This is a genomic window from Granulicella aggregans, assembly GCF_025685565.1.
Lineage (GTDB): Bacteria > Acidobacteriota > Terriglobia > Terriglobales > Acidobacteriaceae > Edaphobacter > Edaphobacter aggregans_B.
In genome coordinates this window covers 1-51,106 of the sequence record NZ_JAGSYE010000008.1, presented here as the reverse complement: position 1 = coordinate 51,106, position 51,106 = coordinate 1, and the positions used below count along the sequence as shown (strand labels likewise).

At 56.6% G+C, this 51,106-nt stretch carries 46 protein-coding genes; 12 read left to right on the top strand and 34 right to left on the bottom strand.

Annotated elements, in window-relative coordinates; genetic code table 11:
- Positions 1-93: 93 nt before the first annotated feature.
- Positions 94-657 (bottom strand): hypothetical protein, encoded by a 564-nt coding sequence (locus OHL18_RS23015; protein ID WP_263377223.1) that lies wholly within the window; start codon positions 655-657, stop codon positions 94-96.
- Positions 658-1,050: 393 nt separating this feature from the next.
- On the opposite strand from OHL18_RS23015, the gene OHL18_RS23010 reads away from it, so the two are divergent.
- Positions 1,051-7,146 (top strand): RHS repeat domain-containing protein, encoded by a 6,096-nt coding sequence (locus OHL18_RS23010; protein ID WP_263377222.1) that lies wholly within the window; start codon positions 1,051-1,053, stop codon positions 7,144-7,146.
- Positions 7,147-7,694: 548 nt separating this feature from the next.
- On the opposite strand, the gene mobF is transcribed toward OHL18_RS23010, so the two are convergent.
- From mobF to OHL18_RS22990, 4 genes are all read right to left on the bottom strand, one after another.
- Positions 7,695-10,463 (bottom strand): MobF family relaxase, encoded by a 2,769-nt coding sequence (gene mobF / locus OHL18_RS23005; RefSeq protein WP_263377221.1) that lies wholly within the window; start codon positions 10,461-10,463, stop codon positions 7,695-7,697.
- Positions 10,464-10,474: 11 nt separating this feature from the next.
- Positions 10,475-11,320 carry a hypothetical protein gene (locus tag OHL18_RS23000; RefSeq protein ID WP_263377220.1) on the bottom strand — a complete coding sequence of 282 codons (846 nt, stop codon included), beginning with the start codon at positions 11,318-11,320 and terminating at the stop codon, positions 10,475-10,477.
- Complete coding sequence (locus OHL18_RS22995) at positions 11,317-11,739, bottom strand: plasmid mobilization protein (protein WP_263377219.1); 423 nt, start codon at positions 11,737-11,739, stop codon at positions 11,317-11,319. Before OHL18_RS22995 ends, OHL18_RS23000 begins: the two co-directional genes overlap by 4 nt.
- Before the next feature lie 496 nt (positions 11,740-12,235).
- On the bottom strand, positions 12,236-12,967 hold the full coding sequence (locus tag OHL18_RS22990) for an HAD-IA family hydrolase (protein ID WP_263377218.1): 732 nt from the start codon (positions 12,965-12,967) through the stop codon (positions 12,236-12,238).
- A 168-nt stretch (positions 12,968-13,135) separates the two neighbouring features.
- Here OHL18_RS22990 and OHL18_RS22985 point away from each other — a divergent pair, with 168 nt between their 5' ends.
- Positions 13,136-13,852 (top strand): hypothetical protein, encoded by a 717-nt coding sequence (locus tag OHL18_RS22985; protein WP_263377217.1) that lies wholly within the window; start codon positions 13,136-13,138, stop codon positions 13,850-13,852.
- 110 nt (positions 13,853-13,962) lie between these two features.
- On the opposite strand, the gene OHL18_RS22980 is transcribed toward OHL18_RS22985, so the two are convergent.
- Together OHL18_RS22980 and OHL18_RS22975 are read right to left on the bottom strand one after the other, a co-directional pair.
- Positions 13,963-14,310, bottom strand: a complete 348-nt coding sequence (locus OHL18_RS22980; RefSeq protein ID WP_263377216.1) for a helix-turn-helix domain-containing protein — start codon at positions 14,308-14,310, stop codon at positions 13,963-13,965.
- A gap of 36 nt (positions 14,311-14,346) precedes the next feature.
- Positions 14,347-14,700, bottom strand: a complete 354-nt coding sequence (locus tag OHL18_RS22975; RefSeq protein ID WP_263377215.1) for a type II toxin-antitoxin system RelE/ParE family toxin — start codon at positions 14,698-14,700, stop codon at positions 14,347-14,349.
- A gap of 194 nt (positions 14,701-14,894) precedes the next feature.
- Between OHL18_RS22975 and OHL18_RS22970 the strand changes: the two genes are divergently transcribed.
- Positions 14,895-16,817 (top strand): tetratricopeptide repeat protein, encoded by a 1,923-nt coding sequence (locus OHL18_RS22970; RefSeq protein ID WP_263377214.1) that lies wholly within the window; start codon positions 14,895-14,897, stop codon positions 16,815-16,817.
- Between the two features lie 132 nt (positions 16,818-16,949).
- A complete protein-coding gene (locus OHL18_RS22965) occupies positions 16,950-18,635 on the top strand; it encodes a CRTAC1 family protein (RefSeq protein ID WP_263377213.1) in 1,686 nt (561 codons plus the stop codon).
- An 85-nt stretch (positions 18,636-18,720) separates the two neighbouring features.
- On the opposite strand, the gene OHL18_RS22960 is transcribed toward OHL18_RS22965, so the two are convergent.
- From OHL18_RS22960 to OHL18_RS22905, 12 genes are all read right to left on the bottom strand, one after another.
- Positions 18,721-22,293 carry a carboxypeptidase-like regulatory domain-containing protein gene (locus OHL18_RS22960; protein ID WP_263377212.1) on the bottom strand — a complete coding sequence of 1,191 codons (3,573 nt, stop codon included), beginning with the start codon at positions 22,291-22,293 and terminating at the stop codon, positions 18,721-18,723.
- Positions 22,294-22,689: 396 nt separating this feature from the next.
- Positions 22,690-22,890 carry a hypothetical protein gene (locus tag OHL18_RS22955; protein ID WP_263377211.1) on the bottom strand — a complete coding sequence of 67 codons (201 nt, stop codon included), beginning with the start codon at positions 22,888-22,890 and terminating at the stop codon, positions 22,690-22,692.
- A 64-nt stretch (positions 22,891-22,954) separates the two neighbouring features.
- On the bottom strand, positions 22,955-23,404 hold the full coding sequence (locus tag OHL18_RS22950) for a hypothetical protein (protein WP_263377210.1): 450 nt from the start codon (positions 23,402-23,404) through the stop codon (positions 22,955-22,957).
- A gap of 71 nt (positions 23,405-23,475) precedes the next feature.
- On the bottom strand, positions 23,476-23,982 hold the full coding sequence (locus OHL18_RS22945; RefSeq protein WP_263377209.1) for a GNAT family N-acetyltransferase: 507 nt from the start codon (positions 23,980-23,982) through the stop codon (positions 23,476-23,478).
- Positions 23,983-23,985: 3 nt separating this feature from the next.
- Positions 23,986-24,318, bottom strand: coding sequence for a type II toxin-antitoxin system TacA family antitoxin (locus OHL18_RS22940; protein ID WP_263377208.1), 333 nt, complete (start codon positions 24,316-24,318; stop codon positions 23,986-23,988).
- A gap of 879 nt (positions 24,319-25,197) precedes the next feature.
- Positions 25,198-26,142, bottom strand: coding sequence for a replication protein RepA (locus OHL18_RS22935; protein WP_263377207.1), 945 nt, complete (start codon positions 26,140-26,142; stop codon positions 25,198-25,200).
- A gap of 55 nt (positions 26,143-26,197) precedes the next feature.
- Entirely contained in the window at positions 26,198-26,500 is a 303-nt protein-coding gene (locus OHL18_RS22930) for a ribbon-helix-helix domain-containing protein (RefSeq protein ID WP_263377206.1), read from the bottom strand.
- Positions 26,501-26,570: 70 nt separating this feature from the next.
- Positions 26,571-27,191: an AAA family ATPase gene (locus OHL18_RS22925; protein WP_184223632.1), complete on the bottom strand. Its 621-nt coding sequence runs from the start codon at positions 27,189-27,191 to the stop codon at positions 26,571-26,573.
- Positions 27,192-27,280: 89 nt separating this feature from the next.
- Positions 27,281-27,877, bottom strand: a complete 597-nt coding sequence (locus OHL18_RS22920; RefSeq protein WP_263377205.1) for a hypothetical protein — start codon at positions 27,875-27,877, stop codon at positions 27,281-27,283.
- A 173-nt stretch (positions 27,878-28,050) separates the two neighbouring features.
- Positions 28,051-28,689 carry a hypothetical protein gene (locus OHL18_RS22915; protein ID WP_263377204.1) on the bottom strand — a complete coding sequence of 213 codons (639 nt, stop codon included), beginning with the start codon at positions 28,687-28,689 and terminating at the stop codon, positions 28,051-28,053.
- A 28-nt stretch (positions 28,690-28,717) separates the two neighbouring features.
- A complete protein-coding gene (locus OHL18_RS22910) occupies positions 28,718-29,674 on the bottom strand; it encodes a site-specific integrase (RefSeq protein ID WP_263377203.1) in 957 nt (318 codons plus the stop codon).
- Positions 29,671-30,219 (bottom strand): GNAT family N-acetyltransferase, encoded by a 549-nt coding sequence (locus OHL18_RS22905; RefSeq protein WP_263377202.1) that lies wholly within the window; start codon positions 30,217-30,219, stop codon positions 29,671-29,673. Before OHL18_RS22905 ends, OHL18_RS22910 begins: the two co-directional genes overlap by 4 nt.
- Before the next feature lie 254 nt (positions 30,220-30,473).
- Between OHL18_RS22905 and OHL18_RS22900 the strand changes: the two genes are divergently transcribed.
- Together OHL18_RS22900 and OHL18_RS22895 are read left to right on the top strand one after the other, a co-directional pair.
- Positions 30,474-32,654 carry an esterase/lipase family protein gene (locus OHL18_RS22900; RefSeq protein ID WP_263377201.1) on the top strand — a complete coding sequence of 727 codons (2,181 nt, stop codon included), beginning with the start codon at positions 30,474-30,476 and terminating at the stop codon, positions 32,652-32,654.
- Positions 32,651-33,472, top strand: coding sequence for a hypothetical protein (locus OHL18_RS22895; protein ID WP_263377200.1), 822 nt, complete (start codon positions 32,651-32,653; stop codon positions 33,470-33,472). Before OHL18_RS22900 ends, OHL18_RS22895 begins: the two co-directional genes overlap by 4 nt.
- 10 nt (positions 33,473-33,482) lie before the next feature.
- Here the strand turns inward: OHL18_RS22895 and OHL18_RS22890 are convergent, their stop codons facing one another.
- The 3 genes from OHL18_RS22890 to OHL18_RS22880 form a co-directional block, all read right to left on the bottom strand.
- Complete coding sequence (locus OHL18_RS22890) at positions 33,483-33,656, bottom strand: hypothetical protein (protein ID WP_263377199.1); 174 nt, start codon at positions 33,654-33,656, stop codon at positions 33,483-33,485.
- A gap of 501 nt (positions 33,657-34,157) precedes the next feature.
- Positions 34,158-34,574, bottom strand: a complete 417-nt coding sequence (locus OHL18_RS22885; protein ID WP_263377198.1) for a hypothetical protein — start codon at positions 34,572-34,574, stop codon at positions 34,158-34,160.
- Positions 34,575-34,717: 143 nt separating this feature from the next.
- Positions 34,718-34,954 carry a hypothetical protein gene (locus tag OHL18_RS22880; RefSeq protein ID WP_263377197.1) on the bottom strand — a complete coding sequence of 79 codons (237 nt, stop codon included), beginning with the start codon at positions 34,952-34,954 and terminating at the stop codon, positions 34,718-34,720.
- A gap of 115 nt (positions 34,955-35,069) precedes the next feature.
- Between OHL18_RS22880 and OHL18_RS22875 the strand changes: the two genes are divergently transcribed.
- On the top strand, positions 35,070-35,360 hold the full coding sequence (locus tag OHL18_RS22875) for a ribbon-helix-helix domain-containing protein (protein WP_263377196.1): 291 nt from the start codon (positions 35,070-35,072) through the stop codon (positions 35,358-35,360).
- Positions 35,360-35,647, top strand: a complete 288-nt coding sequence (locus OHL18_RS22870; RefSeq protein ID WP_263377195.1) for a type II toxin-antitoxin system RelE/ParE family toxin — start codon at positions 35,360-35,362, stop codon at positions 35,645-35,647. Before OHL18_RS22875 ends, OHL18_RS22870 begins: the two co-directional genes overlap by 1 nt.
- A 15-nt stretch (positions 35,648-35,662) precedes the next feature.
- Here OHL18_RS22870 and OHL18_RS22865 read toward each other — a convergent pair whose 3' ends face one another.
- On the bottom strand, positions 35,663-35,989 hold the full coding sequence (locus OHL18_RS22865; RefSeq protein WP_263377194.1) for a helix-turn-helix domain-containing protein: 327 nt from the start codon (positions 35,987-35,989) through the stop codon (positions 35,663-35,665).
- 598 nt (positions 35,990-36,587) lie between these two features.
- On the opposite strand from OHL18_RS22865, the gene OHL18_RS22860 reads away from it, so the two are divergent.
- Together OHL18_RS22860 and OHL18_RS22855 are read left to right on the top strand one after the other, a co-directional pair.
- Positions 36,588-37,073, top strand: coding sequence for a hypothetical protein (locus tag OHL18_RS22860; RefSeq protein WP_263377193.1), 486 nt, complete (start codon positions 36,588-36,590; stop codon positions 37,071-37,073).
- A 301-nt stretch (positions 37,074-37,374) separates the two neighbouring features.
- On the top strand, positions 37,375-38,223 hold the full coding sequence (locus OHL18_RS22855; protein ID WP_263377192.1) for a hypothetical protein: 849 nt from the start codon (positions 37,375-37,377) through the stop codon (positions 38,221-38,223).
- Between the two features lie 37 nt (positions 38,224-38,260).
- Here the strand turns inward: OHL18_RS22855 and OHL18_RS22850 are convergent, their stop codons facing one another.
- Together OHL18_RS22850 and OHL18_RS22845 are read right to left on the bottom strand one after the other, a co-directional pair.
- Positions 38,261-39,160: an ArdC family protein gene (locus OHL18_RS22850; protein ID WP_263377191.1), complete on the bottom strand. Its 900-nt coding sequence runs from the start codon at positions 39,158-39,160 to the stop codon at positions 38,261-38,263.
- A gap of 321 nt (positions 39,161-39,481) precedes the next feature.
- On the bottom strand, positions 39,482-39,715 hold the full coding sequence (locus OHL18_RS22845; RefSeq protein WP_263377190.1) for a hypothetical protein: 234 nt from the start codon (positions 39,713-39,715) through the stop codon (positions 39,482-39,484).
- 81 nt (positions 39,716-39,796) lie between these two features.
- Here OHL18_RS22845 and OHL18_RS22840 point away from each other — a divergent pair, with 81 nt between their 5' ends.
- Together OHL18_RS22840 and OHL18_RS22835 are read left to right on the top strand one after the other, a co-directional pair.
- Entirely contained in the window at positions 39,797-41,464 is a 1,668-nt protein-coding gene (locus OHL18_RS22840) for an ATP-binding protein (protein WP_263377189.1), read from the top strand.
- Between the two features lie 35 nt (positions 41,465-41,499).
- Positions 41,500-42,654 carry a hypothetical protein gene (locus OHL18_RS22835; RefSeq protein ID WP_263377188.1) on the top strand — a complete coding sequence of 385 codons (1,155 nt, stop codon included), beginning with the start codon at positions 41,500-41,502 and terminating at the stop codon, positions 42,652-42,654.
- 31 nt (positions 42,655-42,685) lie between these two features.
- Here the strand turns inward: OHL18_RS22835 and OHL18_RS22830 are convergent, their stop codons facing one another.
- The 9 genes from OHL18_RS22830 to OHL18_RS22790 all read right to left on the bottom strand — a co-directional run bounded on the left by OHL18_RS22830 (position 42,686) and on the right by OHL18_RS22790 (position 51,060).
- Positions 42,686-43,462 carry an abortive infection family protein gene (locus tag OHL18_RS22830; RefSeq protein WP_263377187.1) on the bottom strand — a complete coding sequence of 259 codons (777 nt, stop codon included), beginning with the start codon at positions 43,460-43,462 and terminating at the stop codon, positions 42,686-42,688.
- A gap of 61 nt (positions 43,463-43,523) precedes the next feature.
- A complete protein-coding gene (locus tag OHL18_RS22825; RefSeq protein ID WP_263377186.1) occupies positions 43,524-44,351 on the bottom strand; it encodes a DUF3883 domain-containing protein in 828 nt (275 codons plus the stop codon).
- Positions 44,344-44,775 carry a very short patch repair endonuclease gene (locus tag OHL18_RS22820; RefSeq protein ID WP_263377185.1) on the bottom strand — a complete coding sequence of 144 codons (432 nt, stop codon included), beginning with the start codon at positions 44,773-44,775 and terminating at the stop codon, positions 44,344-44,346. Before OHL18_RS22820 ends, OHL18_RS22825 begins: the two co-directional genes overlap by 8 nt.
- 6 nt (positions 44,776-44,781) lie before the next feature.
- A complete protein-coding gene (locus OHL18_RS22815; protein WP_263377184.1) occupies positions 44,782-45,672 on the bottom strand; it encodes an NgoMIV family type II restriction endonuclease in 891 nt (296 codons plus the stop codon).
- Positions 45,669-46,637: a DNA cytosine methyltransferase gene (locus OHL18_RS22810; RefSeq protein ID WP_263377183.1), complete on the bottom strand. Its 969-nt coding sequence runs from the start codon at positions 46,635-46,637 to the stop codon at positions 45,669-45,671. The genes OHL18_RS22815 and OHL18_RS22810 overlap by 4 nt, the downstream gene beginning before the upstream one ends.
- A gap of 459 nt (positions 46,638-47,096) precedes the next feature.
- Positions 47,097-47,468: a hypothetical protein gene (locus OHL18_RS22805; RefSeq protein ID WP_263377182.1), complete on the bottom strand. Its 372-nt coding sequence runs from the start codon at positions 47,466-47,468 to the stop codon at positions 47,097-47,099.
- A 25-nt stretch (positions 47,469-47,493) separates the two neighbouring features.
- Positions 47,494-48,246, bottom strand: coding sequence for a hypothetical protein (locus OHL18_RS22800; protein WP_263377181.1), 753 nt, complete (start codon positions 48,244-48,246; stop codon positions 47,494-47,496).
- 286 nt (positions 48,247-48,532) lie between these two features.
- On the bottom strand, positions 48,533-49,915 hold the full coding sequence (locus OHL18_RS22795) for an OmpA family protein (RefSeq protein WP_263377180.1): 1,383 nt from the start codon (positions 49,913-49,915) through the stop codon (positions 48,533-48,535).
- 191 nt (positions 49,916-50,106) lie between these two features.
- A complete protein-coding gene (locus OHL18_RS22790) occupies positions 50,107-51,060 on the bottom strand; it encodes a site-specific integrase (protein WP_263377179.1) in 954 nt (317 codons plus the stop codon).
- Between the last annotated feature and the right edge of the window lie 46 nt (positions 51,061-51,106).

Genomic DNA, 51,106 nt, shown 5'->3' with positions numbered 1-51,106 from the left:
AGCTGAAGAAGTCGCGCATCCGCGTGCGGGCTTCCGGCCGCGCGGTGAACACGGAGGGCAGGGAAGAGGGAAGGAGCGCGATTGCTGTGCTCATCAGGAGCCCTTAGCTAGCTGCTCTGGCATCACCGTATGCGTACAGTGGGGGTGATTAGGGATCAATATCTCTTTTGAACTCCAGTCACCCTGCCGATATCGCTGCAACAGCCTCTCGTAAAGCTGCTTTGCGTCATGATGCTCCCCGGCAATTTGCGCGCAAGGGCTGGAGGCCTCCTCTTCGCTGGAATGTCCAACATAACAGCGCGTCTCACCGCCATCTAGAATTCGCTTCAAAACGGCTTGGTTATAAAAGCAACTCAGCTGTGTCCGAACCAGCCGCTCTGCCCAACCAGAAGCAAAAACTCTATTGTTGCCGCCGTGTACCGAGCCCTCACGAGGCAGCTCCCGTTCCGTACGGTCATATGCCTCGCGCAAACCGATCTTGCCGGCTACAAGATCGTGGAGGATGACTTTGAGGCACTCGATGCGGGCACCGCCCTCCGTAACCTTGCCTGGCATGGGTTCACAATCAACAAGCGTGACGATGTCAGTCCGAAGGTCCTGGTTCTCCGTAAGAACTGTCAAAATCTCTTTGAACTCCCGAGCGTATCTTCTGTCCATGGTCGTGCTCCTTTTACGCATGATAAAGGACATTATCATGCACGTAAGGAGAACGACTTGCTCCCGCCAGACTCGGCAGTCCCGACCTCCGCTGAAAGGGACGTTCAGAGAGTACAAGCAGAGAAGGGAGTGGCTGAAACGCCGGTTCAAGAAGTACAAACCTAAAAACCATCACACCAGCCGAAGCCCTTGAGCATTTGCTTCCTTCATCATTTTGAAAAAAAGGACATTTTCGTGACATCTGACGGAAGACTGAATAAGCTTAGGGTTAAATCCCTGCTATGCTCGACGCCGCTTCCCGAGGTCGCAAGGCTTCTGATCCGTATCATCCCAAATGATGCAAGGATCTTGGCCATCTAACCTTAGGACCGGTGTCATTTAGGACCTGCACAAATGCTGCCTTATTCGCAGAAGCGTCACTCATCCCGTTCCGGGATCGCATTCTCCCTTACCGTATTGGTTGGCGTGATGTGCTTTATGCCACAGGTTTCAGCACAGCAGCAGCTTCTGAATCCGTCCACTCTGCCCGGTCCGCAACCCTATACGACGGTTGCTTCCGATAGTGAACTAGTCAACAACGCGAACGGCAGCGTACTGGTTTCAATCCCGCTGCTGCATCTGCCAGGTATAAACGGCCTCGACCTGGATCTGTCTGTCAATTACACCTCGAAGCATTGGGATCTGTCGGGATCCGTCATGGAGGCGACCGGAACTTATTCTGGCACTCAGCAGCAATCAATTACGAATGCTTCCCTTCAGTGGAGCAACAATCTTTCTGTCGCGAATGACTTCGGCGGGACAATGTTGAGCGTGCCACGCTTGTTTTACAGCAATCAGTATCTGACGACGAATATAACGACCTTCAATGATGGCAGTTCGGAATCGAGCTACCAGCCGATCTATTGCGCTTCCAGCTTTGTTTATATGGACGAGAGCGGAGGGATGCACACATTCCTCAATCGAAGAGACTGTTATCCGGTCAGCCCAGGGAGTGGCTTCCCGACGATCAACGTCTCGGACTCCGGGGATACTTCACTCATTCGACTCGATACGACATCGTTGTCCGATATGAAGGTCTATTTGAAGAACGGGGATGTCGTTCATTTCGCCGGCACTCAGTCGACAAGTGGAGGCATCACGGTCGATAATCCCACGCCGATCTACCCTTCGTATATTCAAGACCCTAACGGCAATCGGATCACCTTCTCGACCGTCACGAGTTCGGGTTTTTCAATCACGGACTCTCTTGGCAGAATCGTCACCGTGCAGCACGGTTCGGGTACATCCACGATTCAGTACAAAGACTCCACCGGCGCATCGCGCAGTATTGTCGCAACAAGCGCAACTGCGCAAGGAAGTGATGTCACTCTTCATGCTTCCCAGTGCAGCGGACCTTATTGGAACAACAACACCGTTACCATACCGACAAGCTCCGTTTCGGACTTCGGCTCTACGAATAGTTTAGTTTCAATTGTCCTGGACAGCGGAGACATCGCACGCACGTATGTGATTACAACCGATTCCGTGGGCGAGCCGATAGAGGTCCAGCTTCCGAGCGGAGGCTACAACCGTTATGCCTACCAAACCTATCAAGGGTATTACTTCGCAAGCCCGTTCGCGTGTGGCCAGTACGACGTTCGTGAAATAAGCCAGAAGTTCGCCTGCAGGTCCTCGTCTGGAAGCTGCGGGCAGGAAGACACGACGACATATACTCCCGCCATCGCCGGGACTGCAAATTCATCCATGACTGTTCTTGACCCTGCAGATGTAAATGGGCAACAGCGAAAAACTGTCTTCAACTACTCCCCGACCATCCCGTCGAATAGGTTCGCATCCTCCCATGAGACGAGCAGGTCGATCTATGGAAATCAAACGAATCTCCTGGAGACAGTCAATACACAATATCTGGACGACCTTTCCTCCCAGGTGGGATCCGGCTATTTGTCTGTTGTGGCGCTTCCCCAAACCGTCTCGACCGTGACGGCGAAAAACGGAGGCTCGCTGACGACAACCTCCTCAATGCAATATGACAGCATGGCGCTGACGAATATGTTGTTTACGAATTCTCAAGGGAACACCACGTTTCATATCGATAACGTGGTTCAGCTGACCCAATCCGATTTCTCTGGGAATACGATAAAAACGACCACGAATGCATGGGACTATATTGGACCTCACATCTGGAATCGGCTTTCGAGTGCGACGGTCTCCGGCTCTGGAGTCTCGAGCGTGAAGTCCTTTGGCTATGACGGCAATGGCAACGTCACGAGCAGCTCTGTAGGAGGGACGAACGCGGCGACCGCGACCACAGGGTATCAGGTCAATTCCTATGGCCAGACCACCCAAATCACCGACCCTAAAGGGAATCTTACCAAGTACGCCTACACAAATGCCTGGTTTGACCAAATCTGTGCCGTGCCGAGCACCACTGCAAATGGGCCAAGCAGCATAACGGATGCGCTTGGACATGCAACGTCGTTTCTTTACTACTCATGTAGCGGGCGCAGACAGAGTGCTCTTGATCCGAACAACCAGAAGACCTCTTACGTGTATGACGCCTTAGCCCGAACCACCTCGGTCAAGTATCCGGACGGGGGGAACATTGCCTATGGATACACGGACACAGCTCCGAATAGCATTCTGACTACAAAACAGCTCTCTGCGTCGGGAACTCCTGGCCCTCTCGTAAGTGAGGAGATCATGGACGGTCTCGGCCGTCCAAGCCAAAGCCAACTCCAGAGCGATCCGGCAGGCATCACTTATACCGACACGACCTACGATGCTCCCGGGAGAGTAGCTTCGGTTTCCAATCCATATCGAACGACTCCGGATTCATCCTACATAACGGCCTTCCAGTATGACGCGATGGACAGGAAGACTTTAGAAACAGCGCCGGATAAATCCTTGAGGACTTGGTGCTACAACGGGGTTTTCGGGCCCACGGGAACCTGTCGCGGCCAGATTGGGAGCCAGCTCGGGACCTGGATCGACAGCTCCGATGAGGTAGGAAACAGTTGGCAATATACGTCAGACTCGCTCGGAAGAATGGTTGCTGCGCTCGAACCGAATGGCACCGCTGTGACTCCATCGATGGAGACGGATTACACCTACGACATCCTCGGCAATTTGACCGCCGTAAACCAGTGGGGAGGGGCGAACGGCTCTGCCGGTGTACGCAGCCGCGCATTCTCCTACGATGGCCTATCTCGTCTTCTGACTTCAAAAAATCCGGAGTCGGGTACAATCTCGTACAGCTATCTTGCTTCCGGAGCTCTCTGCTCTGGGGATGTCTCTCAGCCTTGCAGTAAAACGGATGCCAGGAACACCACGGTTAACTACTCGTATGACTCGCTCAGTCGCTTGCTGAGTAAGCAATATAGTGACGCAACTCCTTCAGCGTGCTTTCAATACGATGCATCCGCGCTACACGGCGTGGGCCGTTTAGCGAGCGAATGGACGCAGCCTGGTGCATGTCCCACATCTGGCGGACCGACGTCATCGGCGATTACCAAAAGGATCATCACGCAATATGATGCGATGGGAAGATTGACGGTGGAGCAGCAGTGCCCCTGGGGAGGCTGCAGCAATACGGCCGCGCCGACGCTCCAATACGGGTACGATCTTGCTGGCAATCGCACTTCGTTGACAGACTCTATCGGTACAGCCTTCACTACAAATTTTGATTCTGCCGCTCGCCTGCGAAGCCTGGCAAGCAGTCTCTCGGACGGCACTCATCCGGCGACACTCTTCACCGCAACCTCCTATGGTCCACTCGGCTTGCTCAACTCCACTTTGGGCAACGGTCTCAATGAGGAGCGGAGCTACGATGTTCGCGAGAGAGTACAGAGCTACGCAGCGACAAAAGCAAGCAGTGCTCAGACTGTGTCTGTGTCCACGAGCGATATTGATACAGTGCGCAATCACGAAGACGGAGGCAACGGTCTACCTCAGAATGGACTGCTTGATGTCATTGGGTGGGCGTACGACTCGGTGTCTTGTCCCTTGGCACAGGTTGAAGTGTATATCGACTCCGTGGCGATCGGCCTTGCCACAGTAAACGGAGCCCGGCCTGATATGCAGAAGAACCTGGGAGGCGGAGCTCAGTTTGCAAATTGTGGCTACGGGTTTACAGGATCGATTGGGGCGCTGACGCCTGGCACACATACGGTCACCGTGGCAGGATACGACTTCGACGGCAACCGGGGGACGGTGTCCAACGCTCAAACAATTACCGTGACCGCCAATGCCCCGCCGACGGGTTCACTCGACAATGCGGTAAGTATGCAAGACAAGACGCAGAATGTTCCCTCAGGCGGCTTGATCTGGGTCTATGGCTGGGCCATCGACAGTCAGATGCGTGCGCCCGTCGGTGCTGTGAAAGTCTTCGTGGATGGGACGCCAATCGGATATGCCACGCTTGGAGCCCAGCGTTCTGATATCGCAAGCGAGATGAACGACCAGCGCTACCTTCCAAGTGGCTACAACTTCATTGGAACGGCAGGGAATCTCAGCGTGGGAAGCCACAACGTCACCGTCACAATCTACGATACGGGCGGCAATGCGTACACGCCCTCGACGGTTCGCCAGATCAATGTCGTCGCCGACGCAAATTCGGTGACGGGCAGCGTAAGCGCCCAAAGCAGCACCGGAGGTCTGCAAACAGTTCCCGATGGCGGTTCTTTAACCGCAAGTGGCTGGGTTCTCGAGCAGAATTATCCTCCTTGCGACACCATCACGCGGGTCGAAGTATGGCTCGACAGCATCATGGTAGGGGTCGCGCAGAGCGGCCAACCTAGACAAGATGTCGCAAACGCTTTCAACAACCAGAACTGCATCAATAGTGGATGGAGCTACACAGGACCTGTCGTCGGTGTCGACCCTGGCATTCACATCCTGACTGTTCGGGCCTATGACCACAATGGCGGTTCTGTCGTTCTGCAAAATGCCCCGACTGTAATCGTCAGCGGCCATATGCCGGCAACTTCTGTGGCCAACGCTCTGCCGACACAGTATGCCTGGTCTCTTGGGTTCGAACCCAACGGCAACGTAAGCTACTCGGCGGATTCGGTGAATGGCAATTGGGCTTATATCTATGACAGCCTAAACCGGTTGAGCGCGGCGGGTTCCACCTACCAGAACTCTTTGGAGTGGGGCTATGATAGCTTCGGTAATTTGCTATCGCAGACCGTCACCGGCGGCACGGGAACCAGCATTCAGCAAAGTTTCAACAACAATGCGAATCGGCCAGATCAGGGCTGCTATGACGCAGCCGGAAATCAACTTGAGCCATGGAGCTGTTCTGCAAACGCCCACCTATATGCCTACGATGCGGACAGCCGCCTGATATCGAGCGACTGGGGAAGCAACCTCTATACTTATGACGCCGAGGGACGGAGGGTGGCCAAGTTCTCCACCTACATCAACCAGCCTACCGCTTACTATCTCTATGACACCGAAGGTCGAGACATCGTAGAACTGGATGGCTCCGGTAATGCTTTACGTCGTGAAATCTATGCCGGCGGTCGGCATATTGCGACCTACGATGACCAGCAACATACGACCGTCTTCGCTCTCAGCGACTGGATCGGAACCGAACGAGCGCGAAGCGACATGAGTGGCAATCTCTGTCAGACCACCACTAGCCAGCCCTTCGGTGACAATCAACAGGCGAACGGGACATGCTCGCCCAGCAATGCGTTCTTTACCGGGCACGAGAGAGACGCAGAATCTGGACTCGATTACTTCGGGGCCAGATACTACAGCTCCAACATGGGCCGAATGCTGTCACCTGATCCTACCTTCCTAAACATCCGTCGGGTTTTCAATCCGCAGCGTTGGAATATGTACGCGTATGCGATCAACAATCCCCTGACCAACATCGATCCTGACGGCAACGAGGTTATTTCCATTGTTTACCCGCACTATGACGTCGGTGTTCGAGGAAGTGTCACATTGCCACTCGGTCATGGAGGAGTGGTTCTCGTAGAAAAGGATGGGACAACACACTATTTCGAGTACGGTCGCTACGCAGGCCCTGACGGACTGGTTCGCGGCGCTGGGGCTGCTAATGCGGCGACTCCCTCAGTCCAACGAGACGCATCAGGAAACATAACGCAAGATTCCATGAACGGGTTGTTATCAACGCTCTCCACGGCAAGTGGTAAAGGAGGTCAGGTTGAGGCCCTTGTCATCCAGACAACGACCGCCGAAGATGAAAATATCTTGGCCTATCTGAAGGCCCGGCAAGCCGAAAACGGTGATCCGAATCGACAGAAATACAGCCTCTGGACGGGGCACAATTGTGGGACCTTAGCATGTGAAACGATGAGTCATGCCCACATGCAGACCCCTCCGCCTGAAGTTTTAAAAGGAGCCAGTCCGTACCAGCTATGGCTATCTCTATGGCGGTATAACCCGAGTGCGGTGGGCTGGTCTTACGAGCCTATATACCGTACTTCTTCAAGGCTAATATTTAACCCTAGACAGTGAGGCTCTCTATGATCGATTCAGTCGATAAATTGCTGAGGGTAAACAAAGCCCTATTCGCTGGGCTAGGAGTCTTGGCACTTCTTTTCGTAGAGTGCGGTTGCGGACCGGCAGCTCCGTTAAAGCCAAGAACGCGGCCGGAGCTTGTTCCGAGCGATGCTCTATGGGTCGGGGGAGCGGATGGTGGCGCGTATGTACTGTGTGCGGTCGATGCGGCCCACAATGTCAATCCATGCAACGTTTGGAACGATCAAACCGGCCAGTTGGTAGAATCGGGAAACTATCAGCTCAGAGACGAGGGTCGAGCTGCAACAAAATCTGAGTTGCGTATCTCTTTTCCAGACTTCAATGGTTTGATCTATCTGAGCGGAGGTTTGGTGCTCAAGCATGTGTAACCCATCCGCACGACCCAGCGGCGTCAAGCGTCCCGATCCAGCATTCGTGCCGCCCGAAACAAAGAGCACGCTGCTTCGCATCGGCTGTAGGGTGACACACCACCCCCAAGCTGGTTGCTGTCCCTATGTCACCGAAGAAAATGGATCTCGGGGGAGCTATCTCCCGATTCCTCTGCTATAGCCATGCTCGATCTCCGGCACGATCTCCCGTTGTGGCACGATGGCCTGCTCGGGCTGTAGCTGCGGCGCAAGTGCGCTCTGGTGGGAAACGTCCCTCCCGAGCGCCACCCCCAGTTTCTCGCTGTCGTTGGTGAAGAGCTGCGCGTCATAAGCCCCGCGCGAGACAGCGACATAGGCCATGCGGTTGTTGAGCAGATCTTTGGCCCCCAGCTCGGTGTCAACGTGGATCAACACGCGGTCAGCGGTTTGTCCCTGGCTGGAATGGCTGGTCACCGCATAGCCGTGGTCGAGATGCGGATGCTTCGCTGGATCAAGCTCGACCGCGCGACCACCGTCCATCTTGAGTGACAGCCAGCCGTTCTCATTGATTCTCTCCACCGTTCCCAACTCACGGTTCGCAACCTTCAGCTCCTGCGAGGGCGCGGTGAGCTGCACCCGATCGCCGGTGGAGAAGGCCCGTTCTTCTTCGCGGTAGACAGAGACACCCTGCTGACGGCGCGGGTCGTAACTGCGTTCGGTGCCGTCTTTCATCTGGACGGTGAGCCTGTTGCCGACCGCGTCGATGTCTTTCACCGTTGCATACTCGCCTTTGCCGATGCCAGTCTCTTTCGAGCCACGCGAGTAGCGCAGTACATCCCCGACGTTGTACCGCTCGGCCCAGGTGCGGTCTGCGCCGGTGAGATCCTGACGCGGGGCGAGGACCTGAACGCGATGCTCCTCTTTGCCGACAACACCCTCTGCCTGCATCTCCGCATGGATGGCCTGATTGATCTCATTGCGGGAGCGGTTATCGGGCGAGACGACCAAGGTGTTCTCGGGCGACCTCGCATACTCGGTCGCGATCGCAGCGATGCGCTCTTGATGACCTTTGATCTCATGGATGCGGCCCCGCCGGTCCAACCCTTCTATCGCCGCACCAACGTCACCACGCGCGAGCTGCTCGACGGTCTGTTTCAGCTCCGGATCACGCTGCCGCACGATCTCATCGAGCTTCACCGTCTTCATACCCGACTCCTGCAACTGTGCGAAGATGCGTCCAGCTTCGACGGACTCATGCTGCCGCGTGTCGCCCACCAATAAAACTCGGTCGTTGGGATGCAGGCGGCTCATGAACTCGTGCATCTGCTTGGTCGACGCGAGCGAACTCTCATCCACGACATAGAGTCGGGGCTCTCCCGTGTTCGCCCTCTGCCCCTGAGCGAGATGAGCCTGTAGGGTCTTTGTCTCGATGCCCGCCTCGGCCAGCTTTTGCGCGGCCCTCGACGTGGGCGCAAAACCCTCCACGGTGTATCCGGAGGCGTAGGCACCCTCGCGCACAACGGCCAGCGTCGTAGTCTTGCCCCCACCCGCAACTCCATCCAAACCTATGATCTTCTCCCGCGAGAGGAACACCTCATCGACGGCATTGCGCTGCCCGGCATTCAGCTCCGCATGACGATCCACTGTCGCAATCCGGATGTTCGGAGAGACCAGCATCGGGTCTTCGAAGCCTCGCCGGTTGCCCTGGTGCATGTAGCCGATGGTCTCGCGTTCCAAACGCTGCATCGCAGCGGTCGTGTACTGCGGTCCGGTCCCAACATCGACCTGACGAAACTCCCCAGTCTGAACTCTGCGCTCGAACTCTTCCCGCACCTGGCTGGAAGTTGCCTGCCCCATGCTCCGGTCCAATGCCGCCGCAAGGATGTCTTTTTGAGCATGGATTGCCCCGCGCTCGAAGAGATGATCGCGGGCGTAAGTGACGGCCTGCTGTGCAGCCTTGATGTCGGGTTCGTATGCGTGCGTATGCCCCTGCTCTCTTGCCTGAGCGACGACTCGATCCGCTTGGTGGCCGTACTGCGCGGCTAAATCCCGATGCCGCTGCAGGACCTCTTCTGGCGACAGCAGCTCCTTCCGATCTCGCGTCCGGTGCGCGGCGATCTGAGCCGCCGATGCGCCGTCAAGCCCCTGCTCTCGCTTGTAATCCTGGATCTGCTCACGGCGGAGGCTGGAGGCTTCGAGATACTCCTTCGAATAACCCTTGATCTCCGGTTGGCCGTACTCGCCGCGCTCCAATTGGTAGCCCAGACCCTGCAACCGCGTCGCCAGCTCCGACCGGTAGACCGCCGTGACGTACTTCTGCGCGGCATACAGCTCATGCGACTGCACCGAGCGCGTCAGCTTGCCGGGGCCGCTGTCTCGTTCGGTGACATTGAAGATGACGGCGTGGGTATGGAGCTGCGGCGCGGCATAGCCGTCGACGGGCCGCGCGGTATCGTGCTCGAAGGTTGCGGCCACGAACTTTCCCGTCGTCTCGGGCTTGTGGACGTTGCCGATCCGCGCCTGGGTGAACTGCTCCAGCTCCCCCAACGCGACACGGACGCTCTCCCGGTGCGCGAGACGCACCCGCTCGTCACCACCCACAAGGGCGGTGAGCGAGACCGACTTCGGCGCGGAGATCGTTCCGTCCCACCCGGCCCGATGCTCGACGCTGGTTACTTCCCTGCCGATCTGATTCTCATAGGTCTTCTGCGGTTGATGGCGAACGAGCTGCTCCCCGGTCAAGGGGTGTTGGCCTTCGGTCAGCCGCGCGAACTCCTCGTTGCCGACCGGACCTTCCAGGCCCCACTTCTCGGCCAGCTTGCCCTGCCACTCGCTATGCCCCTGCTGGTCCTGGCTCCAGTAATTCTGCGCCTGGGACGCGAACTCGCGCTCGTGGTACATCCGCGCTTGACCAGCGGATAACGGCTTGGGAGAGATGGAAAGCATGATGTCTGGCCCTAATCGATCCCTTGCGATTCGTCCCAGACGAAGGCAGGTTTAGGCTTTGCCGAAGCTGCAGGAGCGACTGGGGCCGGGACCTGTTTCTTGATAGAAGGAGCGGAAACTGCGGACGAAACTGCGGCAGGTCTTGGGGTCGGCTTTGTCTCGGACGACGCCACCGAAGCAGTAAGAATTCGCTCCGGAGCCGGCGCTTGCAACTCCAAGTGGCGCGTCGGTGGCGCGCTCAGAATCTCTGGGGCTTTGGGTCGCGGAAGCAATCGTTTCGTCATCCCCTCGGAGGTTTCGAGGCTCCATGCCCAGAACGAAAGCTGAGGTTGATTCTGCTTCCACCAGCCCCGCGCCCATCGTTCCCGCCGCCACGCCCGAATCAGCAACCCAACGACGGTCAGGGTTGCAAGGCCAAGAACAGGCTGCACAAAGAACTGCCAGAGCGGGTTCCCGTCGTAGATTTCCTGCTCTAGAAATTTCTCCAGCTTGACCGAATTGAACTCCAGGCGGGGTCCCCGCAGGACGGTCGTCCAACCCTCGGCGCTTGCCTTGTCGCTCAAAAGGAACGGCTCGGGAGAGTACGTTCCGAGCAATTCTCCGACCGGTTTTGCGACCACATCTTGTTCGGTTGCGATCTCGGACTTCCCCTTTTTCATCTTCCAGAGCAGGCGGGTTTCGGTCTTCGCGGCGGGGTCGTTACGGTGCCAGCTGCTCGCCAGATAGGCGGTCGCGTAGTACCGCTGGAGGGGCGTCATCGTGTACACAAGAGGACCCAGCAGCGGCGTCAGATTCGCCGCGTTAAGCACCGCAAAGCAGAGCACTAGCGCAATGAAAAATATCGGTATCTTCTTCATCGATCGCCTCCGGTTTTGACCTCGGCTGCGACGAAATCTTGAAGCAGCTTGCGCGCGGTTTGTTGCTTGCGGGAGTCCGCCGTATCGCGAATCTTGAGCACGGTTTCGGGTGTCAGATGAGCGCCGTTTTGGGTCGCCGCCGCGCTCGCGTGGAACAGATTTAGGACCATGTAACGAGTCGCCGCAATCTCGGCCAAGAGCAGCTCACTCGTATCCGGAGCCGGTCGCGCTGCCTCAAGAGCAACGTCGCGAAGCCACGCGGCAAGCTGCTTGCCGGAGCGTTTAGCGGCTACCTCGACCTCCTCCAGCTCCTCGGGAGAGAGCCGGGTGGCTACCGTTTTGGCGCGGGGAAGACTACGAGCTTCTGGGTCAGGGAGCGTCTGGGAGCTAGAAACAGGGCCTGTGCGGGGAGTGCTCAAAAGTTACCGCCTTCGAAACACCCTAAGGCGGAACCCTCCAAGCCGTCAACTCCATAAACGGAGTATTGAGCTTATGTCTATTAGAATCAACGCGTTTACGCCATGAATGCAAAGCCGTTTACGCGGGCTATTCAGATACAAGGCGGCGTTTACGCGAATAAGCTAAGTAGCTGATTCAAAGAACGTTTACGTTCGTGAACGCCAAGATGCTCCACAGCTCCCATTTGGGGGTGATGTGTCGGAATTTTTCTTCCGATGCGAAGCAGCGTGCTTTGCTTTGGGCTCTATCCCCACCCAGGACGTCGTGGCCGGGGGGGCGATTTCTTTGGAGTGCCAGAGCTACATTCTGGCGCAACCGATGCACTGAAGCGTCCGGCGGCGGACAGAGAACGTACCAGTGGAGGGACGCGAGAGAGACGCTCGGATGTGATCGAAGAGCACAGGAGAGCTACGGAGATTCATGATCGGCGACTATTCGGAGTCGAATCTCGACCGTTCACGAAACCGAGTCAGCTCTTCGAACGAGTGCGGGAAAGGAGAGATTGAGTGTTGCAGTTTCGTCGATGCGGACTTCGATCTGGTCGAGACTGGAGACGATCCAGTCCGCCTGCTGCAACTCTTCGGCACGATGTGAAGTGACGACCGCAAGCACTCTGCAACCGGCAGCGTTCGCGGCGCTGATGCCAGCCGGTGCATCTTCAATGACGAGACAGTCCTCGGGACGGCGGGAGAGCAGAGCCGCTCCCTTGAGATAGCATTCTGGGGCTGGCTTACCGTGCGCGACCATGTCACCGGCAACAACCTGACGAGGTGTCGAAATACCCGCCGCGGCGAGCCGGCCGCGCATCATCTTCTCCGATGCGGACGTTACCACCGTCCACCGGTACGGCGGCAGACTGGCGAGCAGTTCACGCGCTCCCGGGTATGCGTTTATCTCGCACTGTTCTTCTTCAGCGAGCGCGTCGAGTTCGGCAAGATGAGTTTGTAATGCTGCATGATCGAGCGCCGGAAAGTGATTGCGAATCGTGTCGACGGCGCGGCGACCATGAGCCTGTCTCAGATCGAACAACTTCCCGGGAAGATGCCGGGCCGCCCACCGTGTCCAACATCGCTCATCGCCAGAGGTCGAGCTGACGAGTACGCCGTCCATATCGAAGAGAAGACCGCCGACTGCGATCTCAACAGCAAACGTCGCACTCTGGGGTCGCAGGGCAACAACGGAACTCATGAGGAGAGGGTAACAGTGCCGGTCAGGCGTCTCTATCACCGCCAAGTTGCATCGCCATCCGCCGTCAAGAAACCGGCCAGTGACTCGGAGCAGGACTAGGGGTAAAGTGAACAAGCCAGCGAACTCCAGCAATCCTAGCAGCGTCTCATTGTATGAGGAGGAGTCCGAGTGCGAACAACCAATTGTCTGATTGCCATCCTTACAGTGTCTTCAGTCATGTTGCCCGCTCAGACAATACAGCCATTGAGTGGCACATTTTCCAATATGAGCGCGAGCAAGGAGAGCGGCGACATCAACGGATATGAGATCGCCGTCATTCCCCAAGGCGCTAGTCCCTGGATCGTCTTTCAGTGTTCCGAGGGAGCACCGAGTTCGCCTGTACTGGTGCCTATCAAAGAAGATGGAAACACCTTCAGCTTTACAGTGAAAGACCCCGGCAATGCGTGTAACGGCGCCTATGTAGCAACCCGAACCCAGGCCGGTCTTACGCTACGTGGCGCAGCGGACGGAGAGACCCAGAATCTCCTCAAGGGACAAAGTTACTGGGCAAAACATGAGTATTCCCAGACCCCCTACGAACGGACAGCAAAACCGTTCTTCGAGGCGCTTCAGGCTTCCTGTCCAGATAAGCACCTGGAGAATCTCCCTGCCCCCGACCTCAACTATCAGATTGAATTGTTCGAGCCGAATCTAACTCCACAACAGGACAAAGAGTTCCTCGCCGAAGCCAAGGTTAGCTGTAAGGATGCCATCGCTGGGACTGGCTGCGGAAACGTCGCATTCCTCGATGTCGCCGAACGCAGGGAGTTTCTACCCAAGTTCGTCAAAGAGATCTGCCATTCTCAACTGAAATGCACCGCTTTTGGAGAATGCACCTCGAAATAGCTACATCTCCTAAATTATTCTAGGTCCCGTTTCGGTAGGCCCTCGATCGGTGTTTGGCTTCCGGGGAGCAACGGAACAGTGAACCGACTTAAAGACCAATCGGAGAATCCTTAGAGGCTTGTCTGTTCTTCGACTCCAGCTGGCATCCTCATCAAGCCATCCAACTCGACGGCACCATCGGGGAATACCGCCCTCATCTCGAGCGTACCTCCGAGCGCCCCGACGTACTTCCGCAGGGTGCTGAGGAGACAGTCATTCTGATTTTCGAGCCGGGAGACGGCGCTTTGGGGAACGTGCATCTGCTCGGCGACGGCAACCTGGGTCTGCTGCCGTGCGACGCGGATGACGCCTACGCCGATCCGCTCCATCTCGGCGTACTCGGCCAGAGCCTCGCGCTTCACTCTCTCGCGTGTCTCCGGTGACGCCTTGTGCTTCAGGTCCTTCCACTTGGTTGCCATACAGTTTCCCCTCCCTGGGATCTGCGGCGGGATGGTTCACATCCCGCGTTTGAGTTCTTCAAGATGCTGAGCGTAGATCCCCTCCGCTTTGGGGATGCTGATCTCATACCAGCGAGGATTGCCGGTCTTGTCCCCGCCCACCAGCAGAAAGGCAGTCCGGGCAGGATCGAAGGCATAGAGCACCCGATACGGACGACCCTCGTGCTGAATCCTGAGTTCGCGCATATGGCTGAGCTTCGATCCCTGAATGCCGGAGCTGTAGGGAAAAGCCAGCGCGGTTCCCTTCTCTTCCAGCAGCTCGATCACCCGCCCGATGCTGAGCTGCTCGGCTTCGCTCAAGGGTTCATACCATCCCCGAAACTCGTCCGACACCTCAACCTCATATGCCATATACGTACTATATTATCATTATCATATTGCGACAGGCCATTTTGAGTCAGCGGTCTTTACTCGGGGGTTCTGAGTACATCCCTGCTGCCCAGCATCGGTCATCCCGTGAGTGGGCCTCACTAGTTCGCCATCCACCATATAGAGGCGGGTACGGGCGATAATGCGTGTTGACGCACTCGGATAGCATAAGACGGATGAAGCGAATCACCCTTGTGCCTCTACTCTTTGCAACGGTCTATCTGAGAGGACAGATCGCCCCGCCGACCGATTCGGTTTTGAAGCAGCACTACGATCTTGCGCAGAGCCTCCAGTCGTCAGGAAAGTTTGCGGATGCAGCCCGGCAGTACCGCATCTTCATCGCCGACGGTCTGGCTGAGATGGCACTCCAAACCGCTGCGGTCGGTGAATACTCCAAGGCTGAACCGCTGTTTGACGAATCGCTTCGGCTCGCTCCACGGTCCCCGGGACTGAAGGTGAGATATGCTCAGGCGGCCTTCGCGGCCAACGATTTTTCGCGCACCCGGACGCTCACCGAAAGCATTCTTCGCGAGTATCCCGACAACACAAAGGCCGCCGCGAAGGCCCATTATCTACTCGGTAGCGCGCTGCGGAAGATGAATCAGGAGGCGGCTTCGCGTTCGCACTTCGAGGCCGCAGTCGCACTGGATACCAGCTTCGAAAATGGCTACGCCCTCGCAGTGGCCTATCTAGATCTGGACGACGGGGCCGCCGCCACGAAGATCTTCAGTGAGATGGTCTCCGGCCTGGGCGACACGGCTGCGCTGCATGTTGAGATCGGTCGCGCCTATCTGAACTCCGACTTTCAGCAGATGGCGATTCCCGAGTTCAGGAAGGCCATCGCTCTGGACAGCAAGCTGCCCGGCGCGCACTACGCTCTCGCGCTCACACTGCTCACGCTCGGAGGAGACAACAGCAATGCCGAGGCGAGGAGCGAACTCGAAGCCGAGCTGAAGCTGTCGCCGAACGACGCTTCGACGCACGCCCAGCTTGGCAATATCGCACTGCAAGAGGAGCGCTACCCCGACGCGGAAAAGGAACTGAAGCGCGCGGAAGAACTCGACTCGACCGATCCTAAAGTTTCTTTCTACCTGGGGCAGATGTATGCCGGTGAAAAGCGAAACAACGATGCCATGGCCGCCTTCCGCCGGTCGATCGCACTGACCAAAGACCCTGCACAGAATCGGTACATGGTGCAGAAGACGCACTACATGCTGGGGCGATTGCTGATCCAGGCGGGTGACTCCGAAGCGGGCAGGCAGGAGATGCAGCTATCATCAGCCTTGCTGAAGCGCAGCCTCAGTAAAGACCGCGACCGGCTCGCTGGAGACTTCGAGCAGAAGGGTGCCAGCCCCGACGGAACAGCTCCTGCCGCATCGGCGACAGCGGCTGACCCCAAGCGAGCGCAGGCCGTCACGGCGCTTGCAGACTTTGAACGGCGGATCGCGCCCGCTCTGGCCGACAGCTACAACAACCTGGGTGTCATCGCCGCAAACGAAAACTCAACGGCGGAAGCAGTCCTCTCGTTTCAACACGCCTCCATGTGGAACCCCGCGCTGCCCGGCCTCGACGAGAATTGGGGTCTTGCCGCGGCTCGTTCCGGGCTGTACTCCGAGGCGATCCAGCCGCTGACTCGATCTCTCAAAGCGCAGCCTTCGAATCCGGAGGTCCGCGCACAACTTGCGATCAGCCTATTCAGGACGAATGATTGCGCAGAGACGCTTCGTGTTCTTGCCCCCATAACCGCCGATGTCGCGGCCACACCGGAGCTCTCTTACGCGCACGCTGTCTCGCTCATCAAGACAGGCAAAGAAGATGCCGGGATGAAGGAGCTTCTCGAAGCGATCAAACTGGCTCCGCGGAATGCAGCCCTCTATGCCGGACTGGGCGCCGTCGAATTGGAGCAGGGCAAGCTCTCTGATGCCATCGCCCATATGGAGCAGGCCGAGAAGCTGGACGCCAGCGACGCGGAGAATCATCGGCGACTCGCCCAAGCCTACCGCAAGGCGAAGCGAAATGCCGATGCCGACCGCGAGCAGGCGATCTACGGCACAATCTCGAAGAGCAGTACCTCCGGCGCAGTCGCCGATTTACCCTAGATCTAAAGGGTGCAATGGATGTATAGGTCTTTCGGGAAGCAGAGCCGCCGAAGAAGCTATTGGCTACAAGGCATCTTTACGTCGATGCTTCTTTCGTCTCTCGGGCGCGCACAGGACGGACACCCAAAGCCCGTGGCACCACCCGCCGGTGCCACGAAGAAGGACTGTACCGGCCGCCAGATTCCGCAGTTCACCGACGTCACCGCCCAAGCAGGCATCGCCTTCAAACACACCTCCGACCCCTCGAAGCGATACATCGTCGAGTCGATGAGCGGAGGAGTCCTCCTGCTCGACTACGACCGCGACGGCTGGCCCGACATCTACTTCACCAACGCACCCACCGTCGCCATGGCGATCGCGAAAAAGAGCAGTCCCGGCGCGCTCTATAGAAACAATCACAATGGCACCTTCACCGAGGTCACAGCCTCCGCAGGTCTGCTGAACTCCTGCTTCGCCATGGGCGGCGCGGTCGGCGACTACAACAACGACGGTTGGCCCGACATCTATCTGACTTGCCTCGGAGGCAACATCCTCTACCGGAACAACGGCGACGGCACGTTTACCGATGTCACCGCGAAGGCCGGGGTACGCGACGGACGATGGTCCACGGGCGCAGCCTTTGGCGATTACGACGGCGACGGCTTCGTCGACCTTATGGTCACCAACTACGTCGACTTCCACCTCGACGACCTGCCGTCATTCGGCGGCTCCTCTACCTGCAGATACCAGGGCATCGACGTACAGTGTGGCCCGCGCGGACTGAAGGGCGCGGGTGATGCGCTCTTCCACAATAACGGCGATGGTACCTTCACCGATGTCGCGGAGAAGGCCGGAGTCAGCGACCCTGGCGGCTACTATGGGCTGGGAGCGCTTTGGTCGGACCTGAACAGCACCGGGCATCCCGACATCTATGTCGCCAATGACTCGACGCCGAAGTTTCTCTATAAGAACGACGGCCATGGACACTTCGAAGACATCGGTCTCGAGTCCGGCACGGCACTGAGCGCCGAGGGTTCCGAACAGGCTTCGATGGGGCTGGCTATTGGCGACTATACGCACAGCGGCAGGCAGTCCTTGTACGTCACGAACTTCTCTGGCGAAAACGACACGCTCTATCGGAACGAAGGCAAGTGGAACTTCACCGAGCAGTCTTATGCCGCCGGCGTTGCGCTGCCGTCGCTGCCGTTGGTGAAGTGGGGCACAGCCTTTGCCGACCTTGACAACGATGGCTGGCTCGACCTGGTAGCAGTTGCCGGACACGTGTACCCGCAGGTGGACGATCTGGCGAGCGGTCCGCGCTACCGGGAACCCGGCCTCTTTCATCTGAATCAGCGCGATGGTACGTTCTGCGACGCGAGCAGCATGGCGGGTTCCGCGCTCTCAACGAACCGCGTCTCGCGGGGTCTGGCCGTGGGCGACCTCTTCAATGATGGCAACCTCGACCTCGTGATCGAAAGCCTGGACGGAAGCCCCGCAGTTCTGAGAAATGCAGGAGTGAATGGGGCTCACTGGGCGAGCTTCGAGCTGGCTGGAACCACGAGCAACCGCATGGCGCTGAACGCCCGGATCCATATCGTGGCAGGCGGTGTCTCGCAGGTGGAAGAGATTCATAGCGGCGGCAGCTATCTTTCGCAAAACGACACCAGGGTCCACTTCGGCCTGGGCACCGCGACGAAGATCGATACCGTGGAGGTACTGTGGCCATCGGGGAAAGTGGACAGACTCAAAGACATTTCAGCCGATACTTTCTATTTCATACTGGAAGGACACGGCCTTGTCACTGCGGATAAGGTCAGGCCACGCAAGGCACAAAGATAACCATCACTCTGGCTTGCCTTTATGTCATCGAAAAAAAGAAATGGGCGGCTGCCATTGGCAGCCGCCCATTTCTTGGTGAGGTGAGTTAGAAGTTGTACTTCACAGCGAGTTCTAGAATACGGGCAGCATGTCCGCCTGCCTTGGTATCAAGGAAGCCCTGCGTGGGCGAATTGCTTGACGTGTTTGGGGTCAGATTGTTGTTGTAGTTGAGCTGCAGCTGGTTGCCACCGCTGAATTGGCTAAGCGGATGATTGACCCAGTTGAATGCAGAGATCCGGAACTGGACATCCTGTTTTTCCCTGATCTGGAAGCTCTTATAAGCCGCCAGATCGGTATCGAAGAACGCCGCTCCCTTGTAATAGGGGTAGGTGCTGGGTCCGTTGCTGCCAACGGCAGGTGCGGCGAAACAGGACTCATTCAGTTTCTGATTGGTTGCGAGGTGAGAGGTTGGATCACAGGTCACGACCGGCTGAATCAGCTTCGGCGCGCTGGTGCCGAAGTAGGTGTTCTGGCTGAGTCCTGTGATGTTGAGCCCGAAATTGGGGCTATCCAACGCCTGGAGGTTGCCGCCGGACTGGAGTGTCGAGATGCCCGAAAGCGTCCAGCCGTTAGACGCACCCGCCAGCAAGCGGGAGTCCCCGTGATAGACGCGACGGAAGTTGTACGCGTAAGACGAGTTGAAGACCTGCGGGCGATCCACGGCAGTTACGCCATAATTGTTCCGGAGCACAAAAGGATCTTCAAGGAGACCCGTCCCAAGACTCTTCGACCAGGTGTAGTTGAAGTTGAAGGTGAAGCTGCTGGAACGCTTAACCCAACTGAGCTGCAAGCCGTTGTAGTTGCCATAGCCGACGTGCTGGTTGACCACGACCGAGTTGGTTCCATAGGCCTTACCGTAAGGACGGTAATCCGCTTCTTTGTTGTTCGGCGCACCTTGCGACAGATTCTCGGGATTTGGCGATATCACTCCCGTAATAGGATCCGGAGCGAAGAACGCGCCAAGCGGCACCTTGTTGACATCGATGTACGAAGTAAAACCGGAACCGGAGATCGTCTGCCCGCCAATGAGAAGTTGATGATCGCTGTTGCCGACATATGCGACTTCGACCAGGGAGTTCCAAGGAGCTTGTTGTGAGATCGTCAGGTTATAGCTGGTCGTCTCCGGGATGCCATAGTCGCTGGCGCCAACGGCATTCACGCCGCCGCTGACCCCTCCGGGTGCAGGCACGGGAATCGACCCGATCTGCGAGAGAAGCACGCTGGTTTGGTTAGGCAAGCTATAGGTCTGGATGGCCTGCGCAGTGGACAATGCTCCAGTGTAGTCGTTGTACTGGTCGCTAAAGCGGTAACGGCCCCAGCCTCCACGTACGATCGTCTTCCCCGTTCCAAAGATGTCATAGGAGACACCGAAGCGCGGCGAGACGAACAGCAGGCGATCTGGCGACCCCGCCTTGGAGATACCGGGGCTGGTGGCGTGTGAATAGATGCCAGGGTTGAGTTTTCCTGCCGCGAGGTCGCTGGCGACGAGTCCCGGGGCAAATACGGCAAGTCCGGTTCCCTGACGGTCGTACCAGTGGCCGATGTGCTCGAAGCGGACGCCATATTCCAGACTCAACCGCTTTGTAACCTTCCAGGAATCATTTCCGTAGAAAGAGAGAGTCTGGTAGGCCATGTCGCTGATCGGGGCGGCATTGTTTTCGGTATAGCTGAGAACGTTGCCAAGCAGGAAGTTCGCAGTGGGGTTATTTGGAGAGCCAAGGGGATTGCCGGTGATGAGATTGTTATAGACTTTGCCGCCCGCTCCGAAATTGTTCAAAGAGCCATTCGGAGAGAACGAACCGCCTTGTATGTTGCCGACATTCTCCGCGTAGATCCCGACCTTCACAGTGTGTGTGCCGACAACCTTAGTAAGGCCGTCCGAGAACGCTGGCATCTCCTTGCGGACCAGGTACTTACCGCCGGTTTCGAAGATGTCTTGCTGCGAGAAGTCAGGGAAGGTCAGATTTCCAGCGCTGCTGTAGGACGGAACCAGCAGAGACCCCGTCTTGAAGACCGTGCCGTATCCGGTTGGATACCCGAGCGTGGTGCGATAGGCCCCCGAAGCATTGGTTGGCCCGACCGGGAAGTTTCCGTAGCCCCAGCTGGCAATGAATTCATTTGTGAATGTTGCGCTGAAGATGTGGGTAAAGTGGCCCGCAACCGACTTCGAGAAAGAGCTGCTGATGAGTCCACCACCTGGGTACGGGATGGAGTTGCCCGGTGTCCAATAGATGTGTGCGCCGTTACCTTGAGACGGCGCGGAGTCCTGGCCGTACTGATAGGAGATGAAGAAGGTATTGCTGTCGTCCAGGTTGTAGTCCACGCGGGCCCGGAAGATATAGCCATCATGGATACCGGCGATGACCTGATTGTAGTTGTAGCCGCCAGGAGTCGTGGCCGGGTCAGCATTGGCCTTGGGCCAGAAGCTAGCGAGAGACTGGGAACCCGGATCGAGGAACTCCGCCGGGATGATGCCTGCCGGACGGCTTCCTTGGCCAATGATGGAACCATCCGGAAGTACCGTGCCCGTGAGGTCGTTACAGCCATTGGTTGCCCCGGGAGTCAGAGCTCCCTTGCAGAAGGCGACGTTCGCCGGCGTATCGGTGAAGTTGCCGGACATCATATCTGGGGTGGGAATAAAGGATTGCAGGCGGTTTGCGTTGCCGGTGTTCTGCAGAATGCGCTCGTATCCAATCCAGCCAAGGACTTTCTTGTGGGTGAGCGGAATCGGGCCGCCGACGTTGCCGCCAGGATAATAGTAGTGCGCGCTTCCCTTTGGGGTACCGGCGTGGTCGCTCTGCCAGTCGTTGGCGTTCAAAACGTCATTGCGTACGTAGAAGTAGCCTTCGCCGTGATAGTTCGCTCCGCCGCTCTTGCTAATCGAGTTGATGACTACCGGACCGCGAGGCGCGTCGGCACCGAAGTTCGACGTCTGGACGCTGACCTCCTGAGTCATATCGGGATTGAGGACAGCGATCGAGTTACAGTTGCAACCTGGGTCGTCGATGTCGACGCCGTCGGAGAGCTGGCTGGTGCCACCACGGTTCGGAGCCCCGTTTGCATTCAATCCGTTACCGACAGCGCTCGTCGCGGAGCCGGCGACCGTGGGATCGAACTGGGCGCCATTGCTTAGTCCGTTAGCTACACTGGTTACGCCCGGAAGCACCTTAAGCAGTTCCGAGAGGTTGCGGCCCTCAATGGCAAGCTGCTGGATGTCCTTGCTATCGAGCAAGGCGGCCCGCTGCCCATTATCCACGGGGATGATCTGAGTGTTCTCTTGTACGTCGACCGTCATAGACTCGCTGCCGATCGTCAGCGAGAGGTTCTTCAATTGGCGAACATCGCCGGCGCTCAGCGCGATACCCGGTTGCTGATATCCCTCAAAGCCCTTGGCGTCGATGTGGATAGAATAGGTGCCCGTGAGCAGCGCGGGAAAGGCGAAGTATCCGGCACCGTTGCTCACTGTATCGCGCTTTTCTTTCGTCGCATCGTTAGTGAGCGTCACGGTCGCCCCGGCGATCACGGCTCCGCTGCTGTCGGTAACAGTTCCGTTGATCGTCGCCGATACCTGTGCATGGGCTTTGGTCGCAAAGCAAATTAGGATAGCGAAGACTGCCATCAACGTCATCGAAAGGCAACGCCAACCTCTGCCCTTCGCTATTTCAAACTTATATTCTCTGTCCATTCTGCCTCCAAGTAACACTTCAATTTGTCAATCAGATAAAAACTTGCAAGGCGCTCTATCATGAGTGCCATATCCCCGTTGTGGCCTTGACCCAAGGTTTAGGCGAGACTAGGGAAGGTTTCGGATGCCTCGATACCCGCTTCTCAAACGATTTAGGAGATCATCGAGGGTATATCTCTCGCATGCGAACGTTGTCAACCTTTTTTGGATACGACGCGGTGAACCGATGCCTCTCTTAGGCTCCGTGATTTAGCGTCACTGATGCGGGATGGCAAAACGTCCGGGCTCATTAGCCTGCCTGGGTGGAGGCGAAGACGAGTGCCCAGATGGTCAAGGGGACACGTCTTCGCCTCCACCCGGCAGCGCGCCGCCGAGCGTATCAGCCTTGGATGTTGAATCTACCTGCTCTTCAGCCCAAAGTCTGGCCTGCCTGACCGCCACTCCCGCGCGGTCCAGCTCCGCGATGCGGAGACGCCATTTTTCTACCAGCTTCCAGGCCTGCTGATGCCGACGTTCCGCGCGAGCCAGCATCCGCTCGGCATGAGCTCGTTGCTTCTCTGGAGACGACGCAGCCACGGACATCAGAAATAGAAGACTACGCCTCTGCTACCGGTGTCGGTGGCGCTGCTGCGACGGATTTCTTGGCAGGGACGGCTGCCTTCTTGGTGACCTTAGCAGCAATCTTCTTCGCAGCTGGCTTGGCGGCAGGAACCGCCTTCTTAGCGGCCTTCCGGGCAATCTTCTTTACCGCTGGCTTTGCAACAGCTTTCTTCTTAGCCGCCCAACGCGCTTTCTGCGCGGCGGCGATCCGTGCCTTACCTTCGGCACTCAGTGGAGCGCGTGTCTTCTTGGCGACAACGGGCGCGGCAACTTCGGCTTTTTTGTTGACCGAGCCTTTCGGCCGGCCACGGCGCTTCCCTGTTGCCGGCTTCCCTGCGACGGACTTGGCTGCCTGAACGGCGGGTGCATCAGCGAGCAGCGCGCGGGCTTGCTGCAACTTCAAAATCTCTTGGTCGATGGCTTCGAGTATCTCGTTCGTATTCATGTTCCCTCGCTCTCAGCATACCTTCTGAAATTGCTTGTATTGAGCGAATTAATGCGGTCAGAGCTAATCAACTAAGCACTTAGGCTGTTCAGGACTTCACGCGCGTCCTTGAGGGTCACGACCATGAGTCTCGGATCTCCGGCGCACTCGGAGAAACCGAGCTTGAGATAGAAGGCGCGTGCATCGTCGGAGATGGGATGTACGACGATACCGCGGATACCGATGGTGTCCGCGGCGTGCGCGACACGCTGGACGGCATCCTTGAAGAAGCCTCGACCGACGCCTTTGCGCGCAAGCCTGAGATCGACGGCGAGCCGCCCCAGCATGACGACCGGAATGGGGTCTGGCATGTTGCGCCGGAACTTACCCGGCAGCCCAGCCAGGCTGACTGAACCCGAGGTAAGAGCGTAATAGCCGAGCACCCGGTTCCCTTCACAGACGACGAAGGTCCTGCTTGCTCCATCTGCCTGATTGGCGCGAGCGCGCTTGATGAGCCATTCATCGAGCGAGAGCTCGCCCGATCGGAACTGAGTCAGGTCATGATGTTCGGCCAGCACGGCTGGTGCAGACAACGCCACCGGCTATTCCCAGGGCGCGAGCGTCTCGAGGCTCTTGCGCAAACGCTGGTTCGGCTGCGGCGGCGCATCGAGACGCTGGATGAATGCTTTGAAGGCTGCCGGGCTCAACTGAAGATGGACCTGATCGAGCAAGGTAGTCTGCGCGGCCTTGCGTGCGGCATCGAGCACGAAGTCGGTGCGATTCTGGCCGGCTACTTCGGCCGCTCGGTCGATCAGGATGCGCAGATCGGGCTGAATGCGCATGTTCAGCGTGGCGCGCGTCTTCCCGGCTGGCTTCGCCGCAGGACGAGCTTTGCGGCTAGAAACGTTCTTTGTGCGGGATTCAGCGACAGCCATGACAAACCTCCAACAGGCTTCAGTGTAGCAAGACGTAAATACAATGTCATTACAAAACAGCGGTCCGAGCGCAAGTTTTGCGCCAGGATCTGAAGGGTGACGTGTAGAGGCGTTTTCTCTAAGTTTTTGGTGCCTGCGGCTGTCTGAGGCCTCAACGGGACGTTCTGGAGCCTCTCTGCTCGATTGCCGACGGCTCTAGTCGTTAGCCCAAACCTTCAAAAGCACCCCACTTTCATAAGGTAGTCTTTGCTTTTGTTGTTGTATCTGCGGGGTTTGGGGCGCAGCCCCAACGAAAAAAGGGCCGGTAGGCCCTACAGGGCGCGGCCGAAGGACGCGCTCCTTTGCTTTGCGGTTTTCTTGTGCAGCTAAATCCACAGGACTAGGGGCACTACTACAAGCGGTTTATGTTTTTAATACAAGTTCTTTAACTACAAGGGGCGAGCAAAACAATTGAATACAAAGGAGATCCATCGGTTTTCGTCGGGAACGTATGCGTGGAAAACTAGATTATGTCGGGAACGTATGCGCCAATTGAGTGGAAAAGACCCTTTTTAGGGTCGGGAACGTATGCGTGGAAAACTATTAGAATCAACAGGTTTTACACATTTCATGCGTCGGGAACGTATGCGTAATTCGGAAAGCTCATGCGTCGGGAACGTATGCGCCACATCTGGATGAACTATTGATTGCTGCCGGTCCAGGAAGAAGAGAACCGCCTAAATCATTAGCTTCACGCAAACCTCTTGTAATGTGTGGCTTGCGAGTTCTGCGATCCAAATCGGCTTGTATACACTGGGGATTGTCACGGAGTAGGGTGCAGTGGCATATGTCGTTGTCGGGAACGTATGCGTAGGTCACCGTCGGGAACGTATGCGTAGGTCAGTCGAACCTTGGGATGTCCGGCACACTACTTTCGCCTGGAAGTAGTCTGATTCCCCGACCGTCAGTGTGCTCTTTAATACTCGGCGCTGCTTTTCTAAACGCCATTCTGACGACCTCCATTTGCTTCAGGAACTCGCGCTTAAATTCATGACGCCCTTGGCGGGTATCCGCGTAATTGGCCCCAAACTGAAGCTGTAGCTTGCCCCATGGTATGTCAGTGGGCCGGCTGAGATACTTCATCCGGTAATTCAGCCATAGGTACAGATCGAGAGCTAGCGGACTTTGCGTCTTCTCTCGAATCACTTGGACAACTCGCATGTCGAAGGGGACGGGTCGGTTGGTAATCTCTTTATAGAAGGCCTCGCTTAGCAGAATCGTGGAAGACCAAAGTCCGGGCTGATCTGACTTCCCTGCCTGCTTCTCCTCCCACAAAAACTCTGCTTCTTCGATCATGCCGACCTGGCGCAAGCTCCAGGAACGACCATTGTCATAGGTCACCGACAGAGTAGAAGAGGCCATGCGCTTCATCTGGTCCCGCAGTCGGGTTATAGTGCCTGTCTTTCCACCCGTCAGCGAGAGATTTAGCTGCATCATGAACTCAGTTAAAGAGTGCCCCAACTCAAGCCGCCTGTTCTTCTTGAACATAGCTTCACGGGTCATCCACATAAACATCAGGCGAGGCAACACACCGAAAGGAAGGCCTACGTCGGAGGGGGCCATGATTGTTAATCGGAAGTTATTCGCTACACGCGAGAACTCATTGGCAGGAATGCGCCGGTAGGGGAAACAGGCCTGAACGAGCATCCGAGCGATATAACCTCGCTCTTCCTCGTTGGGATCGCGCTCGCTGATAGACGCCATGAGTTCAACCAACTCGCGCGATCGATCATCCGTTATGCTGTGGCCCCCAAACAAGTCAGACTGCTCTTCGCTAAACTCCATCAAGCCTACCTATCTACATGTCTACATATTGACATGTCATCTAGTCTTCAATACTTCATGCAATTGGGGGAAGATCGTACTTACGAAAGAGATCGTTGAGAGCCTCTTGCAAAAGCTCCTGCATAGTCTTGTCGCTCTCTATCGCGGCTTTTTTAATCTGCCGGGACACTTCCGGCTCGAAAAACCCGGTAATTGGCTTCTTCCCTGCTCGAGACGGTGCCACAGGTCTTAATAGTTGAGGCTTTGACCTGTTTTCATCGGATTGGGCCTGCTGGACCTCAATCTCCCGTGCCGGTTGTCGGGAAAAGGAATGCCCTGCCGCCTGACTCAATGCCTGGGCCATAGAAGTTCGTTTCATACTAATCCTCCGAGATGCCATACGACATTGCTACTCTTAGACATAAGGTAATTACTACATGTATTCATGTCTACATGTCTAATTGCTTCCGCACCCACTTGTACAATTCGTGCGCCTCCTCGGCAGCCTTGCCTAATGGCTCGTATTCCTGCGCAACTTGCCCGTTTACCAAACAGTGATAGTAAGCAGCCCGCATCGAGAGATGAACGGGAGCGATAGGAGCATCGTAGGTACCGATAGCCATATCTGCTTCAGAAGCAAGCCCTCCGCGCGGAGGAACGGCATTGACAACCACGGCAAAGGGCTTCTTCGCTAGGCGCGCAAGCTCAATTGACGAGCCTATGGCTTTCAGATCGAGCAGATGTGGTCTGCAGGGAATAAGCACTAGATCGGCTGCGCGAGCCGCCGAAAGCGACGAGCTTTCTGAATTGGGCGACGTGTCTATTACAACAAAAGCAGCTCCTTGCTTCTCCGCTTCAGCCAAGATCACACCCAATCTATTTACCTGTGCGGGCTGGACTATGGGTGTCTCATCTTCTCGAAGATCCTTCCACGTCGCGGCACTCGCCTGAGGATCAAGGTCGATGATTACAGTGGGCTTTCCATCCCTCTCTGCCGCGACAGCTAAATGCAGAGCGACTGTCGTCTTTCCGACGCCACCTTTTTGCGAAACGATTGCTACTGTCTTCATGTCTACATGTTCTATACGTTATTTTCCGACATTGCAACATGTCTACATGTTGCAATGTCGCATTGCCTCATTGCGGAGCTAAGCGTCACTCAGTCAGAGCTTGAGTGGTCTGCAGGTACCGTTCTCGCAGAGCGCTCCCTCTCCATAGCTTCGAGCTCTGCGAAAAGAGCATCGATCTCCAAAGCTACTTCGGGCACTTCTGGCGGCATCTCCGGCTCGTAGGCCTGGGCGAAGGCATCGACATCGGTCTCGAGCACCCTGGCGAGCGCAAACATCGCCTCCGCCAACTGTTCCACGGTCGCGAAACTGACCTCCAGCCTCCCCCGGCTCAATGCGATCGACTCGGGCAGGGAACTGAGCGTGGCGGGCTCGGTGTCGCGGGGAACCAGCGCCCGCACCTTCCTCCTGGAGACGCCGGCCTTCTCCGCGCGGACCTGCTCGAAGAGAGCACCCACATCCTCGGCCTCGCGCACCCGGTCGAGAAAGATCACCAAAGCCTCGCGCTCTACGAGCAGGGAAGTACCGATCTTGACGGTCGGCAGCATCTCGAAGAGCTTCTGGGCGGCGCGGGGCTGCAGCTCGAAGAGCTGTTCCAGGTCGCGGCGGCCGTAGTGCGAGCGCACCGAGTTGGCGACCGAACGGCGGATTTCGTGGAGGCGCGGGAGCCAGGAGACGGGGCGCGGCATGGTGGGCGAGCCCTCCTAAAAGCAGCAACAGCGCTAGTTTAGGAGGTTTCGGGAGGGAAGGGAATAGCTGCGCGATCGCGCAGTAACTGCCTTAATGTCAGTTTGCCTTCGGAGCCTATTACTACAACATAAAGGACGTTATGTCCCCTCTAAATGCGTGCTGAGAAGCAAACTCACGCGAGCATTCCCTCCGCAATGGTCTCAGCTGCTTCGATGTATTCGCGACGTTTTCCTTGAGGATGCTTCATCCAGAGGAACGCTAGCATGTCGTCAATGGCGGGCCGCCTCCAAAACGTTCCGCCTGGCACCGCGAGAGCCTCAAAGCCATCATCACGATTCTGAACAACGTCGAAGGCTCTATAGATAAGCTGCTCTTGAAAGCCCTCTGCAACGCAAACAACCAGAGTGGGCCTCAATTCAATCCACTCTTGGCGGAGGGTTTTGACGGCGAGGTCAGCTTGTTCCTCGACAAGGTCGTCGGTCGGATTCCCTTTGACGGTGCCAATCTTGCAAAGATTGCTCCAGGCGATGTTTCCAAGCTCTAAGGGTTCTCCTCCAGCCAGGCTGTTGAGCTTTCGAGCAAACGACCAAAATGCCTTCTTGTTGCAGCCGAAATAGTCCTGATCAGCTGTCTCTAGATTGAAAGGGCCTGCGGTAGCTTTGCCTGTATACAAGACCTTTTTGGCGGCATTCCGGAAGTCCGCCCCTTCATGTCCTCGGAAGAGGCCTGCCAGAGGCCACTTTGCGTTAGCGCTAAGATCTTGATGTTTCGACTCCCACCGCTGCCAAATATCACCCTCTAAATTGATCAATGGAAACCCTCCGATCCAACTGTACGGCCTAGTATGCGATCCTCTCGACCTCATCAAGGGCGATCTGATCGTTGCGCCGGTCATAGAGCCCGGTGGTCCGGGCTGACTCATGACCGGCCATCTGCTGAGCGATCTCGAGCTTGCCGCCGTTCTGCAGGTAGGTGGTGATCCCGGTGGCACGGAAGCTGTGGGCACTGATCTTAGTTCGCAGGCCTGCAGCTCGCGCTCGTCGCTGGATCATCATGTGGACGTTGGCCTGAGGCAGGGGAGTGCGATCGGTCAGCCGGCCATAACGCAGGGTAGGGAAGAGCGGAGCCTCGGGTTCGGTGCCAAGCCCAGATGCCGCAATCCACTCCTCTAGATACTGGTCCAGATTGTGGTGGCAGGGAAGCTCGGTCACTTTGCCTCCCTTCTCGTGAAGTCGCACCCAGCCGCGGCGCTTCTGCACGTAGAAGTCTTCGACCTTCATTCCGGTGGCCGCTCCGACTCGGGCGAAGGTGTAGCCCATGAGGGCGATCAGAGCGCGGTCGCGGAGCCCGAGCAGGGAAGTGGTGTCGATCGCGGCGAGCAGCTCGCGCATCTCGTCGGCTGAGAGCACCGAGGTCTTGCCCTTGCGGACACTGTGCTTCGGCCCCCGCACCGCATGGGCCGGATTGGTGCCCATAATGTGCCCGGTCACCAGCCAATCGAAGAGCATTCGGATCGCGGCGAGGTGTTGTTTGACGGTCGGCTTCGAGTGCGTGCGGCCGAGCTGCTCGACATACGCCGCGACGTGCATCGGAGTCACCCCGGCCAGATCCCCAAGACCTTTCTCGTCACACCAGGCGGCGAATCCCGCGACGGCTTTGAAGTAGGCGCGGCGGGTATTTGTATTCCGGATGTTGACGGTGAAGAACTCCCAGAAGCGCCGGCCCCCCTCGGGCATCGTTTGGAAGAGCGCGGGCAGTGTGGGCGCTGCAGGCCGCAACAGAGCAAGGGTGCTCATCGGCGCTCCTTCACAAAGGTCAGATACAAACGCATCTCGCCGTTCAGCCGAGGCTGGGTGACAGGCTCTTCCTGCCAGAACCCGAGCTTGGTCAGAACAGAGGAGGATGCGACGTTCGCCGGTTCACAGTGAGCAACCAGCTTGCGCAAGCCGAGATCATTCATCGCCCAGTCGACGACCGCCCGGCTCGCTTCGGTTGCATAGCCCTGGCCCCAGGCAGATCGACGGAACACATAACCGAAGATCGCCGCGCCCGTGCTCCAGTCGACCGCGCCGAGGCCAGTGGCCCCGATCAGAACTTCATCCTCCTGCCGCACGATCGCCAGCGGCCATTCTGCCCGGGGTGAGATCTTCTGCTCCTCGATCCAGTTGGCGAGAATGCTGTCGGTCACCTCCGGGGTATTCGGTCCGAAGCTGGTGAACCGGGTCACCTCCGGATCTCCGGCATAGACCTGGATCGCCTCGGCGTCCCCTTCGGCGAACTCGCGCAGGATCAGCCGTGGGGTTCTGAGGGTGACCGAAGAGAAGATGGACGATGCGTTCATATATATATGATAACGTCCTTTATCACATATAACCTGCGCTCCGATTTGAACGCAGAGACTGACCCGGACTTTTGACCGATGCAACTCTCTGAAAACACCAGTGGAGGAGCGCGGGGCAAAACTTACCCTTTGCGGCCCGACTGGGCGGCGATTTTAATCTCGGGATCGCCGTCTACTGAGCTAAAATCAGCGCATCCGAAAGTTACAGGGCCCCCTAGGAAGCGCGTCAAGGCCGTCTGGTTCTGGTGACGCCAATGAGATTTCTCGTTCTCGGTTTAGCTTTGTGCCTTTATGTTGGCAGCGCGTTCGCTCAAGTCACAACACAACAGTTCACAGGCGTTATCACCAATGCGGATACGGCTCTTGCTACAGGTCCGGCTAGCAATCGTATCTTTCTCGACCCCGTTGGCACGGCAATCACGGGGACCTTCACAGTTAATCCGGCCGATCTGACACCACAAGTTCAACAATCCGATCAGGGCCAATATGCGGGGTCTAGTCCAAATTCCAGTGTCTTTTCGATTACAGACTCAACCAATACTTTTTCCTTGCCGGGTTTGGTGGACGTTACTCTTTCACCGTTCACTGCAGATTTTATTTATCTGAACTCCACCTCGTTAGGTGAAGCGTCTTTCGTCGTTGGAGTAAATCCATGCTCTCCTTCATTGCCTGTGAATCTAAGCGTCTTCCCAATATCGTCTGGCATACCCACAACATGTCAGATGGAACTACAGCTGTCGGACCCTGCTGACTACTTCCTCACCATTCAAATTACGAGCATCTCAGGAAATGCCCCGCCTCCTTTTGTTCCGGCAGCTGCTCAAATCCTGGACCCCAGCGCGGGCCTGCTGAAAGGAGCGACGATTGAGACCGATCAGACTTTGCTGGCTACCGGAGGCCGGGCAGTCAAGGGGATCGCAGCCGATGGGACCGCCGAGCTACTAATCAGGATCCCGGTTCAAGCCGTTGGCGATACTGTAACGGCCACTCTTCTTAGCGATCACTGCTCAGATCAGAGCGACCCTACAACCTGCACTCGCAGCACCTCGTCAGACAACGACGGCGGGTTGTTTGCAGTCGGGACAGATATAAACGTGCCAAGCTCCTTGGCCAGCCAAGCCTCCGGCACAGCCAAGGCAGGGACTTTTGCGTTTGTCGCTTATCGCGCGCCAGCGGATTTCGCACGACCCTCTAATGTGGCAGACCTCACCGCCTCTCAGCGCCCCGTTTATGTGCAGCTAAGCTATTTTTCAGCCAATTCCGCTATCCCTTACTACCTGTCAACTCCGACTGAGGTGAGCATAGTGAGGCCTCCAATTGTGCTGATCCATGGATATGCCTCAGATGCAAAAGAAACATGGGCGAAATTTACGGGACTAGACACCGGCCAGTTTAAGAGCTTCCAAGTCGATTACGGTGCATGGACGCGAGTCAAGAGCACAACGCCGCCTTTAGGATTTGATTGCAAAAGCCCTCGGGATGTGAACTGTGTCACACGAATCCGCCAAAGCGATCTGGGATTCACGTTTAACACGTTTGGGGACGCTCTTCACAGAGGCGTCGCGCAGCAAGTGCTGGGGTTCATTCAACAATTCAATGGTGGTGATAACCCATCTTCCATACCAGTTGCCGGTGTAAAAGCCGACATTATTGCTCATAGCATGGGTGGTTTGATTGCGCGAAATTGGACGCTTGCGCGAAAAAGGTACTATAGCGACGATAGCTATGGTAAAGGCCGGATTCACAAGCTGATAACGCTAGGAACCCCACACTATGGCAGTCCTTTCGCCTCCCTGGCGGTTCGTCCCGATGCACAATGTTTTCGAAATTTGAGCACCGAAAGCATTCCTCCCCGGATATTGATTTCATCGGCAGTTCTGCTCAATGACAAAACGGTCGGTGGAGCAGTTGGCGAATTAGTTGGAAACGGGCTCGACGGTAAGGATATGAATCTCGCCCTGGAGAAGCTGGAGGAAGAGAGCGCTGCGCTTCCAACAGCGACCATCGCCGGAAAAATAGATGGAATTCAGGGTCTTGAAGCAACAGTGATTTTGTTAGCTATTCATGAGAAGTGTCCGGCAAGCGATCCACTGGCGAAACGATTTACGCCCTCCGCATTCAGCACGATCTTCGATCCTGCTAATGACGAATCCAAGGCAAAATCGGGTATCAAAGGAGATGGAGTTTCGACTCCCAGTGATGGAGCTGTTCCTCTAACCAGCGCGTTATGGAGCGCGAAAGCCACCGAAGCAGACTGCGATTTCATTCACTGCTTTAGTAATTATGCTCACGGGAAGAACACTGCCCGGCTCACAGGCGCGGCACACTACCTACCCGACGGCACGGCACTTGTAATGGATCGCATAAAAGACTTACTCAACACATCGGTGCTCGATTCAACGGCTTGGGGCTTGCCTTATGGAGGTCAACAATGAACAGGCATACGATTTCAGGCTGGCTTGTTCTTGCGATTTCTTTGGTGCCGATCGCGGGCATCTCTCAGACCAAACCAAGTCTTACAATCCTCTCTCCGGCCTCTGGCACTTCGGTCAATCCAGGGCAGACGATCAATGTAGAAGTGGAAGCAACGGGTTTCGTACATCCAGCTTCCGAGGCCATTGAAGGTCCTGATATGGCAAGCAGTATTGAGAAACCACTAAAGGATCGGAACACCTTTCAGCTCACAATTCCAAGCACAGTCGAGCCTGGCGCGACTTCTGTTCATGCCCTAGCAATTTTAGAGCCTGGATCGCTCGTGTACTCAGAGCCCCTGGAGCTTAAAGTAGCAGTAACGTTTGCCGTAGAGAAATTGACAATCAACAACAAGCATCTGGGCCTCTCTTTCATTGGCGATCAAACAGGGCTGGATGTCAGAACGCTGACGAACCCCGTTGGAGGCATCTTACAAAATGAGAGTTTGACGTTTAAGAGCCTCAATCCATCTGTTGCAATAGTCGATTCGAATGGAATTGTTACCGCTACGGGCCTTGGCATCACTCAAGTCATTGTTAGCCACGGAGCCATATCCGATACAGCCTCCGTCGTGGTCAAACATTCTGGCGTAAGAGGCGATCTCACAGGCGATGGAAAAGTAGATTCTCGGGACATCGACATTCTTGAAGATTGGCAGGGGGCACCTGCGGTGAACCTCAACGACACCCGCGATCTGAACCACGACGGCGTGATCGACGAGAAGGATCTCGAAATCGAGAGGACCCTGTGCACATATCCGAACTGTGCCACCCACAACTGACTCTGCCTACTCAATATGGGCTAAAGCACAATCCTCGCATCCATCCATAGCCCAAGGCCTCATCCCATGTGCCTGGCAGGCGCGTTGTGGCCTTGAAAAACAGATGCCGCTCGTTCGCTTCGTCGGCGTCTGTCAGTAGGCAGTCGAAACCAAGCTGGGCGGGGTTGGTGGTGTGATGTTTCATTGCTCGGGTCTCCTTTGTGAGCAGGTTGCACATGCAACCCTGCCCATCGGCGAGATCGGGGGTAGCAAAGGTCGCAGGTCTGTGTGCGAAGCATTTTGGGGGGACCGGCGCGCCGCGGCGGGGGAACCGAAACCGGCAGGCGCAGGGCCTTGACCGGCGTGAGGGGCGGCGCCCATTAGGAAGGGGTTGCCGGGGCCGGGAGGCCCATCGCTTGTCTGCGTGAGGGATCGTTACCGAAGGGCCGCAACGAAGTGCGGTGACCCCGGCGTAGGCCGGGGGAGTAGAGCCTGGCCCGAAGGGACACGCCCAAGAAGCCGATAACACCGGATCGCATCACGCAAAAAGGGCCCACCCTTTCGGATGGAGCCCCTTTGCTTGCCTGCTTTCAGTTGATTTGCCTTTATGGTGTTCGTTTTATGCAGCAAGCTAGACAGCATCCTTCAAGAGCGGCCTTCTTCGCTGCGCTTTCCTTTACGACGACCAGGTGATTGTTCATCATGATTATTCTCCTTTTCGCGTTGCTGTTATTAGGACCGAAATAGCGCATAAGGTCAGTGCCATGACCTGCAGGATCGCCAGGTCAGCCGGACTTGCACGCGCTTGTGCACGACTCGCCGCTGCAATGCTCCCGGCGAGAAAGAGGCTAAAGACGATGATGACAAAAGGCTTACCATATTTGTCGATTTCCTCTGGCGAAGGCTTGACGATGCGGCTTCGCTTTTCTGCGAGGTTGTACTCCAACAGTTGAATGTCGAGTTTGGCCCTGGTGATACTCGCTATGTCATTCGCGACGCCGGATAGGTCTTTTATCGGCCCGGTGACGGCCTTGGCTCCGTAAGCCGCAAGCCATTTGGCACTTGCAGTTAGCAAGCTCACGCTGCCGGCAATCACTTTAATCTTCAGTGCTTCGAAGATCATGGTTCACGGCCTTCTCAAAACTCGGTTGAGGAAAGACTGCGAGAAACACGTCGCCTATACACAATTGGACGCAATTTTTTCGGAGAAGTTGCGAACCCTTGCTGGAAGGCCCGAAGCCGCCAACACGTCTACTCAAAAGGGCGCTAGTGAACCGCGCGGCTGGCGGTCTTTGATCCCTGGAAAATGGCCTCGAACTCGGGCATGTCGAACGCTTGCCAAAGCTGCTGTGTGTCGCTCTCGCGCTGGCGTAGAACGGTTAGCAGCGACGCAGCTTTGTCGGGGTGAACCCGTGCGTATATGACGAAAACCCGAGCCTGCCAAACGAAGTCGGGTTGCCGCTTGAGGATCGTATCTGCAACGCCGCTCACCGGAATGCCCATGTCCCATTCTGCTCCTGGTCAGCTGGTGTTCGGCTGGCCGGAAGACGGCAGGAAGCGATAGACCGGCCCGCCAAATGCTGATATGTTGGTATGAATTGTTCATACCGGAGGTCCTATGGCGTCAACAATCGAGAAAATTTCCATCGCGCTCCCCCCCGAAATGGTCGCTTCGCTGCGTCAGGCCGTGGCGACTGGCGAATACTCATCTTCGAGCGAGGTTGTGCGTGATGCGCTGCGCGACTGGAGCCATAAGCGCCAGCTGCAGCAGAACGGCATCACCGAACTGCGGCAGATGTGGCAGGAAGCCCGTGCCGACAAAAGCCCGGGCCTCGATCCTGACGAAGTTTTCGATGAACTGGAGCGCAAATATCAGGCGATCGCCGACGCGGCGGGTGCGACCAGGTAATGCGCTACATACTCGCACCAAAGATCAAGTGCGACCTGGAAGACATTGGCGACTGGATCGCCCAGGACAGCCCCGTCCGCGCCCTCGCCACGGTGAGGGATCTCCGCGCAAAGTTCCGGCAGATCGCACAGAACCCTCTGCACTACCAGCTGAGGCCGGACATTGGGGAAGACGCCCGTCTGGCCGTGATAGGCCGTTACGTTGCGCTGTTCTGGATCGATGGCAATGTGGTGAGATTTGAGCGGGTGGCCTACGGTGGCCGCGACCTGCCGGTTCTCTTCCAGTAGGGGCCGTCCGCGCCCTTACCGTACAACCCTCTTGGGGCCGGGTTTGGAAAAAGCTTTAGGCGATGCAGGCCTCGCCGTTATCGAAGCATTCGCTGCAAGCGCCCGCGCCTGCTCCTCAATGTTCAGAAAGAGCACGGACAGACTGACACCGAGAGTGTCGGCCACTTTGGCAATATTGCTGAAACTCAGGTTGCTCTCGCCTCGTTCGACTGTCCCCATGAATGTTCGGTGGACGCCGCAGTGGTCAGCAAACCCTTCCTGGGAATAGCCACGTTCGGTTCTAAGCTCTCTGATCCTGCTGCCCAGAGCCCGCAGGATGACATTGGAGGATTCCTCATTCACAACCACAAGTGTTTGAGGAGCGCAGCGCTTACGTCTACATTGTTTGCGTTGACACTGTTTGCATAGTATTCTCACTGCAACTCAGATTCTCAGAATCGGAAAGGAGCCTGCATGAAGAGTCGGATCGTCCTGTCTGGCGGCGGCGGTGGGGTCGGCGGTTGTGTGGTGGGGTCGGCGGTTGTGTTCTGTCACCTTGCAAATAAAACCCAAGCATAGGCCGGCGGCGTTTACCGCGCCGGTCTCCTTACCAGCAAATGCCAGCCTTTCTTGAGAGCCTGGCCGCTGTAGCCACCATCATCGGGACAGTTGTAAGCGCTCTTGCTCTGCTGCAATCGAGCGCCTGGCTGGGGCTAGCCAGTGTCCTGGCCGTCTGCATTACGGCTGGTATCGGCCTCTATGCCTACAGGCAGCGCTCACGGGTCACTTTGGCCTCTGTCGTCATCGAAGGCCATAGCATCGATTCACTCAACATTTCGAATCTGCGGGGGCGGCGCGTAAGCCGGAGCTTCTTCATCAGGAAGCACATCAGACGGTTCGGATCGAAGGCGAAGATCTTCACATCGAATGGAAATACTCGGGATTCTGCAAAAGGGATCAGGTGTCATCGATCGGATTCAGTATCGATTCCGAAGAGGCCACTCCATTCAGCGCCCTCGATTACACCGCCTTCGACCTTGGGCACGACCCTGAGATGAAGCTCCAGATTCGCCCGGTTCTGATAGGAGCTGAGAGCATTTCGAAGAAGGTTCTGGTGACATTCCTCGAACCGTTACAGGAAAACCAGCCTTTCGGCGTGATGCTGCGCTGTACGCTTCCTCGTTCGATAAAAACAGGGTTCGGCTACTGCACTTCGACATTTTCCATCGGCCAGGCGACGGTGCCGCGTGGTACCGTCCGCCTGATATTCGTTGGACCCGCCCCACAGTGGCTGCGCGTTTACGAAAGCACCGCGAAGCAGCCAAACAAGCTCGTCAAGACGCTGGCTCCGACCGTCCAGGAGCCCGGTCTGTGCGAATATGTCGATGTCGTAGACGGCAGGCCTGGTCAATCGGCGCGGGTGTACGCCTTTTCGCGGGAGGGCTGAAGAAGTGTCAAGGTCGGAGCAAAGCGCCCGCTGGGTTGGTGCCATAGCGGCGCCCTAAAGGCGCGGCATCGACCCCCAACCGCCCGCAGCGATAGATCACAAGCCCGAGGGCAGGCGGGGATAGACGTTTCAGACATGACAAGAGTGGCGACGATGGTTCAACCAAGGCCATCGTGACGAGGGTCACGATGGCGGCAAGGGTCTAAATCCAGCGGGTGCTTGGGTCGATACTGAGGGGTTATCCGGCCTGACGGTTTACAGTTGGCGTCGACAGGTTCATTAGATCTGTCAGGAGCTAAGGATGCCAAAGACCAATAAACCGGCAGCTGAGACGACACCACCGGTCCCACTTTACGGTCGGTATCTGCTGTATATCGACATCCTCGGTTTCTCTGAAATCGCCGGAAACGAGCCGGATAAGGTCGAGCAGATATATCGTGTGCTCGACTCCCTCAATGTGCATAGCCACGCCAGTTTCAAGACGATTGTGTTCTCCGATACAGTGTTGGTCTACAACCCGGAGCTGGCCACCACGACAGAAGATGCTGCTTATATTGTCTGGTATCTGATCGAGTTTGCCGAAGACCTACATCATCGCCTGACTGGGCAAGATGTCTTTTTCCGCGCGCTTCTAACTTCCGGCGAGTTCACGCATTACAAGCTCGATCACGTCGAATGCTTTTTCGGAAACGCGCTGATTGCCGCCCATAAACAGGAAAAGTCGTTGCCTGCCATAGGCCTTTTCATCAGCAACGAGTGCAATGCTTACAACAAATATTTCCGCACAGCTCCGTTCAATAAAGACTTGTCTTTCGTATACCTCAACCGGAGCCTGGAGACCCTGCACGAAGAGAGCGGGGGTAACTACCCCGTTCCCAACATCCTCACCGAATCAACTCCCTATGTGCCGTCGCAGGTCCGCTTCCTGCACGACGTTCACACCGCTATGCGAGCCCACAAAGAGCCGCTTGTACGGGCGAAATATCTGATGACGTGGGACTACTACATGCAAAGGTATCCGGAGCTGTTGTCTGTCCTTGAAGCGAACTCATTCAATCTGAGCAGCCTTGGCACCGGCTATGCCTGGACTGATGAAATCGCGACAATGCGGGAAGACATAGCTTACTTTTCAAAGAGAATTGGCCGCTGAGCCCTTCACGATTCCGGGCAAGTTTAAGATTTCCTGGCTATGGGGCCGGCTCCCGGCTGGCGGCATAGTCCGGATGGAAATTCAGAGCCATGTCAGCGATCTTCTGCGCGGCGGCGGCGGCGCGGAAGATTTCGCGCTTGTCTTCCTTCAAGCGTTTTATCCAGCTGGCGATATAGCTGGCATGGTTGGGAATGTCGGACGGCAGGCCGAGCGTTGAACCGATGAACACAGACGCCAATTCGGCGCGAAGTTCCTCCTGGGCGTAGGCCCCTGAACCAAATCGGCCAGTAAGGTCACGCGCAAGCCTGGTGGCGTGTCCTGTCCAGTGCCCCAGCTCGTGCATAGCCGTTGCCGCCCATTGATAGGCTGTGGCGAAAGCCTGCTCCGGGGGCAGCTGTATGAAGTCAGCTGACGGGGAGTAAAAGGCCCGGTCGCCGCCTGTGCGGATGACCGCTCCGCTGTTCTGCAGAATGATGTTGGTAGCCTCGGGGCGCTGCCACGGCGTTTCCTCGATCAATGGCGCGACATAGGCCGGGATGCCGTCAATCTGTGAGGCGTGGAACACGGAAAAGCTACGCATCATGGGGATGGTTTTCGTGCCGTCCTCGGTGGCATCGTCCTCGATCTCAAGCCGCTTGAAAAAGAAAATGGTGGTGGACTTCTCGCCCTTGCGAACCTGCCAGCCTGCATCTGCTGCCTGGGCGTAGGTCATCCAGCGCGGGTCTGCGGTGGTGAAGGCGCGGAGATCCATTCCCAGGATCAGGACATTGATGCCGCGATAGTATCGGCCAGTCGTTGGGTTGAAAGGGGCGTTTGGGCCTGCCGCCTTGCCGGGTTCCCACGGCATGACCCAGGGCTTTGTGCCAGCTTCAAGGGCTTCAAGAATACGGTCGGTGACCTCCTGGTAAGGGTCACGGCGGGTTTGGGTGCTGCTCATTTTCTGGTGTCCATTCGGGTTGCGCATGCAACCGACTAGGCACCCGCCAATGAGGGGGTGAGGCGTGTCCAGGAAGCGTTCTGCGAAGCAGAATTACGGGGTCGGAGCCTGGCGCGAGGCGCTTGGCGAAGGGGGTAACTCCCGTCATCGCTTGCGACGATTCGTGCCTGGACGCGCAACATGGGGCGCAGCCCCTGACATGACTGCCGGGGCCGGGAGGGCCATCCATCTAATCGCGTGAGGGATCGTGACCCGCATGGGCCGAGACGCAGGCTCGGTGAGCGCAGCGAGTAGAGCACGGCCCGTCAGGGACATGCCCGGTTACTGGACTGCGCGGCTGGCTGTTTTGAATCCCTGGGCAATGGCCTCTAGCTGGCCCATATCGAACTGTTGCCAGAGCTGCTGTGTGGCGCTTTCGCGCTGGCGTAGAACGGTTAGCAGCGACGTAGCCTTATCCGGGTGAACTCGTGCGTATATGACGAAAACCCGAGCCTGCCAAACGAAGTCGGGTTGCCGTTTCAGGATCGTATCTGCGACGCTCACCGGCTTGCTCATGTCGTTATTCTGTTCCGCGAGCTGCTCTCAGCAGAACAAAAGGATAGGAATTCGTAGCCGTTCGATTAGGATTACTCCCGGATGCCGAAACCCACCGCGACACCTTCATTTCCGGAAAACGCTGAACCCAAGCGCCGCGACATCATTGCAGCGCAGAAAATCATCGCAGACATTTCTTCCGGCGTGTACCGGTCCCCGGCGGCAGCGATCAAAGAGTTGATCGCGAATGCGTATGATGCCGACGCAACCCGGATAACAATCTCTACTGACCCCCCACATCTTCGGACATTCACCATCACTGATGATGGGTCCGGGATGACGATTTCCGATTTCCTCGATGTCATGGCTCACATTGGTGGCAGCCGGAAACGCAAAGAAGGAGATCTCAGTCCGATCTTCAAGAGGAAGCTGATCGGACGTATCGGCATTGGGTTACTTTCCGTAGCGCAGCTCGGAACCCGCTTCTATCTCAGCTCCAAGAAGAGGGGTGAAAACACCCGCTTTCTGGCAGAAGTGAATCTTGAGCCATTCCACAAAGATGAAACGGCTCTATTGAGCATGGTTGCAAAAGAAGGAGCCGATGACGGGCAGGTGATGATCGGGGCGATCCAATACGTTGATAACATTCCCGATGACCCCGAAAATCACTTCACTGTGATTACAGTGCCGGACGCTAAAAAGGGCCTTCAGAGTGAAATTACCGGCCTGGTGCGAAGATCAGTCGGGGCCACGGAACTCCTGAACTTGAAAAGGGATGGAGTAGTCTCTTTTGAACAAATCGCCGAGATCACGTCTGCTGCAAAGCGGGCAGACCTGGTTTTGGATAACTACTACTTCATGCTTTGGGAGCTTGGCCTGCTGTGCCCGGTCGATTACTTGCCGGGAGGCCCGTTCCGGCCAGACGTCAGGGCTATCGAAAATCTCGACATGCTTGCCTTACCGAAGCCAACGGCTTTCAATATTTATGTAAATGGTTCTCCGCTGTATCGGCCCCAGCTCTTTCCAGGCCCAACATCGGTTGGCTATTCAAGCCCGGATCCAAAAATTTATCCTCTCAAGTACACGGCGCTTATTGCCAATCGACAACTCCGGTTGAGCGGTTACGTGTACTGCCAGCAGCCAAACATTACACCAGAGGAAGTGAAGGGCGTTCATATCCGAATCAGAGATGTCGGCATTGGAATGTATGACCGGACTTGGCTTGGCTATCCCTTCGATGAGGGTCTTAAATTTGGCCAAATCTCGGGTGAGATTTTTGTCGAAGAGGGGCTTGAGTCCGCCCTCAATATCGACCGCGACAGCTTCCGGGAGACTGACGTTCATTACCAGGCACTAAAGGCCTATGTCTGGACTGTTCTAAGGAAAACGGTTTTTCCTGACTTCAAGACCCGCCAGCGTGATTTCAGGAAAGCGAAACAAAGGGTCGTTACTGCGGAAGAAGATCAAGCTTTCGAAGATGCCATCCTTGAACTGCCTGCCCCAGCTGGAAGCGCTTCGGCAAATCGCCCATCTGGGGAGTCGCTGCTGCACCTCATCCGTTCCGGGGAAGATACTGTCAGCGCACCAGTAAGCCCCGATTCCAGCATTCCAGATTGGAAAGCAATCGTTGCGAGTCTTAACCTTTCAAGCGAGGCAGAAATCCGCTTTGAGCGGGTGCTACGGGTCCTGGTATCTAGCGAACTATTCGTGGGGATTGTGAAAGACGATCTCGAAAGCGTGCTGCTGGCACTAGCGATAGCGGTTAGATAGGGGCCTATAGAGTGACGCAAAGTCCCGTTCCATCCATGGATGACCTTATCGCGAATCTCTCCGGAGAAAGTGATCAGGAGGAGGCTGCCTCCACGGGAGCGAGTTCTTTTCTCGCAGGTATCCACACCGAAAATCTGATTCGCAGGGAAATGGAGTTTATCGATCCAGAGAAACAATGGATGCGGCAGCAATGGTTGAAAGCTGGGGAGGCGTTGTATACCAAGCTGAACCGGCCACTTCGCTATCTGACACTCCCGGCATACTACCGTTTTGACGTCACAATGATGCTCAAAAGGGGCATCCTTGGTGTTGTCGAAAAAGATGGCAGGGAAGTACTATCGGTAGCTGCATTCGAGGCGGATCCCGGCAAATATGCGCTCATGACAGGGGCGACCCCTGATTTCGAACTGTTCGGCAATGGCACGCTAGAGAATGCGATGGTCGATCCGCGAAGCCCACATTTTGCCGATCTCCTTGCCATGTTCCCGTTCGATATCGTTAATTTTGACCTCACGACTAGCCTTACTCCCCAGCACGAAGGGCCCTTTTCGCGCACCATGCAGGCGATAGAGGAAGTGATGAGGAGACAAGCCCCACACACAGAAGAATGGGCGTTTTTTCTAACCTTTCGGAATGTTGAAAAAGAGTGGGAACCGACTGCTCTAAAGCAGTTCATCGACAATCTTCAAGCCAATATAGACACCTGGCCGGCTGTACGGGACAAGTTTGTGCAGACGCTAAATGTGAGCACAGCCCAAGAGTTGAAGGATAAAGATTCGGCCATCGCAATCATTCAAAGCGTGGGCAAATGGCTCGTAGACCGGGCTCATTTCTATGGCCACAGCTGTCCGTCGATCGAGAGTTTTTATTACACCCGGTATCCGGAAGGGCTGGAGGAATACAAAATTTCCAAGTTGCTCATGACGTTCAAACGAGGACCCCGAACGGCATCAGTAGTGCCCATGAAAACCACCGTTCCGGAAACCTGGATGGAGACGGATCTCGTAAATTGCATCGCGCGCAACAAGCACAAAGATGTGGAATATATCCTCTTAAGTGGAACGAAGCTGGACGAAGTAAACGCTCAAATCGCTGAACTCAAGGCAGATTTCGAGACAACGTACACAAGAACGCAACCTGCTGCGCCCACCACGCCCGCACCAATTCTGGCGGTGAAAGAAACACCATAATCGTTCAAGCGGCCAGTTCATATGCTGGAAACTAGCCCTGCGTTCGATCTTGCCATGTGGCAATCAGGAAGGATGCCATGGTGCCCGCGAGATTTACGGCCAACTCCGCATGTCGAGGTTTTGGTTTTACCTGTTTCCGTCCCTGGCCGTGAGCATCGCCAATCTTGTTACGGATCGCACCAAGGCTATTCACCACAGATTGGCAGTTGCCGAGAATGGTCTTGAATATAGCTTCCTGATGTTGATGCGGAGCAAGGTTCAAGGCTTCGGCGCACAAAGCCCAGAGTTTCGGAAGATCGACATCATCAGGGTAGGGCGTGCCGACATCATCCAGAATGTGCTTGCACGTTGTTTCCAGAAGCATACGCGCGGCAGTGATTGCTCCCTCCGGATCAGACGTTCGGCGGTCAAGAGCCTTCTGCCAGGCGGCATGGACATTGTCTGGATCGAAAGCTTGTAGCGTCTCACTGATGGGCTGAACACCAGGCGACCGGTCTTGTGCCTCTATGAAATCAAGCAGCGGGCGGAACTGCTCCCAGATATAAGTGCGGCGCTCAGCGTACGAAGGAAACTTGTGCTTGATGAACTGCCAGAATTGCGGCTGGTCGCGATATTTCCGGACGATGTCGGGTATGTGGCTTCGAATTTGTACATTGCTGAGAATTTCAGCTCGCAACCGGGCAAAATCGGCAGTGTCGAGGCCGCCCCCATCATTAGTCGCAGTCCCAATGTAGCCGCCCTGCAATTTCTCGAGCTTCTCCAAGAGAGTGCGTTCGTCGTTCTCGATGAAAGTTGGCGCCGAAATCATGGATCAATCCTAATGCCCGTCAGGGGTTGCCCGGCTTCTCTATAGGGCAAAGAAAGACGGATCAGAACGACGCCCGCCATACTTCGGTTGTGAGCTTTACCGCACCATCTAGCGGCGGGGCCAACGTGAACACGCGCGGCCCTTTTGCAAACAGGTGGACGCGATAAAGCCGCCATTCTTCGGGCCTTTCAGCTGCTACGGCACACTCATTGCGAGAAAGAAAAAACGGCGTTCGAGCTGAACCGTTCGTGGTCTTTACCTCCAGCAAGCGCTCGTTTCCGGCCGGATCAAAAGAGTAAATATCGTACCCCGCACCGTCACCATCCACATCAGCAACCCAGCGAACCTTGCGGGCGAGATCGGCACGATCGGCGGCATGAAGACGCCTTTGCTCCAAGTCGAGAATAAAAGCTTCTCCGGCTTTGCCAAGGGACCGATTGCGATGATCCCGCTCCACAGGATCGAACTTCCGGACCAGCTGTTGCAGACGGCGCGGTATGGGGCCGTCGTCCCTGGCGATCGGCGCAAGCACGAAAACGTCGTCTGCAATGGGTAAGACGGTGGGTTCGATGACAGGCGCATCCAATGCTGCCGGATGGCCGTCCAGATAGCGTTCGATCGCATCGAAGATGGCGTTTTGGTAATTTCGAGCCGGTTTGTAGCCTGGAATCCAGGGCGCTCCCAACTCCTCAAGGACGGCAGAAATATTCTGGTGCTTGAATTCGATCGATTTATCGGAGCGGGCAACCCGCGCCATGAGAGCGGCACGGTGCCTGGCTTTCACGTAGGGCGTACCCGACAAGTCTGCCGCGAGCATCTCGAAGTAGTCGGCCACGATCGCATCGAGTTCCTGCGCCTGCCATGCGGTGCCCGTTACTGGATCAGCCATGCGTTAGTGTCTCCTGCTGCGGCTCCAGAAATGCCTTGAGCTGATCGGTTACCAGCGTTGCATTTCCGATCTCACACTCCCACACTGTCAGTACGCCCCAACCGAGCGCCTGCAGCTGCTCGATAGCTGAGGCGTGGCGCTCTACGTTTCGAGTCAGCTTCGGTGTCCAATACTCCTGCCGCGTTCCGGGCATGCGCCCCTCGCGGCAACCTGGATGCTGGTGCCAGAAGCAGCCATGGACGAAGATCACCTTTCGCCGGCTCGGGAATACGATATCGGGTTTACCAGGAAGATCCTTGCGATGGAGCCGGAACCGGTAGCCGGCCTGGTGAAGCAGTGAGCGCAGTAGGACCTCGGGCTTGGTATTCTTGCTGCGGATTTGGCGCATGTTCTCGCTGCGGCGCTGCGCATCGAGCTTATCCATGGCCGGCTAGACGGCTAAGTCCAGCGGCAGATCGGAAATGTCTTTCAGCCGTTTTCCTTCGACCATGATGTTGAGCAGGTTGAGGGTATCTTCATAACCTTCGCCGGAATCCTGAACGGCTTTGATTAGCTCTGGAAGCGCAAAATGGTAGACGCAATCGACGTCGCCGGTTCCGAGCGCGAGGGATGAAAGCCGGCTCGGCGTTGGCTCTCCTGTCACAACAACAACATGAGGCAGACGGCCTTTCCGGTTCCTAATCAGATTGAGAGCTTCGGAACGGGCATTTTGTGCACGGTCGCTACGCATCGTCCATTTGCACGAGATGCTTGCATGGAGCAGCGGCGACCCCTTATTTACGGCCCGCAGAGCTGCATGTGTACTGACATCCTTATCGACCAGCATTTCGGGCGCGTTGATGCTTTCGTCTGATTCCAGTTTCCGGACAACCACGATGTCGTGAGCGATTGTGTATGCATTACCCAAAGCCGCCGCAATCGCCGGGTTTGCTTTGGCGATGGCATTCAATTCTGCGAGATGGGCATATTGCTCATACTCACCGATCAATCCCTTGCTTCGGCTTCCTACTGTCTTGATTACCCAGTCGCCCGGACGTAAGTGAGCAAGCCGGGGGAAGGTTTGCAGCACGAACGCGCAAACCATGTCCTCGAACTCTTTACCCGACATCTGGCCTGAAAGCCTGGCACCGAGGCTTTCAGGCCCCAACTGCTCCATGATCTTTTTCGCAAAGAGCACGCTGGCGGTACTGTCCTTATCGGCGTTCGAGGGTACGCCATGCTTGTTGGTGACAAGCAGCTTTTTCAGCAGCGCAGCGTGAAAGCTGCGCCGTGCTTCCGCAAAAAAGGACTCTGGCGGCGGCATGGCCGGCGTTGTGGTCATCCGGCCACCTGGACGAGCCGGCCGGCGGCGTTCAGCACTTCGGCTATCTGCTTTGCGACCGCACAAGCAACCGGCGGGGGAAAGGCATTGCCAACCTGGCGGTAAGCGTTGGTCTTCTTGCCTGAGAACTTCCAATCATCCGGGAAGCCTTGAATGCGGGCGACCATCGGCACGGTGAGGCGCGGCATACCAACAAAATCCCGCTCCGGCGGCGCGTCTGCGATCGTCATTCCGTTGACGCTAAGGCTGGCCCAGGCACGTTTCGCGCGTGTGGGGCCTAGATCAGGACCGCCGTGCTTCTTGCTGCCGCCGACGATCGTGGGCGCAATCTCATCGGCCCGCTCTTTCCAGAGCTTGGCTCCCTTCCAACCGTCTGCTGCCATCAGGTCGTAAAGAGTTTCGCCAACCGTCTTGGCCTTGATCTTGTGCGCGTCCGGCCAATTGAACCGATCCATCTCAGAATCTCTCAAGGCTACGAAAATGACGCGCGGACGAAGCTGCGGAACACCGTAGTCCGACGCTTGAAGCAATTTCCAATCGACCTTGTAGCCAAGCTTCTTCAGCTGCTTCTTGATGCCGTTGCGGTAATCCTCGAACACAGCATCGAGGATTCCACGCACGTTCTCGATCATCACCGCACGGGGGCGCAGCTGGTCGATGATGTCGATCGCAACCGGGAACAGGTTGCGTTCATCGAGATGGCCAAGCTGCTTGCCGGCTTTGGAGAATGGGGGGCAAGGCAGGCCACCGGAGACGATATCAACCCCTTTGAAGGCCGACGCGTCCGTGAACTTGAAAAGGTCTTTTTCGAGGACGTTCCAGTGTGGCCGGTTCAGCTTCAGCGTATTGCAAGCGTGCTGGTCAATTTCAATAAGACCAGCATGGGCAATGCCGGCCTGCTCCAGGCCAAGGGCTTCCCCACCGGCGCCGGCGCAAAGTTCCAATGTCGATAGTTGTGCCTGCATCTGGCTAAGTTTAGCCGGCTGGAATCAATAAGTTAGGCATTCCCCTAGTGTCAGCATGGGTTACAGGTGGAAATCAAGTCCTTATTGATGAAAGAGCATGGTTTGCAGCCTGTATCCGTCTAAAAGCGTGAAGGTTTTCATCCTTGATGTTCGCCTTATGTTCGCCTAGGCTGACGAGATGCACCCGCCCCCTTTTCGCATCAGCCAGCGACTTCTAGACTGGCCGGATTGTTGGATTGAGCTGCGTTGCATATGCCCAAACGTCTCTGTCTATCCATGCAAATTGATGGCGAAACGGCATGGCAATCGGACCTTTGGTGATGTGATCGGTCGGGTGAAATGCGGCAAGTGCAGCCGGCGGCCATTCTCGATCTATCTTTGCGCCAGCGCCCACAGGATCAAGGCAAACGGCGGCCCCTCCCCTGACTGGTCGATTCAATTGCTCGAGGGCCACCTGAACTAAGGATCGATCAGATCGAAATGGCCGAAGAAGTTGAAATCGATCTCGCCGGGGGTCGTCTCCCGAGTGACGACGCTCCGCACGAACCGGCCAGAATGCGTGAGGGATTCCAGCGAGAGCGCATGACCAGCTTTGACTGCCTCGATGATCCGGTCGCCATCGATCGGTTCGCCGGTCGTCATGTCGCGCATCAGGTTCCCATCCGCCTCCCCTGCCATAAGGCGCATCTCGATCTGGGTGTTAGTGTCCGGCGAGAAATCGAACGGTCGAAGCCAGGCGGCGAGTTGACCGGCCAGACGATCATGACGGCGCAGCGCTTCCATGTCGTCGTCACTTAGCGGCTTGTATGACGAGTCCTCTGGCTCATTCATCGTGAACAGATTCTATGCCGTTGCGCTACGAATATTCCCGGTCTTCCGGTCGTTTGCGCTGGCGTTCTTCGATCTCACGCAAGCGTTGCGCTGCGCGATCGCGCTCGACCTGTTCCGGACTGCGGGCTGCCAGCCGTTTCCTGGCGGCTTCGAACAGGCTTTTAGGTTTATCTGGCTGTGCCGGTACAGCTGGCGCCGGAATCGGCTCCAGCTGCATGTCAGCGGCACGACGATCGAGCGCACGCTGATAATGCTCGACCAGCCAGCCGAACACGCGAACAAAAAGAACGGCAGAGGGTCGCCCCGGCTCCACCTGCGCCTCATCTCTGGCGGGAGGCCCCTGCCCTATCTCTGGCCGTTCGAGGCTACGCGGCGGCTCCGTGTCGGGCCTGTCGGCGTTGTCCGGATCGCGAGGCCGAAGTTCGAGGGGCTGACGGGTGGACGCGATTACGGCATCCATTTGACCGCGCATCGTTCGGTTGAGCTGCCAGATGGCATCGGCGGCCTCATGGTCGGAACTGTTCAGCCTGGCACCGCCGACAAGCCTGGCGTCGGCCTCGCGGCCCAGTTCTTCGAGACGCAGGCGTTCCACTGTCCCGACAATCTCCGCCGCTTCCCTGCCCTGCTCCTGCGCTTGGTGCTTTTGCAGCTGCCGCCGTACTGCCGGCACGTCCGGTAGATCGTTGGCATCGAGGTCGGCCAGGCGTTCCCGAACATCCCGCACCCTGGCGCCCTCGATGCGTCGGGCAAGTCCGTGGATCCCGCCTGCGCGATCCACAAGGGGTCCTGTCAGAATTCGGAGAATAAAGCACGTTAGTGGTTGCGCATATCAATGGAATGAGCAACTTAGAGCGGAATGTCCAGTGAGGCGCAGGGTCACGTGTGGCTCACTGATAAACCTTTTCTTTTCAATAGCAAGCCATTGCTTACCGTGCTCAAATGTCCGAATTCTGACGGGAGCCCTCGTGAAGTGGCGACCCGCGTGGCGTTATAGTATGTTGGCCTTATGGCATCATGGTACTAATTTTACATCGCGGTCTAGGCCGCTCTCGGCGGGTCAGCGATTATGTTTCCGGCTCGGCTGGTGTTCCAGCATTTGACTTGGACTTTTCGGTAGAGCCCTTGTCAAGACGCTTTTTGATCCAGGCACCGATGCCCAGTGTGGTAAAGATTCCGGCAAGCGCTTTGTAAATCTTTCCTTCCGGAAGGAGTTCTTTCAGCCACGCGATCGGATCTTCCTGAAATTTCTGCTTTACTGTTTTGCTGATGGCTTCGACGTCCACATCGACGGGATAGACGGGCTCGTCGAGTATCTCCTCGTCCGTGCCCTTTGCATTCTGATAAACAAGGTAGACCTGGATCTGCAGCTTCTGCTGCGTTGCTTTGTGTTTAGGTGTGACCTCCCATGTCCACTCTTGATATGCATCAACGGGGATGATCTTGGTTTCGTCGGACTTTGGTGGAAAAGTGAACTCGTCCGGATTGTCTGGTGCCGTGAGGACAACTTTCATTTTCTCCGATACGGTCAGCTCGCCGGAGCCGGTTCGATCTTGCAAGACGTGCAGTATTTTGTCCTCGAACCCGTGAATTCGGACTACTACCGTAGAGGGTTTGCTAACAAGCATGTGCTGAGGCACCTTATACTCGATGTGACCGGTCAAAAGGCGCTTCTTCTGACGAGCCAGCTCAAGTACATGTTTGTATTCAGTGCTCCAAGCAGGAGCACCGCAAGTGTTACTTCCTGAGCTTCCGCAACCGCCGCTAGGTAGTAAATTTTCGATCGGCCCTACGGTGGTGAATGTGTAATCGAAGTCCGCCCCCACGGAACCGCGATTATGGTGGTGATGAGCTACCTTCTTTACCTTTTTCTCCACCTTGTGGAATATGCTCTCGTCAACCGGGGTTGCTCCGGTCGAGTTGAGTTCGGCACCCGAGGGGATGAGTATTGTCGTAACCATCTTTGCATCGGCTATACCGGTGAAAACGTGGATACGCGAACCATCGATGCCTTTCTCGACTACAAGGTAGTCTTTAGCGTTGATGGCGCGCTCAGCAGCACTCTTGTCGAATTTTTTCGAGTTCATTTCCTTTGCGTCTTCATTGCCAACGAGCGCGACCTTAGCGTCTGGGTAGCGCTGTAGACTAAGCGCTATCTCGTCAAGACAAGCCGTCGCTTTGTCGTCGATACGAACTGGACGCGCCTTGTCGCGATCAAAGCTGATCGAGCAAAGAGCCGAAGGCAAGGGTGCTGGAGACGGCGGAGAAGCGGAGATAGGCTCAGGAGCTTTCACCGGAGCTGCATGCTCAATACTGTTTGCGGTATTCGGCAACAGAACAAGCGGTGATCTGTCGGCCGGAGAGGGCTGACTTTGCACAGTGGATGTCGAGGGAGGAGACGTTACTTTGATCGGCCTGCGGCCTGCACATCCCGAGGTCAGTAGCACCAAGTATATCCCTCCAGCTATCCGCCAGAGTTTATAGCGAGTTCTCCCCAACTTAAACATGCAGCCATTCTGTACCGCAACAGCAAATGCTCCTAGAAAATTGTTGTTGCTACCTCTTACTGCCTTTTGTCACATTCTTTCTACGGACGTTGAAAGGCTAATCAGAAAGGGCAAATCGGGCCTCACTGGTCAAGCTAGATCCCAATCCGCTCGACCTCATCGAGCGAGATCTCATCGCTCCTCCGGTCGTAGAGCCCGGTAGTTCGAGCCGATTCATGGGCTGCCATCTGCTGAGCGATCTCCAACCTGCCGCCATTCTTGAGGTAGGCCGTGATGCCTGTCGCCCGGAAGGTATGACAACCGATCTCGGTCTTGATTCCAGCCGCTAGAGCCCGTCGACGAATCATGCGCCAGACATCAGACTGGAGCAGGGAATTGCTCGTCAACTCTCCTGAGCGACCCCTCGTCGTGCGGAACATGGGTCCCTTGCGATCCTCGGCGATGCCGGCCGCCACGATGTACTCCTCCAAGTAGCGGTCGAGATTGTGGTGTGTCGGCATCTCGTGTTCTTTGCCGCCCTTTTCATGAAGGCGGACCCAACCTCGGCGGCCCTGAACAAAGAAGTCATCGACGCGCATTGAGATTGCCGCGCCCACGCGAGCGAAGGTATAGACCATTAGACCGATCAGGGCACGGTCACGCAGACCGGGCAGGGAAGTGGTGTCGATCGTGTCGATCAAGACACGGGCTTCATCCGCCTGCAGCACTGGCGTCTTGCCGCGCCGTTGCGAATGCTTTGGCCCGCGAACCGCATGGGCTGGATTTGTGGGAATGACCTGGCCGACGACCATCCAATCGAACAACATTCGCAATGCGGCCAGCCGCAGCTTCACCGTCGGTTTCGATTGAGTCTTCAACTGCGTCTCGACGAAGGCTGCGACGTGGACCGGCTCGACCTGGGCGAGATCCAGGATGCCATGCTCGGCACAAAATTCCGAGAACTGCCGTACGGCCTCGCGGTAGGCGCGGCGCGTGTTGGCATTGCGGATGTGCGAGCTGAAGAAGTCGCGCATCCGCGTGCGGGCTTCCGGCCGCGCGGTGAACACGGAGGGCAGGGAAGAGGGAAGGAGCGCGATTGCTGTGCTCATCAGGAGCCCTTAGCTAGCTGCTCTGGCATCACCGTATGCGTACAGT

Coding starts and splice junctions, on each gene's coding strand:
- OHL18_RS22905 (WP_263377202.1), bottom strand. CDS start 30,219: ATGAACGCATCGTCCATCTTCTCTTCGGTCACCCTCAGAACCCCACGG.
- mobF (WP_263377221.1), bottom strand. CDS start 10,463: ATGCTTTCCATCTCTCCCAAGCCGTTATCCGCTGGTCAAGCGCGGATG.
- OHL18_RS22910 (WP_263377203.1), bottom strand. CDS start 29,674: ATGAGCACCCTTGCTCTGTTGCGGCCTGCAGCGCCCACACTGCCCGCG.
- OHL18_RS22835 (WP_263377188.1), top strand. CDS start 41,500: ATGGATGACCTTATCGCGAATCTCTCCGGAGAAAGTGATCAGGAGGAG.
- OHL18_RS22895 (WP_263377200.1), top strand. CDS start 32,651: ATGAACAGGCATACGATTTCAGGCTGGCTTGTTCTTGCGATTTCTTTG.
- OHL18_RS22885 (WP_263377198.1), bottom strand. CDS start 34,574: ATGATCTTCGAAGCACTGAAGATTAAAGTGATTGCCGGCAGCGTGAGC.
- OHL18_RS22845 (WP_263377190.1), bottom strand. CDS start 39,715: ATGAGCAAGCCGGTGAGCGTCGCAGATACGATCCTGAAACGGCAACCC.
- OHL18_RS22810 (WP_263377183.1), bottom strand. CDS start 46,637: ATGCAGGCACAACTATCGACATTGGAACTTTGCGCCGGCGCCGGTGGG.
- OHL18_RS22815 (WP_263377184.1), bottom strand. CDS start 45,672: ATGACCACAACGCCGGCCATGCCGCCGCCAGAGTCCTTTTTTGCGGAA.
- OHL18_RS22990 (WP_263377218.1), bottom strand. CDS start 12,967: ATGAGTTCCGTTGTTGCCCTGCGACCCCAGAGTGCGACGTTTGCTGTT.
- OHL18_RS22920 (WP_263377205.1), bottom strand. CDS start 27,877: ATGCCGCGCCCCGTCTCCTGGCTCCCGCGCCTCCACGAAATCCGCCGT.
- OHL18_RS23015 (WP_263377223.1), bottom strand. CDS start 657: ATGGACAGAAGATACGCTCGGGAGTTCAAAGAGATTTTGACAGTTCTT.
- OHL18_RS22880 (WP_263377197.1), bottom strand. CDS start 34,954: ATGGGCATTCCGGTGAGCGGCGTTGCAGATACGATCCTCAAGCGGCAA.
- OHL18_RS22825 (WP_263377186.1), bottom strand. CDS start 44,351: ATGGCTGATCCAGTAACGGGCACCGCATGGCAGGCGCAGGAACTCGAT.
- OHL18_RS23010 (WP_263377222.1), top strand. CDS start 1,051: ATGCTGCCTTATTCGCAGAAGCGTCACTCATCCCGTTCCGGGATCGCA.
- OHL18_RS22980 (WP_263377216.1), bottom strand. CDS start 14,310: ATGGCAACCAAGTGGAAGGACCTGAAGCACAAGGCGTCACCGGAGACA.
- OHL18_RS22925 (WP_184223632.1), bottom strand. CDS start 27,191: ATGAAGACAGTAGCAATCGTTTCGCAAAAAGGTGGCGTCGGAAAGACG.
- OHL18_RS22970 (WP_263377214.1), top strand. CDS start 14,895: ATGAAGCGAATCACCCTTGTGCCTCTACTCTTTGCAACGGTCTATCTG.
- OHL18_RS22855 (WP_263377192.1), top strand. CDS start 37,375: ATGCCAAAGACCAATAAACCGGCAGCTGAGACGACACCACCGGTCCCA.
- OHL18_RS22805 (WP_263377182.1), bottom strand. CDS start 47,468: ATGAATGAGCCAGAGGACTCGTCATACAAGCCGCTAAGTGACGACGAC.
- OHL18_RS22935 (WP_263377207.1), bottom strand. CDS start 26,142: ATGGAGTTTAGCGAAGAGCAGTCTGACTTGTTTGGGGGCCACAGCATA.
- OHL18_RS22830 (WP_263377187.1), bottom strand. CDS start 43,462: ATGATTTCGGCGCCAACTTTCATCGAGAACGACGAACGCACTCTCTTG.
- OHL18_RS22840 (WP_263377189.1), top strand. CDS start 39,797: ATGCCGAAACCCACCGCGACACCTTCATTTCCGGAAAACGCTGAACCC.
- OHL18_RS22975 (WP_263377215.1), bottom strand. CDS start 14,700: ATGGCATATGAGGTTGAGGTGTCGGACGAGTTTCGGGGATGGTATGAA.
- OHL18_RS22820 (WP_263377185.1), bottom strand. CDS start 44,775: ATGGATAAGCTCGATGCGCAGCGCCGCAGCGAGAACATGCGCCAAATC.
- OHL18_RS22950 (WP_263377210.1), bottom strand. CDS start 23,404: ATGAATACGAACGAGATACTCGAAGCCATCGACCAAGAGATTTTGAAG.
- OHL18_RS22870 (WP_263377195.1), top strand. CDS start 35,360: ATGCGCTACATACTCGCACCAAAGATCAAGTGCGACCTGGAAGACATT.
- OHL18_RS22960 (WP_263377212.1), bottom strand. CDS start 22,293: ATGGCAGTCTTCGCTATCCTAATTTGCTTTGCGACCAAAGCCCATGCA.
- OHL18_RS22955 (WP_263377211.1), bottom strand. CDS start 22,890: ATGCTGGCTCGCGCGGAACGTCGGCATCAGCAGGCCTGGAAGCTGGTA.
- OHL18_RS22890 (WP_263377199.1), bottom strand. CDS start 33,656: ATGAAACATCACACCACCAACCCCGCCCAGCTTGGTTTCGACTGCCTA.
- OHL18_RS23000 (WP_263377220.1), bottom strand. CDS start 11,320: ATGAAGAAGATACCGATATTTTTCATTGCGCTAGTGCTCTGCTTTGCG.
- OHL18_RS22790 (WP_263377179.1), bottom strand. CDS start 51,060: ATGAGCACAGCAATCGCGCTCCTTCCCTCTTCCCTGCCCTCCGTGTTC.
- OHL18_RS22900 (WP_263377201.1), top strand. CDS start 30,474: ATGAGATTTCTCGTTCTCGGTTTAGCTTTGTGCCTTTATGTTGGCAGC.
- OHL18_RS22940 (WP_263377208.1), bottom strand. CDS start 24,318: ATGGCTGTCGCTGAATCCCGCACAAAGAACGTTTCTAGCCGCAAAGCT.
- OHL18_RS22930 (WP_263377206.1), bottom strand. CDS start 26,500: ATGAAACGAACTTCTATGGCCCAGGCATTGAGTCAGGCGGCAGGGCAT.
- OHL18_RS22850 (WP_263377191.1), bottom strand. CDS start 39,160: ATGAGCAGCACCCAAACCCGCCGTGACCCTTACCAGGAGGTCACCGAC.
- OHL18_RS22875 (WP_263377196.1), top strand. CDS start 35,070: ATGGCGTCAACAATCGAGAAAATTTCCATCGCGCTCCCCCCCGAAATG.